The 57,671-nt window shown below is 67.5% G+C and carries 35 protein-coding genes (2 of these 35 only partly in view); 19 read left to right on the forward strand and 16 right to left on the reverse strand.

What is annotated here, in order from left to right:
- Nucleotides 1-148: the end of a hypothetical protein gene (locus DU478_RS03945; protein WP_114509632.1), read on the forward strand. 1,247 nt of this gene lie to the left of the window's left edge; the window shows 148 of its 1,395 coding nt (coding positions 1,248-1,395); the start codon falls outside the window, past its left edge; the stop codon is at nt 146-148.
- 10 nt (nt 149-158) lie between these two features.
- Nucleotides 159-1,526 carry a glycosyltransferase family 4 protein gene (locus DU478_RS03950; RefSeq protein WP_114509633.1) on the forward strand — a complete coding sequence of 456 codons (1,368 nt, stop codon included), beginning with the start codon at nt 159-161 and terminating at the stop codon, nt 1,524-1,526.
- 158 nt (nt 1,527-1,684) lie between these two features.
- Here DU478_RS03950 and DU478_RS03955 read toward each other — a convergent pair whose 3' ends face one another.
- Nucleotides 1,685-2,449: a WecB/TagA/CpsF family glycosyltransferase gene (locus DU478_RS03955; protein ID WP_114509634.1), complete on the reverse strand. Its 765-nt coding sequence runs from the start codon at nt 2,447-2,449 to the stop codon at nt 1,685-1,687.
- Between the two features lie 307 nt (nt 2,450-2,756).
- Here DU478_RS03955 and DU478_RS03960 point away from each other — a divergent pair, with 307 nt between their 5' ends.
- From DU478_RS03960 to DU478_RS03985, 6 genes are all read left to right on the forward strand, one after another.
- Nucleotides 2,757-3,875: a Gfo/Idh/MocA family protein gene (locus tag DU478_RS03960; RefSeq protein ID WP_114509635.1), complete on the forward strand. Its 1,119-nt coding sequence runs from the start codon at nt 2,757-2,759 to the stop codon at nt 3,873-3,875.
- Nucleotides 3,863-4,831 carry an NAD-dependent epimerase/dehydratase family protein gene (locus DU478_RS03965; RefSeq protein ID WP_114509636.1) on the forward strand — a complete coding sequence of 323 codons (969 nt, stop codon included), beginning with the start codon at nt 3,863-3,865 and terminating at the stop codon, nt 4,829-4,831. The genes DU478_RS03960 and DU478_RS03965 overlap by 13 nt, the downstream gene beginning before the upstream one ends.
- Nucleotides 4,828-6,054 carry a glycosyltransferase gene (locus tag DU478_RS03970; RefSeq protein ID WP_114509637.1) on the forward strand — a complete coding sequence of 409 codons (1,227 nt, stop codon included), beginning with the start codon at nt 4,828-4,830 and terminating at the stop codon, nt 6,052-6,054. Before DU478_RS03965 ends, DU478_RS03970 begins: the two co-directional genes overlap by 4 nt.
- Nucleotides 6,051-7,019 carry a glycosyltransferase gene (locus tag DU478_RS03975; RefSeq protein WP_114509638.1) on the forward strand — a complete coding sequence of 323 codons (969 nt, stop codon included), beginning with the start codon at nt 6,051-6,053 and terminating at the stop codon, nt 7,017-7,019. Before DU478_RS03970 ends, DU478_RS03975 begins: the two co-directional genes overlap by 4 nt.
- A 12-nt stretch (nt 7,020-7,031) precedes the next feature.
- The gene (locus tag DU478_RS03980) at nt 7,032-9,137 is read left to right on the forward strand and encodes an NAD-dependent epimerase/dehydratase family protein (RefSeq protein WP_114509639.1); all 2,106 of its coding nucleotides are present in this window, start codon (nt 7,032-7,034) and stop codon (nt 9,135-9,137) included.
- 249 nt (nt 9,138-9,386) lie between these two features.
- Nucleotides 9,387-11,201 carry a CpsD/CapB family tyrosine-protein kinase gene (locus DU478_RS03985; RefSeq protein ID WP_233501098.1) on the forward strand — a complete coding sequence of 605 codons (1,815 nt, stop codon included), beginning with the start codon at nt 9,387-9,389 and terminating at the stop codon, nt 11,199-11,201.
- A gap of 39 nt (nt 11,202-11,240) precedes the next feature.
- Here DU478_RS03985 and DU478_RS03990 read toward each other — a convergent pair whose 3' ends face one another.
- The 9 genes from DU478_RS03990 to DU478_RS04030 all read right to left on the reverse strand — a co-directional run bounded on the left by DU478_RS03990 (nt 11,241) and on the right by DU478_RS04030 (nt 33,620).
- A complete protein-coding gene (locus DU478_RS03990; protein WP_114509640.1) occupies nt 11,241-12,557 on the reverse strand; it encodes a GumC family protein in 1,317 nt (438 codons plus the stop codon).
- 204 nt (nt 12,558-12,761) lie between these two features.
- Nucleotides 12,762-13,451 carry a 4'-phosphopantetheinyl transferase family protein gene (locus DU478_RS03995; RefSeq protein ID WP_114509641.1) on the reverse strand — a complete coding sequence of 230 codons (690 nt, stop codon included), beginning with the start codon at nt 13,449-13,451 and terminating at the stop codon, nt 12,762-12,764.
- Nucleotides 13,432-18,027 carry a MupA/Atu3671 family FMN-dependent luciferase-like monooxygenase gene (locus DU478_RS04000; RefSeq protein ID WP_114509642.1) on the reverse strand — a complete coding sequence of 1,532 codons (4,596 nt, stop codon included), beginning with the start codon at nt 18,025-18,027 and terminating at the stop codon, nt 13,432-13,434. Before DU478_RS04000 ends, DU478_RS03995 begins: the two co-directional genes overlap by 20 nt.
- Nucleotides 18,028-18,032: 5 nt before the next feature.
- Nucleotides 18,033-19,046: a glycosyltransferase family 2 protein gene (locus tag DU478_RS04005; protein WP_114509643.1), complete on the reverse strand. Its 1,014-nt coding sequence runs from the start codon at nt 19,044-19,046 to the stop codon at nt 18,033-18,035.
- Between the two features lie 4 nt (nt 19,047-19,050).
- Nucleotides 19,051-25,524, reverse strand: a complete 6,474-nt coding sequence (locus DU478_RS04010; RefSeq protein WP_114509644.1) for a type I polyketide synthase — start codon at nt 25,522-25,524, stop codon at nt 19,051-19,053.
- A gap of 184 nt (nt 25,525-25,708) precedes the next feature.
- Nucleotides 25,709-27,073: an oligosaccharide flippase family protein gene (locus DU478_RS04015; protein WP_114509645.1), complete on the reverse strand. Its 1,365-nt coding sequence runs from the start codon at nt 27,071-27,073 to the stop codon at nt 25,709-25,711.
- Nucleotides 27,070-27,909, reverse strand: a complete 840-nt coding sequence (locus DU478_RS04020) for a glycosyltransferase (RefSeq protein WP_407703147.1) — start codon at nt 27,907-27,909, stop codon at nt 27,070-27,072. Before DU478_RS04020 ends, DU478_RS04015 begins: the two co-directional genes overlap by 4 nt.
- A gap of 128 nt (nt 27,910-28,037) precedes the next feature.
- On the reverse strand, nt 28,038-30,980 hold the full coding sequence (locus tag DU478_RS23540) for a calcium-binding protein (protein WP_158545735.1): 2,943 nt from the start codon (nt 30,978-30,980) through the stop codon (nt 28,038-28,040).
- A gap of 141 nt (nt 30,981-31,121) precedes the next feature.
- Nucleotides 31,122-33,620, reverse strand: a complete 2,499-nt coding sequence (locus DU478_RS04030; protein WP_233501099.1) for a mechanosensitive ion channel domain-containing protein — start codon at nt 33,618-33,620, stop codon at nt 31,122-31,124.
- 182 nt (nt 33,621-33,802) lie between these two features.
- Between DU478_RS04030 and DU478_RS04035 the strand changes: the two genes are divergently transcribed.
- From DU478_RS04035 to DU478_RS04050, 4 genes are read left to right on the forward strand one after another with little or no spacing between them, the layout of a single operon-like run.
- Complete coding sequence (locus tag DU478_RS04035; RefSeq protein WP_114509648.1) at nt 33,803-34,933, forward strand: ABC transporter permease; 1,131 nt, start codon at nt 33,803-33,805, stop codon at nt 34,931-34,933.
- A gap of 2 nt (nt 34,934-34,935) precedes the next feature.
- Nucleotides 34,936-35,733 (forward strand): ABC transporter ATP-binding protein, encoded by a 798-nt coding sequence (locus DU478_RS04040; protein WP_114509649.1) that lies wholly within the window; start codon nt 34,936-34,938, stop codon nt 35,731-35,733.
- A gap of 6 nt (nt 35,734-35,739) precedes the next feature.
- Entirely contained in the window at nt 35,740-37,479 is a 1,740-nt protein-coding gene (locus DU478_RS04045; RefSeq protein WP_114509650.1) for an MlaD family protein, read from the forward strand.
- An 8-nt stretch (nt 37,480-37,487) separates the two neighbouring features.
- Complete coding sequence (locus tag DU478_RS04050) at nt 37,488-38,138, forward strand: ABC-type transport auxiliary lipoprotein family protein (RefSeq protein ID WP_233501100.1); 651 nt, start codon at nt 37,488-37,490, stop codon at nt 38,136-38,138.
- Between the two features lie 36 nt (nt 38,139-38,174).
- Here DU478_RS04050 and DU478_RS04055 read toward each other — a convergent pair whose 3' ends face one another.
- The 5 genes from DU478_RS04055 to DU478_RS04075 form a co-directional block, all read right to left on the reverse strand.
- Entirely contained in the window at nt 38,175-38,846 is a 672-nt protein-coding gene (locus DU478_RS04055; protein WP_147276315.1) for a hypothetical protein, read from the reverse strand.
- A 118-nt stretch (nt 38,847-38,964) separates the two neighbouring features.
- Nucleotides 38,965-39,447 (reverse strand): hypothetical protein, encoded by a 483-nt coding sequence (locus DU478_RS04060; RefSeq protein WP_114509653.1) that lies wholly within the window; start codon nt 39,445-39,447, stop codon nt 38,965-38,967.
- Between the two features lie 135 nt (nt 39,448-39,582).
- Nucleotides 39,583-40,128, reverse strand: coding sequence for a hypothetical protein (locus DU478_RS04065; RefSeq protein WP_114509654.1), 546 nt, complete (start codon nt 40,126-40,128; stop codon nt 39,583-39,585).
- Between the two features lie 39 nt (nt 40,129-40,167).
- Nucleotides 40,168-40,719 (reverse strand): hypothetical protein, encoded by a 552-nt coding sequence (locus DU478_RS04070; RefSeq protein WP_114509655.1) that lies wholly within the window; start codon nt 40,717-40,719, stop codon nt 40,168-40,170.
- Nucleotides 40,716-49,319: a two-partner secretion domain-containing protein gene (locus DU478_RS04075; protein ID WP_114509656.1), complete on the reverse strand. Its 8,604-nt coding sequence runs from the start codon at nt 49,317-49,319 to the stop codon at nt 40,716-40,718. The genes DU478_RS04070 and DU478_RS04075 overlap by 4 nt, the downstream gene beginning before the upstream one ends.
- A 181-nt stretch (nt 49,320-49,500) precedes the next feature.
- Between DU478_RS04075 and DU478_RS04080 the strand changes: the two genes are divergently transcribed.
- The 6 genes from DU478_RS04080 to DU478_RS04105 all read left to right on the forward strand — a co-directional run bounded on the left by DU478_RS04080 (nt 49,501) and on the right by DU478_RS04105 (nt 56,838).
- Nucleotides 49,501-50,355 carry a tetratricopeptide repeat protein gene (locus DU478_RS04080; RefSeq protein ID WP_114509657.1) on the forward strand — a complete coding sequence of 285 codons (855 nt, stop codon included), beginning with the start codon at nt 49,501-49,503 and terminating at the stop codon, nt 50,353-50,355.
- Between the two features lie 3 nt (nt 50,356-50,358).
- On the forward strand, nt 50,359-52,602 hold the full coding sequence (locus DU478_RS04085; RefSeq protein ID WP_114509658.1) for a filamentous hemagglutinin N-terminal domain-containing protein: 2,244 nt from the start codon (nt 50,359-50,361) through the stop codon (nt 52,600-52,602).
- Between the two features lie 3 nt (nt 52,603-52,605).
- Complete coding sequence (locus tag DU478_RS04090) at nt 52,606-54,288, forward strand: ShlB/FhaC/HecB family hemolysin secretion/activation protein (protein ID WP_114509659.1); 1,683 nt, start codon at nt 52,606-52,608, stop codon at nt 54,286-54,288.
- Between the two features lie 113 nt (nt 54,289-54,401).
- The gene (locus DU478_RS04095) at nt 54,402-55,061 is read left to right on the forward strand and encodes a cupin domain-containing protein (RefSeq protein ID WP_114509660.1); all 660 of its coding nucleotides are present in this window, start codon (nt 54,402-54,404) and stop codon (nt 55,059-55,061) included.
- Nucleotides 55,062-55,079: 18 nt separating this feature from the next.
- Nucleotides 55,080-56,060, forward strand: a complete 981-nt coding sequence (locus DU478_RS04100; protein WP_114509661.1) for a zinc-binding metallopeptidase family protein — start codon at nt 55,080-55,082, stop codon at nt 56,058-56,060.
- A gap of 31 nt (nt 56,061-56,091) precedes the next feature.
- Nucleotides 56,092-56,838 (forward strand): NAD(P)-binding domain-containing protein, encoded by a 747-nt coding sequence (locus DU478_RS04105; protein ID WP_114509662.1) that lies wholly within the window; start codon nt 56,092-56,094, stop codon nt 56,836-56,838.
- Here the strand turns inward: DU478_RS04105 and uraH are convergent, their stop codons facing one another.
- The gene (gene uraH / locus DU478_RS04110) at nt 56,839-57,198 is read right to left on the reverse strand and encodes a hydroxyisourate hydrolase (protein ID WP_114509663.1); all 360 of its coding nucleotides are present in this window, start codon (nt 57,196-57,198) and stop codon (nt 56,839-56,841) included.
- Between the two features lie 151 nt (nt 57,199-57,349).
- On the opposite strand from uraH, the gene puuE reads away from it, so the two are divergent.
- Nucleotides 57,350-57,671 carry the start of an allantoinase PuuE gene (gene puuE, locus DU478_RS04115; protein ID WP_114509664.1) on the forward strand. Its footprint extends 1,091 nt past the window's final position, so the window shows 322 of its 1,413 coding nt (coding positions 1-322); it begins with the start codon at nt 57,350-57,352; the stop codon falls past the right edge of the window.

Below are 57,671 nucleotides of genomic sequence, written 5' to 3' on the forward strand. Positions count from 1 at the left end.
CAACATGTTCGACCTTCTGCCCAACGCCTCGATCACCCCGCTGACCTGGTTGCTGGCCGGGGCGCTCACCGGCCATGCAGAGGCGTTAAAGACCGCGCGGCTGTCGCGGACGGGGCTGAACGCCCTGCGCTGGCAGTCGATTTTGTGAGGTCAAGACCATGAGCACCGCCACCCCCCGCCCCAAAGTCTTGGCTATTGCCGAAGCGGCCAATCCCGAATGGGTCAGCGTACCGCTTGTCGGCTGGTCGCTGGCGCAGGCGCTGCGCGAGGTGGCCGACGTGCATCTGGTCACGCAGATCCGCAACCGCGACGCCATCCTGCGCGCCGGGCTGATCGAAGGCCGCGATTTCACCGTCATCGATTCCGAGGCTTTTGCCGCCCCGCTCTGGGCGCTGGCGGAAAGGCTGCGCATGGGGGAAGGCAAGGGCTGGACCATGGTGCAGGCGATCAACGCCATCAGCTATCCCTGGTTCGAACGGCTGGTCTGGAAGCGGTTCGGCCCGGCGATCCGCCGCGGCGCGTATGACATCGTCCACCGGATCACCCCGCTCAGCCCGACGATCTCGTCTTCGCTGGCAGGGAAATGTGCGCGCGCAGGCGTACCCTTCGTTCTGGGTCCGCTCAACGGCGGGGTGCCCTGGCCGCGCGGCTTCGACGCCGAACGGCGCCGCGAAAAGGAATGGCTGAGCTACCTGCGCGGCGCCTACAAGGCCCTGCCCGGACGACGGGCCACGCTGCGCCACGCCAGCGCAATCCTTGCCGGGTCGCGGCACACCGCATCGGAAATTCCCGCGGACTTTGCCGACAAGGTGATCTACCTGCCCGAAAACGGCATCGACCCCGCCCGGTTCGCGTTGCAGGCCGCGCCCGAGGGTCCTGTTCTACGCGCCGCCTTCGTCGGACGGCTGGTGCCCTACAAGGGGCCGGACATGCTGATCGAGGCCGCAGCCCCGCTGCTGCGCGACGGCCGGATGACGCTCGATCTGATCGGCGACGGGCCGATGATGCCGCAGTTGCGGGCGATGGCCGACGGCCTGCCCGGTGTCACCTTTCACGGCTGGGTCGATCACCGCGACGTGCAGCGGATACTGGCGCAGAGCCACGTCCTGTCCTTTCCGTCGATCCGCGAATTCGGAGGCGGCGTGGTGCTCGAGGCGATGGCGCTGGGTGTCGTGCCGCTGATCGTCGACTACGCGGGTCCGGGAGAACTGGTGCAGCCGGGGCTGGGCCACAAGGTGCCCTGCGGCACGCGCGCCGAGATCGTGCAAGGTTTCGGCGCGACGCTGGCAAAGCTTGCCGTCGATCCGGCCGCGCTGGCGCCGACGGCCGCCGCCGCCCGGGCGCGGGTGAAAAGCCATTTCACCTGGAGCCGCAAGGCCGCACAGATCGCACAAGTCTATGACTGGCTCGGCCAGGACACTGCGGCGCCGGCACCGCGGTTTTTCGAAGACCGGTCCGCCGAGCTGGCGGAAAACGGATGCGGATCGGCAACAGGTTGCCGACAATTGTCATCGAAAGTGACGTAACTCTTGGGGAAAGTAAGCCGGATCGGACAGGCTGAGCGGGCAATGCGCCTGCAGGGGCGCGTTTTTCGCGTTGCGCAAGCAGTGCCGTCAATTCGTCCGCGCCCCTGTTCCTGACCCCGCTGCGGCGGGTCCGGCCCCGTCCCGTCCCGCCACCGCACTCAGGACCGCTTCGGAAACACCCGTTGCAGGAACGCCCGCAGCATCTGGCCCGGCAGAATCCCCAGGCACTGCGCATAGCGCGGCCCCAGCCGCCGCGGAGAGGTCGCCGCACGCCACAGCCATTCCAGCGACAGCCGCCGCGCCCAGAGCGGGGCGCGCACCTGTGTTCCGGCAAAGAAATCCAGCCCCGCGCCGATCGAGGCAAAGCCGATCTCGGGCGCATAAAGCCGTCCTGCCGCGCAGAACATCTCTTGCTTGGGCGCGCCCAGCGCGACGAAACACAGCCCCGCGCCGGACTCGTTGATCTCTTCGAGGATCGCCCGCGCCTCTGCGCCTTCGGGGTCGAACCCGAACGGCGGAGAGATCGTAGCCACCACGCTCAGCCCGTGCACCTCGCGTTCGAGATAGGATTTCGCCCCCTGCAATGCTGGCGGCGTGCTGCCCACCAGCGCCACCGTCACCCCCTGCCGCGCCGCGATCCGGCACATCGGCAGGATCACTTCCGACCCGGGGATCAGTTCCACCGGTTTTCCGGCCACCCGCGACATCCAGACGATGGGATTGCCGTCGGCCACCACCATGTCCTGCGCCGCATAGGCCGCGCGGAATTCCGGCGAGGCGCGCAGCTTGACCAGGTGGTCGAGGTTGATCGTGGCCAGCGCAAAGCCTTCGCGCCGCGCCAGCCGCTCGGCGACACGTGCCTTCAGCCCGGCCCAGGTCGCGACGTTGACCTGCACGCGCTGCGATTTCACATAAAAGTCCATTCGGGTTCCAGGCAGCAGTCCCGTCCGTCTTCTAGCGCAAAAATGCAGCAGCATAGGAGCCATATTTGCCACAGTTGCCGGAAATCCGACGCGGCCAGCGGCCAAATACCACGGGAAAATCATGCTGCACCGCAGCTTGCCCGTGAAAATCACCCGTGGCGCCGAATTCTCGACACGTTTATCTGATCATACGGCGCGGCAAGCCGACCCGTCCGAGCAGAGGTGCGATGCCAGTCTTGAGTTCATACCGCCCGCGTCAGAGCTGGGCGCGGTGCGCTGCCGTCGGTCGCGGGCACGGGCACAGCGCATGAGCACACTTGGCATCATCGGCTGCGGGTTCGTCGCGGATCTCTATGCGCGCGCGCTTGCCGTGATGCCGGGATTGCGCGTCGCCGCAGTCTACGACCGCGATGCCGCACGGCTCAGGACCTTCTGCGAGCACTGGTCGCTTCCGGCGGTGGACAGCCTCGACGCGCTGCTGGCCGCCTTGCCAGCCGATGGCATCGTGCTGAACCTGACCAATCCCGACGCGCATTTCGAGATCAACCGCGCCTGCCTTATTGCGGGCCGCCACGTGTATTCCGAAAAACCGCTGGCGATGCGGATGGAGCAGGCCCGCAGCCTGCATGCGCTGGCGGCGGAACGCGGGCTGATGCTGTCCTCCGCCCCCTGTTCGGTGCTGGGCGAGGCAGCCCAAACCCTGGGCCACGCGCTGCGCCACGGCATCGCCGGCACGCCGCGGCTGATCTATGCAGAACTAGACGACGGCTTTGTCCCGCAGGCCGCCTATGCCAGATGGCGCAGCGAAAGCGGCGCGCCCTGGCCGGCCGAGGACGAATTTCACGTCGGCTGCACGCTTGAACACGCGGGCTATTACCTGGGCTGGCTGATCGCCTGGTTCGGTAGCGTCCGCCGCGTCGTCGCCGCCAGCGCAGAGGTGATCCCGGACAAGCCGGGCAGCAACGGCACGCCGGATTTCTCGACCGCGACGCTGTTCTTCGAGAACGGTCCGGTGACGCGGCTCACATGCTCCATCGCCGCCCCGCACGACCACCGCATCCGTATCGTCGGCGACAACGGCGTGCTCAGCTGCGACGCCGCCTGGGACAACGCCGCCAAGGTGCGCTTTGCCCGCCGCCTGACCCTGCGGCGACGGCTGATGGAACATCCGTTTCCGCGCCGCATCCGCCTGCCCCGGCCGACGCATCCACACGTCAAACGCTGGGGCGCAGCGGCGATGAACTTCCTTCTGGGCCCGCAGGAAATGCTCGACGCCCTGTCCGAGCGGCGCCCCTGCCGCCTGTCGAACGACTTCGCCCTGCACATGACCGAGGTGACGCTCGCGATCCAGAACGCGGGTGAGGCGGGCGCGCAGGACATGACCACGCGCTGCGCGCCGATGGAGCCGATGCCATGGGCGCAGTGACCCGCATGATGATCACCGGCGCCGCCGGGTTCGTCGGCCGCAGCGCCGTCGCCGAGGCGCGCGCGCGCGGGATCGATGTCGTCGCGGTGGTGCGCGGCACGGCACCGGACGATTGGCGCACCGATGCGGGCATCACCCTCTGCCGATGCGACCTGTCCGATCCCGACAGCCCCGCCACGCTGCGCCAAGCGCTGTCCGGCACACAGGCGGTGATCCACGCGGCCGCGCATGTGGGCGGCGACCTGCGCGCCCATGCCGCCGACACCGCGCGCGCCACCAGACACCTTATCGCAGCGCTGGACGGGCACCGGCTGGTGCTGGTGTCCTCCATCGCCGTTTACGACACGATGCGGGTGTCCCCCGGCGATGCGCTCACCGAGGACAGCCCGCGGGAAACGCCCGAAAGCGCCCGCGACGCCTATACCGCCGCGAAGCTTCGGCAAGAGGCGCTGGTGGCCGACACGGACCTGCCGGCCTGGCTCCTGCGGCCGGGGGCCGTCTGGGGGCCGGGGCGCACATGGCACGCGCTGATGGGGTTCTGGGCCAGCAAGGTCTTTGTCGCGATCCGCGCGGACGGGCTGCTGCCGCTGGTGCACGTGCAGTCGCTGGCGGACACGCTGATCACCGCCGCCTGCACCGATCCCGGCGGGCAGGTGGCGCTCAATGTCGTCGGCGACGACCTGCCGACGCGCGCCGCGTTCATCGCGCAGCACCGGGCGCTGGCGGGCTGGCCACGGCTGGTGCTGCCCATGCCCTACGCGGTCTGGATGGGGCTGGCCCGGATGCTGTCGCCCTTGGGCGCCCGCCTGCCCGGTCTCTTGCAGGAGCGCATCCTGCGCGCCCGGCTCATGCCGCTGTCCTATCCCAACACCGCCCTGCGGCAGAGGCTCGGCGGGCATGACCACGCCGCCTTCGACCAAAAGCTGGCCGACGCGATCCGCGAGGGCACGCAATGAGCGGTCTGCCGAAACTGGCCTACCTCACCGGCGAATACCCTCGCGCCTCCGACACCTTCATCCAGCGCGAGGTCGCCGCCCTGCGCGATCTGGGCCACGAGGTGCTGACCTGCTCGATCCGCCGCACCGGAGCAGAGCACCTCGTGGGGCCGGAACAGCGCGCGGAACAGGCGCGGACCTTTCACGTGCTCGACACCGCGAAATCCCCCATCCGCCTGATCGCCGCGCACCTGCGCTGGATGCGCCGCCCCGCGCGCTACCTGTCGGCGCTGCGGCTGGCCTGGCGCACGGCGCCCAGGGGGCTGCGCGGGCGGGTCTACAACCTGATCTACTTCCTCGAGGCCGGAGTGCTGGCAGCGCACTTGGCCGACAACAGGGTCGAACACCTGCACAACCACATCGCCAAGGCCTCCTGCACCGTGGCGATGCTGGCCTCTGCGCTGTCGGGGACTCGCTACAGCTTCACCATCCACGGGCCGGACATCTTCTTTGAGCCGCAGCACTGGCGCATCGACGAAAAGGCCGCGCGTGCCAGCTTTGTCGCCTGCATCAGCCATTTCTGCCGCTCGCAACTGATGTGCTTTGCTGACCGGTCGCATTGGGACCGGTTCCACATCGTGCATTGCGGGGTCGATCCTGCCCGCTACGGCACCGGGGCGCGCGATGGCACGCGGCTGCTCTTTGTCGGACGGCTGGCGGCGGTCAAGGGCCTGCCGGTGCTGATCGAGGCGATGCGCGACCTGCCCGGTGCGCATCTGACGGTGATCGGCGACGGCCCCGACCGCGCCACGCTGGAACGGCAGGCCAGCGGCCTGGACGTGACCTTCGCCGGATACCAGAGCCAGTCGGCCGTGGCCGAAACGCTGCGCGACACCGACATCTTCGTCCTGCCCAGCTTTGCCGAAGGCGTGCCGGTGGTGCTGATGGAGGCCATGGCCGCGCAAGTGCCGGTCGTCGCCACACGGATCGCGGGCATCCCCGAACTGGTCGAGGACGGTATATCGGGCCGGCTCGTCCCCCCCGGCGATGCCGAGGCGCTCGGGGCCGCGCTGCGCAGCCTTCTGGACGACGCGCGCCTGCGCGCGCGCATGGGAGCCGCGGGTCGCCAAAAGGTCACAGACGAGTTCGATATCCGCACCGAGGCCCGCCGCCTCTCGCAGCTGTTCCGGGGCCATGCCAATGGAGCACCGACGCCACCCATCCGGGCAAAGGAGGTGCCATGACCCCGGTGGACCTGGTGCTGATCGGCCGCAACGAAGGGGCGCGGCTCGTGGCGTCGCTCGCGTCGGTCATGGGGCCGGCCCGGCGCGTGGTCTATGTGGATTCAGGTTCGGACGATGGCAGCGTCGACGCCGCCCGTCTGGCCGGGGCCGAGGTGGTCCTGCTCGACACTTCGGTACCTTTTACCGCCGCGCGGGCCCGCAACGTCGGGTTCGCGCGGCTCGTGGAAACCGGCGATACCGCGCCCTACGTCCAGTTCATCGACGGCGACTGCACACTGGTCAACGGATGGATCGACGCGGGCGCCGCGCACCTCGATGCCCATCCGGAAACGGCGATGGTGACCGGCTGGCGGTCCGAGATCGCGCCCGATGCTTCGATCTACAACCGGCTCTGCGACTGGGAATGGCACCGCCCCGCCGGACCGATCCTGGCCTGCGGCGGCGACATGATGGTCCGCGCCGAAGTTTTCCGCACATTGGGCGGGTTCGATCCGACGGTGATCGCCGCCGAAGATGACGAATTCTGCACCCGCATGCGCAAAGCCGGCTGGGTGCTGGAACGGCTGCCGCAAGAGATGACGCGCCACGATGCGGCGATGCACGGCTTCGGCCAGTGGTGGCAACGCGCGGTGCGCACCGGCCATGGTTTTGCACAGGTCGGGCACCTGCACCCGGAGTATTTCCTGACCGAACGCACCCGCGTCTATGTCTACGGTCTGGCCCTACCGCTGCTTGTGCTGGCGTCGATCGTCATGCCGGTGCTGGTCCTGCCGCCGCTCGCCGCCTACGGCTACAACTTCCTGCGCACCCGTCGCGGGCTGCTGATCGAAGGCGTGGCTAGCGACCGGGTCACGCCCTTCGCGGCGCTGCTGACCCTGTCTAAACTGCCCAACATGATCGGAGTGGCAAAATTCCACTGGCGGCGGCTGCGCGGGCGGAAGATGCAGATTATCGAGTACAAATAGGAACCGAACATTATGTCACAGACGATCCGCGTGGGCCTGATCGGGGCCGGATACATCGCCAGCTGGCACGCCGATGCCCTGCGCGCCACCGAAGGCGTGACGCTCTCGGCCGTCTGCGACGTCTCTCTCGGCGCGGCGCAGGCGCTGGCGGACGGGTTCGGCGGGCAGGTCTTCACATCGGTCGATGCGTTGATCGACAGCGGCACTTGCGACGCGGTGCATATCCTCACTCCACCGCATCTGCACCACGACATCGCCGTGCAGTGCCTGCAGGGCGGACTGCATGTTCTGGTGGAAAAGCCGGTGGCCGAAAGCGCCGATCAGACCCGCGCCATCGAAGCCGCGGCCCAGGCCGCCGGCAAACGTTTCCACGCCGGGCACAACTTCCTCGGGATGCCGTCCTACCTGCGGCTCAAGGACATGCTGACCAGGGGCGAACTTGGCCGCGTCTCCAGCGCCGAGATCGCCTGGACCTTTCCACTCGCCCCTTTGCGGTCGGGTCCCTACGGTCTCTGGTTGCTGCGCGAACCGAAGAATCTGTTGCTCGAACTCGGGCCGCACCTCATGGCCTTCGCGGTCGACCTCTTCGGCACGCCCGAGATCGTCCATACCGCGCTGTCGCATCACGTCGCCCTGCCCGGAGACGACAGGCGCCCGCAGGGCTGGCGCATCCTTGCCCGCGCCGGGGGCGTCGACGTGACCTTCACGATCTCGCTGGTGGAGGTCATGGACGACCGCAGCGTGACCCTGCGGGGGTCGACCGCGCGGGCGCGTTTCGATCTTTCCGCCGATACGCTGATCGTCGACCGCGACAATGCCTCGGACCTGGTGATCAATCCTCTGCGGCGGCAGATGGACAAAAGCTGGCAGCACCTGCGCGAAGCGCTGCGCAACGCGGGCACGCAGCTGCGGTCCCTGAATGCGAAATCGCCCTACGGCCTCAGCTTTCGCGGCATGAACGCGGGTGTCTACGACGCGCTGCGCCGCGACAGGCCCGCCGACCCGCGCTTTTCCGGCGCCAGCGCCGTGACGGTGATGCAGGCGCTGGACGACGCGCTGGCGCTGCTGCCCGAGGACGCGCTCACCCCGGCAGCCCCCGCGGTGCAGACCCGCAAGCCCAAGCCTACCGCCATGGTCATCGGCGGCACCGGCTTCATCGGGCGGGCGCTGACGCGGCGGCTGGTGGCCGACGGGCGCGACGTGCGCGTGCTGTCGCGCGGACGCCACGGACCCTTCCCCGACCTGCCCGACAGCGTCGAGACGGTGGGCGTGTCCCTGCGCGACCGCGCGGCGCTCACCGAGGCGATGAAGGGTATCGACGTCGTCTTCAACCTGGCCAAATCCATGGACAAGACCTGGGACGACGCGCTGCGCAACGACGTCGCCGTCGCCACCGGCATCGCCGAAGCAGCCATGGACGCAGGGGTCAGACGCCTGATCTACACCGGCACCATTGCCAGTTACGACATGAGCGACCCGACGCGGAAGATCACCGAAGATACCGGATTTCCGGCGGACATGTCCGACCGCAACATCTACGCCCGCTCCAAGGCCGAATGCGAACGGCAGCTCTTGCGGTTGCACGCGACGCGGGGCCTGCCGCTGGTCATCGCGCGGCCCGGCATCGTCGTCGGTGCGGGTGGGCCCTTGCAGCATTGGGGCATCGGGCGCTGGCACGGCGCGGGAGCGGTACGGATCTGGGGACACGGGCACAACATCCTGCCCTTCGTACTGATCGACGACGTGGCCGACGGGCTGGTTCGGATGATCGACGCCGACGCCGCGGTGGGCCAGAGCTTCAACCTCGTGGGGGACCGGATGCTGTCGGGCCGCGGTTATTTCGACGCCATCCACCGCAGTTTGGGCGCCCGTATCCGGGTCAGTTCCGGCAATCTTTATGCCTTCTACGCCTCCGATGCCGTCAAGTACGCGCTCAAGAAATACGCCCTGCGGCGGCCCGGCGTGATCCGCCCGTCGCTGGCCGACTGGAAGAGCCGCGCGCATTTTTCGCCCTTCGTGAACGACAAACCCAAGGAGATGCTGGGCTGGACTCCCGAGCCCGAACGCGACCGGTTCATTGAAAAAGCCATCACCGATGCCAATCTCTTTGGCATCTGAGCTTGGCGTCCCGGATCGGCGCAACAGGTCACGGTGCGTAAACAATCCCCGCGTTTCGGACTTATTCTGGACAGATTTCTTTGGTGTAACGAAACGCAGCAGTCATTGTGCGCGCCCCGGCCAGGGATGCGCCGAAGAAACAAACAGGCGAGTGCGGATGCACGCTAGACACGCAACAGGTACGGCATTCGGCACCTCCGTCCGCGCGCGGGCGGGTGGCCAGAGCGTGCGGAGAGTGGAAGCGTGAACATGGCAGACGGTCCCAAGTACCGGCGCAAGAACCGCCCCGCGGCGCCTGACCCCTCGGACGCGCTGACACCGCGGCCGACCACCGCCGAAGACGCCCCGATCCCGCCGCTGGAAACCCGCGAACAACGCCTCGCCCGCCGCGCCCGGCAGGCCGAAGCCGAGATGCAGGCCGCCCAGAACGCGCGTCGCCGCCAGATCGAGGCTGAACGCGCCGAAGCCGAGCAACGCAGCCGCTTGAAGGCCGAGGCACAGGCAAGGGCCGAACGCGAGGCTGCCGAACGCCGCAAGCAGGCCGAGGATGAGGCACGCCGCAAAGCGGAAGAAGTCGCTCGTGCAAAGGCCGAGGCGCAGGCCAAGGCCGAACGCGCGGCAGCCGAACATCGCAAACGCGCGGAGGAAGACGCGCGCCGCAAAGCGGAAGACGCCGCTCGAGCGAAAGCCGAAGCGCAGGCCAAGGCCGAGCGCGAGGCCGCCGAACGTCGCAAGCAGGCGGAGGACGAAGCCCGCCGAAAGCAGGCGGAGGAAGCCGCCCGAGCGAAGGCCGAAGCTCAGGCCAAGGCCGAACGCGAAGCTGCAGAGCGTCGCAAGCACGCCGAGGAAGAGGCGCGCCGGAAGAAGGCGGAGGAMGACGCCCGCGCGAAAGCCGAGGCGCAGGCCAAGGCCGAGCGCGAAGCCGCTGAACGCCGCAAGCACGCCGAGGAAGAGGCGCGCCGGAAGACGGCGGAGGACAGCGCCCGCGCGAAAGCCGAGGCGCAGGCCAAGGCCGAGCGCGAAGCCGCTGAACGCCGCAAGCACGCCGAGGAAGAGGCGCGCCGCAAGGCGGAAGACGATGCCCGCGCGAAAGCCGAAGCGCGGGCCAAGGCCGAGCGCGAGGCCGCCGAATCCCGCAAGCGTGCAGAGGAAGAGGCGCGCCGCAAATCGGTGGCGGCGACGCGGAGCGAGGCCGAGGCCCAAAGTCTGGCGGTGACGAATGCCATGCGTCAGGGCGAAACTGCCCCGCCCGCCGAAGTACCGCCGGCGCCTGCGCCTGTCCTTGCGCTCGACCCGGAGCGGCGGGTGTCAGACGCTGTCGTCGCGCCGCAGGATGCGGCCTCGGGCTGGCAGCGGCTGGGCACCTTCGATCTCGACGCCCGCATGCTCGAACGCAACCGCATCATCACCGCCGCCCGCCAGGATCCGGCGCACACCACCTTTGACGTGCTGCGCACCCGGCTCTTGCAGGCACTGGCCGAGCGGGGCTGGTCCCGGGTGGCGATCACCTCTCCGACCAAGGGCTGCGGCAAGACCTTCACCGCCGCCAACCTCGCCATCAGCCTCGCGCGCCAGGAAAACTGCGCGACCCTGCTCCTGGATCTCGACATGCGTGCGCCCACTTTGCACAAGACCTTCGGGCAGAAGTCTGTAGGCAGTATCGGCGACATGCTGCGGGGCCGGGTCGATCCGGCCGACCATCTGCGGCGTCCCGGACCCAACGCGATGAATGTCGGGCGCAACATCGCCTTCGGCTTCAACGACGTGACAGAGGATTACGCGTCGGAATTGCTGCAGGACCCTGTCACCGCGCAGACGCTGAAGACCATGACCGACACGCTGCGCCCGGACGTGGTGATCTACGACATGCCGCCGGCGCTCAGCTCGGACGACGTGATCGCCTTCCGCGCGCATTTCGATGCGGTTCTGCTTGTGGTGGGCGGCGGGCTGACCACCGATGCCGAAGTCAAGGATGTGGAGCGCCGCCTGGGCGAACAGACGCCGCTTCTGGGCATGGTCCTGAACAGGGCCGAAGGCACAAACCCGGCGAAATACGCCTACTGAGACCGGTTTCGCCAGGCGCAGGCGCGCGTCGCCTCCCTGTCAGGTTTGCGACAGGCGCGGCAGGATGCGGTCCAGCCCCAGCTGCCAGATCTTCTCTCCGAAGAAGCGCATGACCCCGAAGATCGCCAGCGCCACCGCAAGCAGCGCCGCCCCCCACTTGATCCGGCGGCCGCGAATGTCCCGGCGGGTCTTGATCGGCGGGATCGACACGACGGGCTGCAGACCCAGCGCCCGTTCCATCTGCGCCGGCGTGCGGATCGCCGGGTTGCGCATCTCGGCCAGGAAGGCCGCGCCGATGCCCAGCAGCAGGCTGGCAAAGGCCCCCATCATCGCCGTGCGCTTTCGGCTGCGCGAGATCGAGAATTCGGGCACCAGCGCGGTTTCGAGAATTTCGAATCGATCCGACTGCGCCCGGTCCTCGAGCATCTGTCCCATCTCCGCCTCGGCAGTGCGGCGGGTGATGACCGTGTACTGTTCCTGCAGACGGCTGAGCTCGCGTTCCATCGCGCCCAGCGTGCGCTCGACCTCCGGGGCCTCGCGGATCTGCTCTTCGATGCGGGTCAGCCGGGCGGCGATCAGGGCTTTTTGCTCTTGCAGCAGGGCGATCTGGCGGTCCAGCACCTCTTCGCGCTGCCGCTCGGAATTGCTTTGCAGGGTCACGATCTCCTGGTCCAGCCGCAGATCGGCCTCGCGCAGCGACCCGGCCTCGCTGCGCAAAAGTGCCAGGCCTTCCGGCAGGTAGCGCGCATTCTCGCGTTTGAACGTGGCGATGCGGTTCTCGATTGCGGTGATATCCGCCTCTACGCGTTCCGATTCCGAATTGAAGAAATCGAAGGTGTCGCGGACACGTGTCTCGGCCCGGGTGGCGGATTGTTCAACCAGCGACCGGGCCAGTTCGTTGGCCAGCGCCGCCGCCTTGACCGGATCGTCGACCTGGGCGGTGATGTAAAGACCGGTGGCGGCACCGCGCTGCCAGGACGGGGAATCGTCGCGAATCTCGACGATGCGCACGGATTGGCGCATCCGCGCCACCCGTTCATTGAGCGAAAGTTCGGGATCGTCGGTGTAGATTTCCAGGTCGTCCATGATCGCGATGACATTGTCGCGCGCCATCAGCCGCTGTTCGATCAGCCGCAACCGAAGGGTCGCGTCTTCTCCCTCGGCGGCGGCACCGGACATGGCTTCGGGAATGCGGGCTTCCTCGATCTGCACGACGGCGGTAGCCTCGTACATCTTGATCATGTTCGCCGCGAAATACATCGACAGCACGCAGCCCAACAGGAAGATCGGCACGATCAGATAGGCGCGGCGGCGCAACGCGGCCATCACCTCGTCAACGGACTGGAACTGGTTCATCTGACTGCTCCCGCAATGGGCCCCCAATGCGTTCGTGAAGAAAGCGCCCGGGCAGGTCCTGGGGTCTGGTCCCATTCCACCCGGCACACGCCTTCTTCACGCCCCAATCTAGGCAATTCGCCCTAATTTTGCCACGTATTTCCTAGGGGCCGAGGGAAACAGATCATTTCCAAATGCGTGTTTCTGAACACATTTTCGCCATATTCAGCGACGCAGCACGCTGAGGGACAGGCAAAGCCCCGCGGTCTCCCATTGCCGCACCACGATCCGCGACCCCGCGACGAAGGGGGGAACCTCCTCCGAAAAGCGGAACGTCAGGGTATCGGCTTGTCGTTCAGCCAATCCGAGGGTGTGAAAGCCGAACACCCGGCGGCTGAGCGGATACTGCGCCTTGTAGGCGGCTTCCTTCGCGGAAAAGAGGCGCTTGGCGGCCAAGGAGGGCGCGCCGCCCATCCTCCGCAACTCCAGCGACGTGGCGATCGACGGCATCAGGTCGGCATCCAGAGCGCCCGCCGATTCCACATCGATGCCCAACGCCGCGATGTTGCCTTCGCGTGCCGCGACCGCGATGCACAGGTCGTCCATGTGGCTGATGCTGCCGCAGAGGCCCGAGGGCCAGACCGGCGCGCGGTCGCTGCCCATGGGGATCGCCACCGGCGCCACGCCAAGCTGCGACAGCGCCATGCGGGCCGCGGCGCGGCCGGCGGTGAACTCTGCGACCCGGCGCGGCACGGCACGGGTCATCGCCGCGGACTCTGCGGGGTAAATCGCAGGCAAATCGCCGCCCGCGCGGGTCATCGCAAGCGCGACTCCTGTGGGCATCTGCGCCTGCAGCTTCCTGCACAGCGCCTCGAGTTCCTGGGGTGCCACGACCTCAGGCGCTGCGGCGCGCACGCATCGCCCTCCGGCGCGCCATCGCTTCACTACGCATCCGGGCGCGGTCGGTGTTGGCGGGCTGCGGGTGCAATTGCGGCGCCGGTGCGGTGACGACCGGAGCGGCACGGGTCGGCAGTACGGGCGCGGGTTGCGGCGCGGGCGCCTGCGCCGGGTCGATCAGCTCTGCGACCCGTCCCGCCAGCGCCGACAGCACCGGGAAGCGGAAGATGTCGGTGATCGACAGCTTCGCCGCGCCCATCTCTTCGCGCAGAAGGCGGTGGGTCTGCACGGCAAGCAGCGAATGACCGCCGAGGTCGAAGAAATTGTCGCGGCCCGACACGGACTCGATGCCCAGCACTCGGCACCAGACGGCGCCGACGCGCGCCTCCACGTCACTGCTCGCCTGCCGCGTTCGGGCCGCCGCGGGTCGCGGCGCCGGGGCCTTGGCCTGCGGCGACTTCGGCGCCGGCAAGGCATTACGGTCGACCTTCTTGTTCGGCGTCAGCGGAAAGCTTTCCAGCCGGACGAATCGCGACGGCACCATCACCTCGGGCAGCACCTCGGCCAGCGCCGCTTTCAGCGCAGCTTCGCCCAGGTCCGCGCCGGCGGTGTAATACCCGACCAACCGGACGTCACCCGGCTGATCCTCGCGCGCGGCCACGACTGCCTGCTGCACGCCCGCCTGCGCCTCGAGAGCGGCCTCGATCTCGCCGAGCTCGATCCGGTGACCGCGCAGCTTGATCTGGTGGTCGACCCGCCCGACGAAATCGATGCGGCCATCGGCGCGGCGCTGCACGAGGTCGCCGGTGCGATACATCCGGCCCGGGTGGAACGGGTTGTCGCGGAACCGATCGGCCGTCAGCTCCGCCCGGTTCCAGTAGCCGCGCGTCACGCCATCGCCGCCGATCCAGAGTTCCCCGGGCACGCCAATGGACGACGGCTCCTGCGCGTCATCCAGCACATAAAGCTGGGTGTTGGCGATGGGCAGACCGATGTTGACCACCCCGTCGCCCGCGACGGCCGGTTCGGTCGAGGACCAGATCGTCGTTTCCGTCGGGCCGTACATGTTGGTGATGCGCGCCTTGGTAATCTTGCCGAATTCCGCCACCAGCGCGCCGGGCAACGGCTCTCCGCCCAGCATCAGGTGCTGCACGCCGCGCAGCGCAAACCGCGCCTCGTCGTTCATCGCGATCATCCGCGCCATCGACGGGGTGCATTGCAGGTGCGTGACGTCATGGCGCAGGATCTGCGCCGCGATGGAGAAATCGTCCGTCGCCAGTTCCGTATGCTGATTGGCCAGCCGGTTGACCTCTGCCAGCGGGCGCAACCCTTCGAGAACCGCGTCCGGCGCCATGCCATAGTCGATGAGGCAGGCAATCTCGCCCACGCCGATCTGCTTGAGCTGTTCGGTCCGCGCCAGCGCATCCTCGACGGTGCCGAACAGGCCGCTGTCGTTGAAATAGCGCTCGAAGGCGAAATCGAGGATGCCCTCGAGTTCCTCTTCGCTCAGCGACCCGAGGTCCAGTTCGAAGGGATTTTTCACCCCCTCGGGTTTCTTGAAGGCCGGAAAGGCCCAGGCGTATTGCTTGATGAGGCCCGCCGCCGAACGCAGGTAGTCCTTCATCGGCTCGCGCGCGATCTCGCGCGCCGCGTCGCGGGTGTCGGCCAGGCAGGTGTGCAGCATCAGCGTGACGGTGAAATCGTCCGGGTCATGCCCCGCCTCGCGCAGCGCGCCGTGATAGAGCGTGATCTTGCCCGCAACCTCGTCGATGGACTGGCCCAGCAGGTGCGTCAGCACGTTGGCGCCGAGCCGTCCGGCCTCTTTCCAGGTCTCGGGATTGCCGGCGGTGGTGACCCAGACCGGCAGCTCTTTCGACACCGGGCGCGGCTGCGTCACCACCTCGTGCAGCGTGCCGTCCTTGCGCGGAAAGGCGACCGGCTCCCCGGCCCAGAGCCTGCGCAGGGTGCCGATGGTCTCGATCATCGCGGGCTTGTTGTCGGGTGGTGTGTTCTCGGGCCGCAGCACGAAATCGTCGGGCTGCCAGCCGCTGGCGATGGCCATGCCCGCGCGGCCGTTGGTCAGGTTGTCGATCACCGCCCATTCCTCGGCGATCCGCGCGGGATGGTGCAGGGGTGCGACACAGGACCCGGCGCGCACGCCGATGTTTTTCGTAAACCCGGCAACGGCGGCACCGGTCACGGAGGGGTTCGGATAGGGGCCGCCGAAGGCGTGGAAATGCCGCTCGGGCGTCCAGACCGCGACAAAGCCGTTGTCGTCGGCGAATTTCGCGCCTTCGATCAGGGTCTTGTACTTCTCGGGACCGACGCCGTCGTCATTGCCCCAGTAGTAGAGCGAGAACTCCATGCCGCCGACCGACGGCAGCGGGCCGTTCGAGATGAGGCCGCGGTCGGCATCCGAGGTCAGCACCACCTTGAAGCCGCGGGCGGTGGCATAGAACAGTTCCAGCACCGAGATGTCGAAGGACAGCGACGTGACCGCCAGCCAGGTGCCCGCCGGATCATGCGCGATGCGCTGGTCCATCCCGGCGTAAAAGTTGATGACGTTGCGGTGTTCGATCATCACGCCCTTGGGCAGACCGGTGCTGCCCGAGGTGTAGATGAGATAGGCGAGGTTCTCGGCCCCCGAGGTGTCGGGCAGATTGTCCGCCGCTGCCGCGTCGATCCGCGGATCGGCATCCAGCACCAGAACCTGCGCGCCGTGCGATGGCAGCGTCGGCCGAAGATCGCCTTGCGTGACGATGACCGGCGCGCCGCTGTCGGTCGCGAAATGCGCCAGCCGGTCGGCGGGATAGGCCGGGTCCATCGGCAGGTAGGCGCCGCCCGCCTTGAGGATCGCCAGCGCGCCGACCATCAGGTCCACAGACCGGGGGGTGCACAATCCGACGACCGTGTCCGGCCCGACGCCCATATCACGCAGAACATGCGCGACGCGGTTGGCGCGGGCGTTGAGTTCGGCGTAGGTGAGGCTTTCGGTCTCGAAGACCAGCGCGGTGGCATCGGGCGTCCGCGCCACCTGCGCCTCGAAGGCGCGGTGCATGGTCAGGTGGCGGTCGAAATCCGTGCCGGTGTCGTTCCAGCGGTTGAGCACGAGGTCGCGTTCCGCGGCGGGCAGAACGGGCAAGGGCGCGTCGCCATCAAGCGCCCCGTGACTCGCGACATGATCCAGACGCGCTGCCAACAGGGCCGCGTGTTCCGCCGAGAACGCGCCGGTGTCGGCATGCAGCAGGCAGCCGTCGTCGCCGATCTCGACCGTCAGGGCGGCGCCCGGCACCGGGCCGCCGTCCAGCGACAGGGCGATCTGCGGCGTGTCCAGCGCGCCGATGGCCGGGTCGCGCAGGGGTAGGTCGGCGGCAAAGCCAACGTGTTGCCAGTTGCGCTCGATCGCATCGTGGATCGCGTCGGCCTCTGCCTCCGGCAGGCGGAGCGGCACCCACGGGGACACCAGCGGGCTGCCCGACAGCCTGCCATGGCGCAGGGCCAGATCGTTGCCCGCCTCGACCAGGTGCCGCGCCCAGAGCGCGACATGCGCGGGCGTCACCGCGGACGAGAGGGTCAGATACGTCGTCTCGCCGCTCTGCACCCCCATCCGCGCCAGCCGTACCGGCGCCGTATCGCGCAGGACATCCCGCCAATAGCCGTCATGCCGGGCGAGGTCCCGCAGCGCATCGTCGGCCAGCGGCGCATCCAGCACATCGCCCGCGGCGAGCCTGTCCGAGGGCGCGATCGCCACGCCATCGCTTGTGCGCAGACCGGACAGGATCAGCGCCCCCGTCCCGCAGGCCACCGTGAGGCGCGTGTCATCCGCCGCCAGAACCGTGCCCGGCGCGCCGCTGCCATCGGTCAGCCGCGCCGCGCCGATGTGCCAGAGCCTACCGGCGACGTGCATCTTCGCGGTGCAAAGCGGGTTCCAGTAGCCGCCGTGATCCAGTGCGCGCACCAGCCGCTCCAGGTCTTCGGCGGGTCGGGCAAACTCCAGCTGGCCGCCGTGCTCGGGCCGGTCGGCCAGCGCGTGGTAGCTGCGTTGCGACAGGTCCTGGGGCTGCGCCTCGGGCGTGCCGGACTCCAGCGCCACGCACAACGCGTCGAAACTGTCGAGACCTTCGGCGAAACACTTGGTGTTGAGCGTCAGCGCCGTGTCCTCGGCGCCGATGTCGAACCGCCGCTGCACGAGGATGTCGCCGGTGTCGGCATCGCCCGTCATCCGGTGCCAGGTGATGCCGTGCCGGGTTTCTCCCTCGATCAGCGCCCAGACCGGGGCGTTGAGACCTGCGTGCCGCGGCAGCGGTCCGTCGTGGAAATTCACCGCACCTTTTGCGGCGATATCCAAAACCGGTTGCGGCAGCATGTCGAGATTGGCGATGCTCAGCAGCCAGTCGCAGCTCAGCCCGGCGAGCCGGTCCGCCAACCTCTTGCCCGGCGCAATCACCCGGATCCCCTGCCCCGCGGCCCAGTCCGCAAGGTCGGTGTTGCGTGTCACCAGCGCCGCAATCCGGTGCCCGCGCGCCAGCAGCTTTTCGCTGCACTGAAGGGTCAGGGACTGGTTGCCGATCACGAGGGCGGTAAAGCTGGACATGTCAGTTACTCCGGGGTTGCCTTGAGCCGCAGCGTCGGCGCAAGCGGGGCCGCGAGGGCCGGGCGGCGCCGGAACAGAGCCCGCAGGTCATGCAGGATCAGACCGCGCAGAAAGCCGGGCGGATCAGCGGGCGGCTTGCGCTGGATCACCCGGCGCAAACGCCACAGCAGCCCGCCCGCGAGATGCGCCAGCGTCGCGGCGACGGCATAACCGCGGCCATGGTTCTTGACGAAGTAATGCCAGCGGCTGTCGTACCAGTAGCCGGGCATCTTCTTCCAGGTCTTCATCCCGGTCGAGACCGACCCGATATGCGCAACGCGGCTGGCAGGCACGTAATGCGTCTCGAACCCGGCGCGGGCGGCGCGCAGGCAGAGGTCGGTTTCCTCGAAATAGAGAAAGAAGGTCTCGTCGAAGAGGCCGATCCGTTCCAGCACGTCGCGCCGCATCAGCATCGACGCCCCGGCCAGCCAGTCGACCCGTTGCGCCTGTTCGGGCAGGTCCAGCGGCACCCGGTGGCGCGCCAGAAGACGCGAGATCGGGCCGAACCGGGCCGCCCCTTCCAGTTCCGACAGGATCGACGGGAAGCGGAAGGCGGTCACGTGCGGATCGCCTTCGGGTCCGTGGATGTGGCTGCCGGCAAAGCCCGCCTGCGGATTGGTGCGCAGATGCGCCAGAAGCCTGGAAATGGCATCGGGGGCGGGAAAGGCGTCGGAGTTGAGGATATAGACGAACTCCGGCGCGTCGCCGTTGGCAAGCTCCGCGCGAATGCCAATGTTGTTGCCCGCGCCGAACCCGCCGTTATGCCCCGACCGCAGCAGCCGCACCGGTTTCCCGCGCGCCCAGTCGGCGGTCGCGAGCCCCGCGGCGATCTCTTCGAAAGACCCGTCGCGGCTGTCGTTGTCCACAATGACCAGTTCGCCACCGGTCGAGGCCATTGCCGCCAGCGCCGCCTCGGCCGATTGCAGGGTCATCGCCGGGGTCCGGTAGTTCAGGATGACCGTCAGGAGGGTGGGTGTCATCGGCTCACTCCGCCGCCCGTGCGGCATCGAAGGACACCACCGTGCCCCGGTGGGTCGCCTCGGCCTCGGCGCTCGCGATCTCGTCGCGCAGGATGGCGGCGAGAACGCGCACATTGGGCTCCAGCACCATGCTGTCGTGGTCGCCCGGCACCTCGTGCACCGTGATGCGCGGCGCGTGCTGGGTCCAGTCGTTGTCGGGCAGCACGTAGGCGCGGTCGGCATCGACCAGACGACCCTCGCTCACCGTCCAGTGGCCATGTTGCGGCGGCCGGAACAGCGCCAGCCGCCCGTCCCAGGGCGCGACCTCGTACTGCGCCACGGCACCGAGGAAGGCCGCCTCGATCTCGGCATTGTGGAAGGCGTGTTCGGTGGCGGTCTGCTGGTAGCCCTTCTGGCGCTTGCGCATCTCCCACGCCAGCCGGTTGCGCGCCCAGGTCAGCGGATAGAGCGGCCCCTTGCGGCGCAGCTCCTGAAGCTGGATCAACATCCGGTCGCGGCCCGTCAGCGGCCGGCGCTGCGGCAGCGGCGTGTCGAGCATGACCACCAGCGCCACCTCGTCGCCCATGGCGCGCAGTTGCTGGGCGATCTCGTAGGCGGTGATGCCGCCGCCGGAAAAGCCGCCGACCATGTAGGGGCCATCGGGCTGCACCTGCTTCATCTCGGCAATGTAGTCGCGGGCCGCTTCGGCGATGGTGCGATGCGGCGCCTCGTCGCCGTAAAGCCCGCGCGCCTGCACCCCGTAGAACGGGCGGTCCGCGCCCAGCAGATGCGCAAGGTGCCGCAGGTTCAGCACGTTGCCGAACATGCCCGCGACGAGGAAAAACGGCGTCCGCGACCCGCCTTCGCCGTCGTGCATGGCGACCAGGTGCTTGAACCGGCGTTCCGGTTTCTGGACCACGGGTGCTGCGCCATCCTCGCTGCGCGCACCTGTGCGTTCCGCGATGAGGGCCGCGCATGTGCGGATCGTCGGCGCCTCGAACAGGATCGAGATCGGGAAATCGACGCGATATGCCTTGCGCACCATGGAGAACAGCCGCACCGCGATCAGGGAATGCCCGCCAAGGTCGAAGAAACTGTCCTCGACCCCCGGATCGGATACGCCCAGCAGCTCCTGCCAGAACCCGGCCAGCGTGCGTTCGATGTCGTTGGCCGGAGCGACGTAGTCGCCGTCCAGTTGCGGGCGGTCGAACTTCTGCGCCTCACCCGCCTCTGCGGTACTGGCGGCGGTCTGCCGCGTCAGCGCATCGAGGTCCATGGAACTGACGACGACCTGGGTTGCGCCTAAGGCCAGCGCGCGGGCAAAGGCCTCGGCCCCCTCGGCAGGCAGGATGCCTTGCGTGAGGTTGTGATGCAGACGTTCCTCGGCCGCCGACAACGGCTGCGCAGTCCCGTCTGCGGCATCGTCGAACTCCACCTCGGCAGGCGTCAGGCGCGGTGCGGCGCTGAGCACGGCGATATCCTCGAGCCGGCGGATGGTGAAGCCGGTGATGTCCACGCAGACGGTGCCATCGGGGGCGGCCAGGGTGATGTCGAAACTCGCGGTCTCATCAGTGGCGGTATTGCCGCCCGCGTTGCGCACCCAGGACACGATCCGATCGGGCAGCGGATGAAACACCCGCACCCGCGCATAGGACACCGGCACCCAGAGATGCGTCGGACGGTAGCCGTCGATCAACTCCATCGCCCAGCCGGTGGCGATGTCCAGCAGCGCCGGATGCAGGACGAAGCCTGCGTCGTCGCGCGCCTCTGCGGGCAGCGACAGTTCGGCGATGCCTTCGCCCTCGCCCAGAGCTCGCGTGTCGAGCACTCGCCAGCGCGGACCGAAATTCAGATGTACCTCTTGGCCGGTGCGCAGCTTGGTGCCGCCCGCATGGGCCTGTTCCGCCCCGCAGCGGGCACGGATCCCGGCCACATCGAGTACCCGCGGCTGCGCCAGCGGCACCAGCGCCAGGCTGCCCTGCGCGGTCAGACATCGGCCCTTGCGCCCCTTGAGCATGCAATCGGCCTGCACCTCGAAACCGTAGCCCGCATCGTCGCGCGTCAGCCGCACCTGCACGTCGCGCGCACCACCGTCGGGCACATGCAGCGGACGCAGGAAGGTGAGGTCGCGGATCTCGAAGGCGCCGGTTTCACGCTGCGCCTTCAGCGCATGGGCGGCGAGCGTGAGGTATCCGGTGCCGGGCAACAGCGCGTCGCCCTGCGCGGTCCGGTGTTCGTCGATCACCCAGTCCTCGGACGTCAGGCGAGTGCGGAAGATGCGGTTGCCCTTGGCGTCGAAACTCGCCTCGTCCAGCAAAGGTACGCCGGGATCGGTGACCGGCGCCGCCGGGGTGTCGCCGCTGCGCGCGGCAACCGCTTCGGCGGCCATGCCGACCTCGTTCCAGATGCCCCAGTTGATCGCAACCACCCGGGTCCTGCCGCCTGCGCGCGATGCGGCAAAGGCGTTGAGGTACTCGTTGGCGGCGACGTAATCCACCTGCCCCGCCGGAGCCGTGACCGTGGAGGACGAGGAAAAGAGCGCGATCCACGCGACCGATCCGTCCGGGAACACCCGGTCGAGCACCTGCGTGCCGTGGATCTTGGGCGTGAAGACGTCCTCGATCGACGCCGGCGACTTGGCCAGCAGCGGCGCGTCGGCGATGACGCCCGCGCCGTGGATGACGCCGGTGATCGGGCCGAATTGGGCCACCGTCTCTTCGGCGATCCGGCGCATCTGGCTTTCGTTGCAGACGTCGGCGGCGGCGATCCGCACCTGCGCCCCCATGGCTTCGAGCATCTGCACGGCGCGGATACGGCGGGCCGTGGCGTCCTGCGGCGCGTGCCGCGCCAGGTAGTCGGGCCAATCCTTGCGCGGCGGCAGGTCTCCGCGCGTCACCAGCACTAGGTTGGCCCCCGTTCGGGCGAACTCCTGCGCCAGCGTCAGGCCGATACCGCCGAACCCGCCGGTGATGAGGTAGGTGCCGGGAGCGTAGACGGGTGCCTCGGCCGTAGCCAGCCGCACCGGCTTCATCGCGCATTCGAACCGGCGCGCACCGCGCAGGGCGGCGATGCTGTCCGCGGGCTCCGCCATCAGGTCTTCGAGGACGCGCAGGGCAAGCGCGTCCATCGCGGCCTCCTGCGCGGCGCGGGCCTTTGCACCGCCGAAGAGTCCGGCATCGTCCGCCGTGGGCAAGAACACGTCCAGCGTCGCCACCGACACGCCGGGCAGTTCGCGCGGGATCACCCGAGCCGGCCCCGCGATCGTGGCCTTGGCGGGATCGGTCAGCGCTTCGTCCCGCACCTGCGCGGCGCCGTTGGTCACCACCGTCATGTGCAGCGGACGCGGCAGGTTTTCGTCCGCCATGGCCTGCGCCAGGAACAGCAGCGCGTAGAAGCCCTGCTCCTGCATCCGGTGAAAGAAGCTCGATCCGGGGCGGTGACCGCGATCCGCCGTCAGCAACCAGAAATGCGACACGCGGTTGGGCACATGGCCATGCTGCATCAGGTCCTGGATCAGCAGGTCATAGCCTTCGCGCCCGCGCTCGGGCGCGATGACGTACGACGTCTCGGACAGGCGGGCAAAGCTGTCGCCGGCGCGCAGCTCGATCACCGTGTGGCCAGCAGCGGTCAGGCGCGCGGCGCATCGCGCCGCGATGCCCGCGTCGTCCATGAACATCAGCCAGGTCTGCGGATCGGATTCGTGCAGCCCCTCGGCCACGTCGACCTCGGCCAGAGCGGCGCGCGGGCGCCAGACCGGTTTCCAGCCCCAGCCGGCGATGTCGTCGCTGCGCATCAGGTATTGCGGCGCGGTGTCCGCCTGCGCCTTGCCCGGCGCGATGAAATAAGGCGCGCGCTGGAAGGCGTAAGTCGGCAGCGGCACGCGGTTGCGGCGCGCCTCGCCCCAGACCTGGCCCCAGTCGAAATCGGCGCCCAGCGCCCAGAGCCGCCCCAGAACCTCGAACATGTGCATGTCGTCGGGGATCGCGTCGTCGGGATGGCGCAGTGACGACAGCACCTGCTGGCCCGGCACGGACCCGTGTTGGCGGGTCAGCGCCGAGAGCGCCTTGCCCGGCCCGACCTCGAGGAAGATGCGGTTGTCGGCGGCCAGCGTGCCGATGCAGTCGGCGAAATGCACGGTGTGGCGCAGATGCTCGACCCAGTAATCGGGATCTGTGGCCTGCGCATCGGTCATCATCTGCCCGGTGCGGTTCGACGTCAGCGGAATCTGCGGCGGCATCAGGTCGATGCTGCGCAGGTAGGCGCGGAAATCCGCCAGGATCGGGTCGAGCATCCGGCCATGGGCGGCAATGTCGATGGGGATGCGCTGGCAGTCGATATCCGCGGTGCGCAGCCGCGCCTCGAGCGCGTCGAGCGCCGCCTGCGGGCCTGACGCCACGGACAGCTCGGGTGCATTGACCGCACCGAGGTCGAGGTCGTCGCCCAGCATCGGGCGCAGCTTGTCGGCCGGCAGGCCCACCGAGAGCAACCCGCCTGCGGGCACGGAATCGAACAGACGCCCGCGCAGGTGCACGAGGCCGATGCAATCCTCGAAGCTCATCACGCCGGCGACGCAGGCGGCGGTATTCTCGCCCATGCTGTGCCCGGCAAGGACGGCGGGCTGCACCCCCCAGCTCATCCAGAGCTGGGCCAGCGCGTATTCTACGATCATGATCAGCGGAAGTTGCAGCGACGGGCGGGTGAGCACCTCATCGGCCCGTTTCCGGTCCTCTTCGGCAGGAAGCCACAGCGCCTTGATGTCGGTGTCGTCGATCTCGGACAGAACGGACAGGCCGCGGTCCATCCAGTCTGCAAAGACCGGTTCGGTCTCGTAAAGGTCGCGCGCCATGCCTGCATATTGCGCGCCGCCGCCGGGGAAGAGAAAGGCGACATCCGGCGCGTTCAGAGCGGTGTGGCTGTGCACACGGCGCGGTGTGTCGTCTTCGAGCAGGCGGGCGGCGTCGGCATGGCTCTGCGCCACGACGATGCGGCGCTTTTCAAAGGCGCGGCGGCCTTCCTTCAGCGTATAGGCCACATCCGCCAGCGCCTGATCGGGATGCGCGCGCAGATGCGCCGCCAACCGCTTTGCGTTCGCATCGAGCGCCGCCTTGCTGCGGCCCGACACGGTGAGGATCTGGAAGGGCCAGTCGCTGGCCTGCGACGGCGCGCGGTCGGGCGCCTCCTCGATCACCGCATGGGCGTTGGTGCCGCCGACGCCCAGCGAATTGACTCCGGCCCGGCGCGGCTGCGCGCCGCGCGGCCAGTCGGTCAGCCGGTCGTTCACGCGAAAGGGCGAGCCTGCGAAGTCGATGGCGGGGTTCGGCGCCTCAAAGCCGAGGCTGGGCGGCATCTGCCGGTTGTAGAGCGCCAGCGAAGTCTTGATCAGCGACGCGACGCCGGCGGCGGTATCCAGATGGCCGATGTTGGTCTTGACCGATCCGATGCGGCAAAAGCCGGTCTTGTCGGTGGTCTGCGAAAACGCCTGGCTCAGGGCGGCGACCTCGATGGGATCGCCAAGGTATGTGCCGGTTCCGTGGCATTCGACGTAGTCGACGGTGTCGGCGCTGACGCCCGCCACCGCCTGCGCCTCTGCCACCGCCTTGGCCTGGCCGTCGACCGACGGGGCGAGGTAGCCGGCCTTGGCGGCACCGTCGTTGTTGACCGCCGTGCCCTTGATGACCGACCAGATATGGTCTCCATCGGCGATCGCATCCGCCAGCCGCCGCAGCACCACGACACCGGCACCCGAGCCAAAGACAGTGCCCTGCGCGCGATGGTCGAAGGCGTGGCATTCCCCGTCCGGCGACAGGATCTCGTTTTCCTTGTAGAGATAGCCGCGGTTCTGCGGCAGCTCGACCGTGACACCGCCCGCGATGGCAAGGTCGCATTCGCCGTTGAGCAGCGCCTGCACCGCGTAATGGCTGGCCACCAGCGATGTCGAACACGCGGTCTGCAGGTTCACCGACGGGCCGGTCAGGTCGAACACGTGACTCGCGCGGGTGGTCATGAAATCCTTGTCGTTGCCGGTATGGCGCAACAGGAACATGCCGGTGCCGTCCACAAGATCCGGGTTCGAACACAGATTGAAATAGAAGTAGCTGCCCATGCCGCAGCCCGCGAAGACACCGACCTGACCGGGGAAGTTCTCGGGGACGTGCCCGGCGTTCTCCAGCGCCTCCCACGTCACTTCAAGGAATTGCCGGTGCTGCGGGTCCATGATCGCGGCCTCTTTCGGCGAGAAGCCGAAGAACTCCGCATCGAACATCTCGAACCCGTCGAGCGGCGCGGCGAAGGGCACGTAGTTCTTGTGCCGCATCAGGCCCGGATCTTCGCCCGCCTCGCGCAGCTCGTCTTCGGTCAGGCGGCGGATCGACGAAACGCCGTCGCGCAGGTTGCGCCAGTAGGCGGCAATGTTCGCGGCACCGGGCAGATGCGCGGCCATGCCGACGATGGCGATATCGGTCTCGCCGACGCCCGTCTGATGCCTCTCTTCCGCCGTCATCCACTGATCCCCACGAACACTCTCATCCGCCTTCGGGCTAGCGGGAAACTATGGAAAAATTGCGGCAATTTTGGGGTTTCCATCTCGCAATCGCCTTATTTCCCGGAGTTTTCGCCCGCAGTGTATATGGGTGCGACACGGTTCTTTCGCTACGGGGAATTATGCCGCATCCGGAAACACCGGCCTACCCCGATTGCGCCGCCAAGGTGGCGATGGCGCCCCAATTCAGCCACAGCGCAACGGCGCCGAGGGCGACGCCAAGCACCGACATCGCAAGGTCATGCGCCGGGTCCCAGGCGCCCAGACGCCGTGCCAGCCAGACCACCACCGGATAGACCGCCAGAACAGCGACGCCCTGCCCCGCCAGTGCCCCGATCAGGCCGCCGGTTTCGAACCCGATCAGCAGCCCGGCGATCATCAGCGCCGCACGCGCCGCCGACAGCACGAAGAACCGTCGCGAATCCCCCGCAGCCAAGGCCGCCTGATCATAGGTCAGAACGATGATCTGCGGGATCTGGATGCAGCCGATCAGCACCACGATGGCCCCGGCCATGGCATACCGCGGGTCGTACATGATGGCGACCAACCAGTCGCCCAGCGCCGCAAATCCCCCCACCAGCGCCAGCAGCGCCATGCTGAGGGCAAAGCGCATCTTGCGCAGTTTCAGGAAATTGGCGCGGCTCTCGCCCGGCGGGCGTTCGCGGTAGATCGGGATCAGCACTTTGCGCGTCACCATGCCGCCCAGAAGCAGCGGGAAGGACGCGAGGAAGAAGCCGATGTTGTAGACCCCGAACATGTCGAGCGTCAGGTACTTGCCGATGATGAGCTTGTCGCTTTGCAGGAACAGAAAGCCGCAGACCGTCGAGAGGAAGATCCACTTGCCGAAATGCACCAGCTCCTGCACCGCCGCGCGTTCCCAGCGGAAGCGGTTCGCCTCTCCGGGCAGGTAGAGATTGTAAAGCACCAGGACCGTCACCGCGCTCACCAGCCCGCTGATGACCAGCGACCAGACCGACCCGGTGAGCCACGAGAGCACCACCGCCACGACGATCCCCAGGACCTGCGCACCGAGGTCGAGCGCGGTCAGGCGCCCCAGCACCAGGTGCCGGTTCGCCGTATCCATCCGCGTCGGGTTGAAGCCCTGGATCACCAGCGTCAGGCTCGCCACCGGCAAGAGCTGCATGAGCTGCGGTTCGCCGTAGAAACTGGCCACCGGCCAGGCCAGCGCGCAGGCCGCGAGCCAGAGGCAGACACCGCGAATCGCCTGGATCGTCCAGGCGGTGTTGAGGAAATCCCGATCGTCGCCGCGCTTGCTTTGCAGGATCGCGGGCGTCACGCCGACGTCCGAGAACATCGCGAGCCCCTGCATGAAGACCGCGATCAGCGCCATCATCCCGAAGGCTTCGGGGAACAGCAGCCGCGTCAGGATCAGGTTCGACGCCAGCCGGATCACCTGGCTACCGCCGAATCCGCCCACCGTCACCAGCGATCCGCGCAGGGCGCGCGCGCTCAGGCTGCCGCCGCGCATCCGGGTCAGCACGCCGATCATCGGCCCCGGCTCCAGCCGCTTGCGCGGTGGCGGGTCAGGCGGCTGGCCAGCGCCACGCCGGAATAGACCGCGAACCCCAGCGGCGCGCGCAACGCGAGCGCCAGCTTGTCGCCCGCCGGAAAGGCCGGCTTGTCGTCGTTGCGCATCAGCTCCGGGAACCGCGCCGCGATTTCGGCCACTCCGGCATCCTGCCGCCGCCGCACCCTGGCCAGCGCGGGCAGCCCTTCGACCAGCGGCCAGTCGTAGGAGGCGGGCACGGCGATCCGTTCCGAGGGGGCGAATTGCAACCGGACAAAGGTGTCGTCCGAGATGATCTGCGGAAACGCGCCCCAGTGCGCACGACCCGCCGCGTTGACGGCAAAGACCCCGCAACCCGGCACGCCCTGCGCCATGAACGGCACCTGACGGTAGATCCGCGCATAGGCTCGCGCGGCCCAGCCCTGCGCGGTGATCCGCAGCGTACCGCTGGCATAGCGCGGCCCATCGGTGTCCAATGCATCGTGCAATTGCGCCACGAGATCGGGCGATATGGTGACGTCGGCATCGAGGTAGACGCGGATGCCCGCCCGCGCCTGCGCCTCTCCGGCGTCGAGCGCCGCGAGCTTGCCTCCCTCGGCACGCTCGATCACCGTCAGCGTCCAGCCCTTCGCGGCAAAGCTGTCGGCCTGCGCCCGCGCGGCATCCGCGGTGGCGTCCTGGCATCCGTTGGCGATGACGATGACCTCGGCCCACCCGTCCAATCCGCGCGACCGCGCCAGCGCGCCGAGGCAGGCACCGATCAGTGCCTCCTCGTTGCTGGCCGGGATCAGGACGCAAAGCGCCGGGTCAGAGTTCATCGCCATCCGTGTTTCCTGCCGCCGGTCTCTGGCGGTGTTCCATATGCCTGGCAGTGTCATGCGCAGCACAAAATGGCCAAAGCATGGAGCGACTCGGGTTTTCCCGTGCGCGCCGCCCCTGTCCGCGGTCAGAGCGTCTCTGCCGTCAGCACCGTTTCGGGCGCCGCGTCGAACCCCACCAGCTCCACCCCGGCCAGGGTCACCGTGCCGTCCGGCCCGCTGGCCAGCAGGCGCACACCGTCACGGCGCATCTCGTACTGGTCCGGAGTGCCGGGCAGAACCGCGCGGTCCCGGCCCGCACCGCCGTGCAGGTGATCCGCCCCGCCGCCCGCGACCAGCACATCGTCGCCGGCGCCGCCCAGCAGGATATCCGCACGCGTCGTACCGGTCAGCGTCTCGCCACCGCCGGCCGCCTGCCGCAGCACGCCTCCGGCAAAGGCATCGGCGGCGCGCGTCTCCCAATCGGCGGGTGCCGCAGAGTTGTAGGCCATCAGCACATCCCAGCGCGGATTGGCATCGTCGAGGTGCCGCAACGCGCCCCAGCTGCCCCATTTCGACGGCGGCGCCACGTCGACGAAGGCGTTGAAGAGATGCCCGCCCGCGTCGGTCCAGGCGGCCAGAAGCTCCTGATAAAGGCCCGCCATGTCGGGGCTGTAGCTGAAGGCTTCGAAAAAGGCGGTCAGGCGCGGGTCCTCAAGCAGCGGCCCTTCGCCCTTGGCATGGGTACCGCCCTCGTACATCACCATCCGCAGCCCCGCGTCGCGCGCGGCGCGGGCGTGATGCGGCCAGAGCTCGGTGATCAGCTCTTGCATGGACCCGCCGCGCAGGACTTCGGCCGCCGGTGCGAAGGCCGTGTCGAATCGGCGTTCGTCGACATATTCACGCAGGGCGACGCGGCGCAGGCCCTCGGCCTCGCCAGCCGTAACCGCATCGGCCTCTGCGGCATCGAGCCAGCCGTTGAGCTGGCTTGCGTTGTCAGGCCCACCGAAGCCGTGGCCGAAATAGCCCGACACCGCGTAGGCGTCGAAGCTTGCCGCCGGCGCGCGGCGGAGTTCAAGCCAGGCCAGCGGCGCGTTCAGAACCTGTTCCTCGAGCCCCGGCCAGCCGGTATGCACCGCCACGACGCGCACCAGCCGGTCGGACTGATCCCCGAAGACCTCGGAAAAGAGGTCCATCACCTGCGCCGCGCGCAGGCCGTAGAATTGCATCCACCCGCTCTCGCTCTGGCCCCAGCGCGCCTCGGCCTGCGCCTGCGCCCACTGGGCCTGCGGAAAGATGAAATTCCACACCTCGTTGGAATACTCGACATAGGCGTGCAGCTGCTGGTCGAGCCCGGTCTTCACCGTCTCGGCGAAGGCGCGGACATAGGCATCGTCGGCCCGGTGCGGCAGGGTGAACCAGGGATCGGCACCGATCTGGTTCGACAGCGCGATCATCGCCTCGACAGGCACGCCGCGCCAGGCATAGGTCATGTCGTCGGGGCGCGGGCGGTCGTCCCATGTGACCTGCGTCGACCCGTTGGTGGCCATCCAGTCCATGAACCGCAGGCTGCGCAGGTCCTCGACGCGGCGGGTCCAGTCGGGGTTGAAGATCACCCCGGCCTCGAGCAGCGGCAGCTGGTCTTCGCGCACCACGCGGATGTTGCGGATCGGGTCGTCGGCATCGGTGGCCTCCACCGCGATCCCCACCAGCCCCTCGCCCGGCGTGTAGCTGAAGGCGGCGCGGCCCGGCTCGAAGAACTGCTGCCGCGCGCGCCCGGTCAGCGCCAGCTCGCCCTGCCCGTCGTAAAGGACCACGTAGCGCCCCGCGAGATGCGCCGCCGCTTCCGGCTGGTCGGTGAGGATCAGCGCCTCGAGCCTCTCGATACCTTGCGGGATGCGCAGCGGCCAGCCCTGCGCATCGAGGTGGCCGCCATTGCGCAACTCGTCAAAGGTCATGCCGCCCCACTGGCCGGGCTTGTGGCCGATCCAGGGCCGGGCGGATTTCATCAGGTCGACGAAGGGATGCTGCGTCGACCAGTCGGAAATGCCGTTCAGTCCCATGGCCAGCGCCGGGGCACCGCTGGGCCGGGCGCCTCGCGGCGGCAGGTTCGCGGCGACGCGCATCGGTTCGAGTCGCGGCGCGACGGCGGGCGACGGCGCGATCTCTGGCGCGCCGGAGGGTGGCGGTGCGACCAGCGCCTCGTCGGACCCCGAGACGCTGCGCCAGATCACGTCGCGCAGCACCGGATAGCCGTCGCGGATCAGCGGATGCAACGCCTCGGATACGGTGTAGCCTTCGGGCGGCGGCGCCTCGTAGAGCGCGGCATAGCTGACCATCGCGGCGAGGAAATAAAGATTCGCGGTGCCGTGTGGCGCATCGTCCGAATAAAGCGTTTCCACGTCCATCTCGGCCAGCGGACTGTCGGTCAGAAGCTCCGACAGGATGCGCGCCACCGGGATCAGGGAGATATCGTCACCGGGCCGCGCCGCGCGCAGGTCGGCGACATAGGCATCGTACCAGTCGGCATTTTCTCCGAGGTTGTAGGCGTGGTAACGCCGCAGCTGCCGGGCACGGGGCGGGAAATTGCGCAGGAACCCCTGCATGTCCGCCCAGCCCTCGTAGACCATGTAGCGCCCGCCCGGCCCGAGGTTCGCGGCATCGAAGGCCTGTAATGTGGCGCCAAGCGGCGTGACATTGCCGGGATTGTCCCATTCATAGGCCGCATCCGGCGCCTGGTACTGGATGAAGTTCTCGGGGGTCAGCAGCACCGTGTCGACGCCGGCCTCGGCAAAGCCCTGCCCGCGGGCGATGGACAGACGCTCCACCCCGTCGATGCGCCATCCGGGAGTTGGCGGCAGTTCGTCGGGCAAGTTCTTGAGGAACATGAACTGCCCCTCGACTTCCAGCCCGCGATCATCGGCGGCAGCCATCTGCTGCAGCCAGTAGGGGACGTTGGTGGTGGGATCGTCGCTGACGTGGTTCACAAGCGAATTGGCGAACATGTAGACCCGCAGGTCGTCGCGCGGCGTGGCGAGCGACACGCTTGCCGTCAGACACCAGACAAAAACTCCGATCGCGATCCTGAACATGACGCCTCCCGATACCGATGCACGGTCAGGATATGGCGTCGGCGCCGCGGATCACAACGATTCCGCGCCCGCCACGCCAGGACTGCCTACAATTGCGAAACGATCCGGGGCAAAAGCCCGGATCGTTTGCGGCTGGATCGGTCAGCGCGGCGCGTCGTCGCCGTCGCCCGTGTCCGGGTCATCGTCATGCCAATGCTTGCCGCCGTTGTCGGGCGCACTGTCGCTGGCGGGCGCGGACGGGGCATCGCCGTGCGGCGCGTTCGTATCCTCGGCCTTTTCCAGGCGGATCGGCTGGGTGGTGCCGTCCTTGGCCTCTCCGAAAAAGATCGTCTGGTGCGGGAACGGAATCTCGATGCCGCGCGCATCGAAGATACGCTTGAGGATACCATTGTAGGCGCGGCCCACGCCCCACTGCTTGCCCGGCAGCGTCTTGATCCGCGCGCGGCAGACCACGGCACTGTCGCCGAAGGAATTCAGCCCGAACCATTCCAGATCCGACGTGATGAACTGGCCCTGGTCGGGATCGGCTTTCAGCTCTTCGAACCCGTCGAGCATCGCCTGTTTCACCTCGTCGACATTCTCGCGGTAGGCGACACCCATGTCGCAGACGAAATACGAGAAATCGCGCATGAAGTTCGACACCATGTCGACGCTCGAGAACGGGATGATATGGAACACGCCGTGCAGGTCACGCAGGGACACCGACCGCACCGTCAGCTTTTCCACCGTGCCGGTGGTGCCGCCGACGGTCACCACGTCGCCGACGTTGATCGCGTTTTCGAACTGGATGAAGACGCCGGTGATGATGTCCTGCACCATCTTCTGCGCACCGAAACCTATGGCCAGACCCAGCACACCGGCCGAGGCCAGCAGCGGCCCGATGTCCAGGCCGATCTCGCTGAGCGTGAACATCAGCGTCAGGATGAGGATCGCGATGGTCGCGGCGTTGCGCAGCAGGGTCAGCAGCGTGGTTTCGCGCGAGGTCGGGACCGAGCCGTAATCGGGGTTCAGCCGGTAATCGACCCAGGATGTCATCGCCAGCCAGATGCCGTAAGCGACCAGCAGGATGAAGAAGACCGACACCAGTGCGCTCGAGAACCCGAGCCCAGCCTCGCTCGACAACCAGGTGCCGTAGTCGATGATCCCGATGATGCCCAGCACGAAGAGGATCACCACCGCGGCCACCGCGTAGCGCAAAACGAACAGCAGCTTGGGCACCGATCCGTTCAGCCGCGTTTCGAGCAGGGGCAGTTTCTGATTCACCGTATCGGGCAGGGAGATTCCGCGCGCCATCGCCCTGGACAGGGCCGAAAAGATCGCCGAGGCGACGACGACCGCGGCGGCAATCTTGACCGAGGCCAGAACGTAGGCAAGCACCACGTCGGTCGGGCGGCTCATCACCGTGATGAACATGAAGGCGAGGTAGGCCAGCGCGAACCAGTGCCATCGCTTCACGAGGCTGCCGGTGATCCCCGTCAGCTCGCGCTTTTCATCGCTCGTCTGCGCGTCTTCGATGCCGCCTTCTTCGCGCTTGGCCGGCACCAGCGCATCGTGCAGCCAGTTGCTGACCGGCGTGTGATAGCGCAGCACCGCAAAGATGAGATACAGAACCACGATCACCGACAGCACGGCCGAGACGCCGACGCCAGCTGCGTAAGACACGCTCTGGTTGGTGATCGGCAGGATCAGAAGCTGGCCATAGCCAAGGATCGTGACCGTCACCGTCAGGACGCGGTTCAGGCGCCGGGCGCCCTGGTCGCTGATCGGCAGGGGCCGCAAACCGGCCGCACTGGGCGAGATGACGGCGCGCAGCAGCACCTTGATCATCTCGACGATCAGGAAAGCGTTGAGGTAGAGGCTTTGCCGGAACCCGATCTGGCCGTAGTCGCCAAGGTACAAGACCGTCACCGCATAGCCGATGGCCCAGGCGGCCAGGACGATCAGGGTATCCACGACGATGGACCCCATGAAAATGAACACGCAGCGAACCCAGCTGCCCTCGGTCGCGCGGCGGCCCATGGAGCGGAAATAGGGCAGCGCCAGCATTCGCAGCGTGATGTAGACGGCGATGGTCAGTGCGATGACGATCAGCAGGCCCCGGAAGGCCTCGAACAGCACGCTCAGCTCGTCGCCCTGCAACCCGTCGAACACCGACCCGGTGCTGGTCAGCGACTGCCAGAGCGCGGTGCCCTGCGCAGCGGCCGTTTCCGCGATCTCTTGCGTGAAGACGGCAATGCGTCCGCCCAGAGACATGCGCGGTTCTTCACTGGCCGCCTCTGCGGCGGAATCTATGGTGTCTTCGACCGGGCCCGCTTCGCTACCGGACGTGACAGCCTCGGACGCGCCCGAGACGCGCCTTTCAAGCTCCGTGACGAGTTCCTGCCGGGCCGTGTCGTCGCGCAGCACTTCGAGCAGGGCCGCCAGCGGGTCCGTTGCCGCGCCCGTCTCCGACCCACTCTCCGCGCCATCGCCGCCGGAGTCTCCGCCCTCTTGTTCCGCCGATGCTTGTGGCCCGCCGCCGGTCAGGGCCGATTGTGCATGGGCCGGACTTTGAAAAATGCAGAGGGCAACAAGAAGGACGGACAAAGGGCGAAACAGGCTCTGCTTGGCGGCAGAGGGACACATGGCAACTCGAAGCATACGGGCAGGATCCTTTGGGCGGTCGCTTTACTACGTCACAGATTAACGCCGAAACGGCAGAATGGTTTCCTTGCCGCCTGACGCTGCGGCGCGGGACGGGGTTGCGGATATCGCGGCTGTCCTCTGGCCGCAACCCGTGCTATCTGGGCGCATCCGGCCAAGCCATTGATGATGCGCATTTCATGCCCCGTTCTCCCGCCCACGAAATCCGCATCTCCGACCGCGACGGCGTGCAGTACGTTGTCCTGTCCGGCGCCCATACGGTTTCGGGCGTGGCGGCATTGCTGTCGCGCCTGAACAGCCTCCGCGACGACGCGCCCGTGCGGGTCGACCTGTCGGAGCTCAGCCGCATGGACACAGCCGCCGCCTGGGCGCTGGTGACGACGCAAAAGCGGATCGAGGCGGCGGAGCAGAGGCTGACCATCGAAGGCGCCGATGACGGTGTGCAAAGCCTTCTCGATACGGTCGCAAACAGCCTGCCCGAGCCGCAGACCGAGACACCGAAAACGGTGACCATCGCCGACCGGCTCGAAGCCTTGGGACGCAGCCTGCACGGCGCCTTGAAATTCCTCGCCGCCCTTACGGGCTATTTCGGCCTGTTCCTGTCGCGCCTTGCGCGGGCGGTCCGGCATCCCTCGGAATTCCGCCTCACCTCGCTGGTGCACCACTGCCAGGAGGTCGGTCTGCGCGCCGTGCCGATCGTGGCGCTGCTCGCCTTCCTGATCGGCGTGGTGCTGGCCTTCCAGGGCGCCACGCAGCTGCGCCAGTTCGGCGCCGAGGTCTATGTCGTCGACCTGCTGGCGATCTCGATCCTGCGCGAACTGGGGATTCTGCTGACCTCGATCATCGTCGCGGGCCGCACCGCGTCGGCCTTTACCGCCGCCATCGGGTCGATGAAGATGCGCGAGGAAATCGACGCGATGCGCACGCTGGGCCTCGATCCCGCGCAGGTGCTGTTCGTGCCGCGCATCCTGGCGCTGCTCCTGATGCTGCCGATTCTGGGCCTGATCGCCAACGTCACCGGGCTAGTCGGGGGCGCGCTGATGGCCTGGATCGACCTTGGCATTTCACCGAAGCTCTTCGTCACGCGATTGATCGAAGACACATCGGTCGACCAGCTGACCATCGGCATGGTCAAGGCGCCGGTCTTTGCGATGCTGATCGGCGTGATCGGCTGCCACGCCGGCATGCAGGTCAAGTCGAACGCCGAGTCGCTGGGCGCCATGACCTCCTCGGCGGTGGTGCAGGCGATCTTTGCGGTGATCGTCGCCGACGCCGTGTTCTCGGTCTTCTTCGCACAGCTGGGGCTTTGACGATGGACCGCACCGATCCGATCATAAAGCTGCGCGGCATCGACACACGCTTTGGCAGCCATGTGGTGCACGAGGGGCTGGACCTCGACGTCTATCGCGGCGAGATCCTCGGCGTCGTCGGCGGGTCGGGCACCGGCAAATCGGTGCTTTTGCGCGAAATCGTCGGGCTTCAAAAGCCCAGCGCCGGCAGCATCGAGGTGCTGGGCGTCGATGTGCGTACCGCCGAAGAGGACGAACGCCAGGCGCTCGAGGCGCGCTGGGGCGTGATGTTCCAGGACGGCGCGCTCTTCTCTTCGCTCAACGTGCGCGAAAACGTCGAAGTGCCGATGCGGCGGATCGAAACGCTCGATGCGGACACCCGCGCGGCGCTCGCGGATCTCAAGGTGTCGATGGTCGGTCTGCCCTACAACGCGGGCGACAAGTTTCCCTCTGAACTGTCCGGCGGTATGCGCAAACGCGCCGGACTGGCGCGTGCCCTGTCGCTCGATCCCGAGATTGTGTTCCTTGACGAACCCACGGCCGGGCTCGATCCCATCGGGGCGGCGGAATTCGACCGGCTGATCCATGGACTTAGCCGGTCGCTGGGGTTAACGGTCTTCCTGGTAACTCACGACCTCGACACGCTGCACGCCACCTGCGACCGCATCGCCGTCCTGGCCGAGAGAAAAGTTCTCGTGACCGGGACGATGCAGGAAATGCAGAATGTCCACCATCCCTGGGTCCACGAATATTTTCATGGCCCGCGCGCCCGCGCGGCGCAATCTTCGGCCGCTGCGCCGGACCGCAACGGGCAAGAGTAGTCGCTGATGGAAACCCGCGCCAACTACATCCTGATCGGAGCCTTCACCCTTGCCGGAGCGCTCGGCATCCTGGGATTCTTCCTGTGGTTCGCGCGGGTCGAGCTGGACCGCCAGTTCGCATATTACAATGTCGCCTTTTCCTCGGTCGCGGGGCTGTCTAATGCGTCCGACGTGCGCTTTGCCGGCCTGCCAGTGGGCAATGTCACCGATGTGCGCCTGTCGCCAGATCGCGACGGCACGATCATCGTCACGCTCGAGGTCGACGCGGACACTCCGGTGCGGGTGGACAGCCAGGCGATCATCGAGGCCCAGGGCGTGACCGGCGTGTCCTATGTCGGCATCGACGCGGGCACCGCGGCGCTTCCGCTGCTGTCCGAAGTATCCGACGATCCGATTCCGCGGATCGAGGCCGGCCGCTCGGCGCTGCAATCGCTGACCGAGGACGGGCCGGCACTGATCGCGGAGGCGCTGCGCCTCGTGACCGCGGTGCGCAGCCTGGTGACCGACGACAACCGCAACCGGCTGGAAAACATCCTCATAAACGTGGAGGCGGCGTCCGAAGATTTCTCGGACACACTGGAGAGCTTTTCCGACGTCACCGACTCGGTCTCGGGCTTTGCCGATCAGATCGACCGGTTCAACACCACGCTGGAAACGCTATCCGGAGATGTCTCGACCGTTCTGCAAAGCGCCGATGTCACGCTCAACACGATCACCGAGGCGGCGGAGCAGAGCATCGGTCTCATGGCTGACGGCTCCTCGACCCTGACTGCGGCGCAACGCACCTTCGACGGCGCGGAGGCGTATCTGACCAACGATCTGCCCGCCGCCACCGAAGAGATCCGCCGCACCGCAGAGGACCTGCGCCAACAGGTGGCAACGCTGACCGAAGATGCGCGCAGCACGCTCGCCACCTTCGACGAGACCGGCACCACCGCCACCCAGCGCCTGATCGAGGCGCAGCGGGTGCTCGACGAAACCAGCGCTGTCATCGGCCAGCTGGACCAGACCCTGGACGAAATGTACGAGGCCGCGGTAAATTTCGACACGCTGGTGGTCAACGACGGCTACGCGCTGGTGGATGAAACCCGCGCCATGGTCGACAGTGCCGCCACCGCCATCGACGCCATCACCCGCACCACGCAGAACGACCTGCCGGCGATCCTGTCGGACGTGCGCAAGTCCACGTCCACCGCGGCGCAGGTGATCGAACAGGTCGGGCTTGACCTGAGCCGCGCCTCGGGCCGGATCGACGGGCTGACCGCCTCGGCGCGCACCACGCTCGACACCGCCACCAGCACCTTTGCCAGCGCCAACACCACGCTGTCCGCCATCAACGAGGCGCTGGACGTGGGTCAGGGCGCGCTGGTCGCCGCCGAACGCGCCTTCGAAGGGGCGGACCGGGTCATCAACGAGGATATCTCGACCATCACCACCGACCTGCGCGGCGCCATCGCGCGGCTCGACGGCGTGGTGGCACAGGTGTCCGAGGACATTCCGGTGGTCAGCGCCGACCTGCGCGCCGCCAGCGCCTCGGCCCAGAGCCTGTTCCGGCAGCTGGAACGGGTGGTCGCCAATGCCGGCCCCGCGGTCAACACCTTTGCCAACGATGGTTTGCCGCTCTATTCCCGATTGGCGCAGGAAACCCGCACGCTGATTTCCAACCTCGACCGCCTGACCAACCAGATCTCCCGCGATCCTGCCCGGTTCTTCCTGAACCAGCAGACCCCGGAATTCAGAAGATGAGGCTGCCCATGCCCCTGCCCACGCGCCGATCCCTCGCCGTCCTACTTGGCCTCGCGCTGACCGGCTTGCCGGGCTGCGGGGCGTTATCGGCCCTCGGCGATGCGACCACGCCGCTCGACGTCTATGAGCTGCGCGCGCCTTCGGGCTTGCCCACCGCGACGCGGACTCGGCCCTTGCAGGTCACGGTGGAAGTGCCGACCACCGGCGGCGCGCTGCAGACCGACCGTATCCTGATCCGTCCCGACCGGCTGCAGGCGCAGTACCTGCCGGACGTGCGCTGGAGCGAGGAAACCCCCGAAATGGTGCAGACGCTGATGCTGCGCAGCCTCGAGAACACCAATGCCGTGTCTTACGTCGGCCGCCGTCCGCTGGGCGCCGGAGGCGACATCGCGGTGATGACCGAAGTGACAGATTTCCAGGCCGAAGCGCCCAACCCGGACGGCCCCGCCACGGTGGTCCTGCGCATGACCGTGCGGCTGGTGCGCGAAGCGGATGTGAGCATCGTCGGCGCGCGCACATTCAGCGCAACCGTGCAGACCCCGAGCACGGAGCTTGCAGACGTCGTCGCCGGTTTCGACGCCGCCGCGTCGCAGATATTCGCCGAATTTGCCCGCTGGTCCGCTGCCGAACTGGGCGCACCGCTGCGCGCCGGCGGCTGACCGGGACCGGACAGCTCCGATCCGGCACCTGCCGGATCAAGCCCTGACCGGGCGCGTCTGGGGCATCGGTGGATGGTCGACTATCGCGCAAGCACCATCAAAGAACCCTTCGGCCCGTAGATCGATCCCCAACGCGAGGCAATAATCGCCGATCATATCCACCGTCAGGCGATCGCGTTTCCGCTTTGCACGGGACGCCTCTGGTTTCTCGAAGGCCAGCGGCGTTCCATGCTCGAAAAAGCGCCATCCACCTTCGTTGTGGACGTAGACGACGCGTTCCGCCTTGGTCGTTCCGGCAAAATCAGTGTGACAGAACTGGAACGACTCGGCCCCCTTGGTCGCGTTGAGGACGACTCGCAGGAACGGTTTCCTCATCGCTTCGGCGGTCATGGCGACATGATCCGCCGACCCGATCCCGTGCATCCCGTTCGCCATCGCGCAACACCAACCGGACGCGGTTTCCGTCAGTAGAACCTTGGTGAACCCGGGATGGACCACCGGTTTCAAAAGGGCGATCTTCTCGGACAGGGTCAATGAGCCAAGTCTTCTGACATCGGGTGGCGAGGATCGACCGCCACCCGCGCGCGCGATGTTGTCCAGAATACGCCTGCGCGTTCCGAGGTATCCTTCGAGACACTGTTCGAACGATCCCTCGACGAAATCGAGCGTCGAGGTGATCGGCGAGCATCCTGGCATTGCGTCGGTCATTATCAGTCGATTGTCCGCAGGATGATGACGGCATTGGGGTCATTGGTTATGCGTTCGGGACGGGCGCGCAGGCAAGATGTTGGACATGGCGACCTGTGAACGCCTTGCCGCGGTCGTTTCAAGTGAGATTGGCAGCGGATCCGGGCAGATCGCTGCGCAGCCACAAAGGCTCTCCATCCCGGAAAAAGGCGTCGTGCGGCAGGTCGCGGATCAGCATGCTGTCGGGTATCGCCGTGCTCGAAGTGCGGATCGCCATATTCGGATTGTCTGGAAAATACTCCGCCTCCGCGCGCAATTCCTCGATCACGCGGTCCAGTACGGCCAGGGGCTTGGCACAGATATCGGACAGCGTGGAACCTGTGTTCTTGGCCAGGTAGTCGGCGGTGAAACCGGCCTGTTGCAGACCGTCCCGGGTTGCGCGCTGGCTGCCCAGGACCCGACGCCCAACGGCCACGTCCCGTTCCAGCGCATCCACCTCGTCCAGCCCGACGTACCCCTGGTAGAGATGGCCGCGCATCACCGGCACATCCGCACCGCTTTTTGCCAGACAGTCGAAAAAGGCCTTCATGTCGGCGCGCGTTCCGATGACGTGGTCGCCCATCGGGCTGAGAAACCCGACCGTACCCCGGCTTTCGCGAATGAGATCCGATGCCATCGCGTCAAGCGGCCCGCGGGACCGGGGCCGGCATTGACGCCGACGGTCGGGCGCGCACGCGCTTGCCGCGCAGGCAGCACATCAGACAACCATCGCATCGAGCGCCGCCCGCGCGGTGTGGCCCAGCGTGGCGTCGTCCGCATAGGGATCGCAGAGCGCTTCCCAGTAGCGCGGCGTCGCATCCGACACTTCCGAAAAGCCGTCCTGCACGAACCGGCCCTTGGCCGCATTGGTGAACAGGAAGAAACCGGTGGTGCGCATGCATCGGCAGGCGCGCGCGGTCTTGTGCACCTCGTCCGCCGTCTTCTTGCCTTCGGCTTTTGCCGCGGCCTTGTGCCAGGCGGCCAGCTTCTTGCGGAATCCGCCCGAACCCTTGCCGACGTAAGGATCCTCTCCGAACGTGAAAAACCGTGTCCGGTCCAGCCCCTCACGGATCAGCGCGCCAAAAGCGGCATCGGTGGCATCTGGCGCTATGAAAGCGTCGAATCCTTCTTTTTCGAGGTCCATGGAAGACACCACCGCCTGCACTGTCGATGTCACCCGCAGATGCGCGTCGTAGGCGTGAATGTGGACCATTCCGGTCAGGTCTTTGTAGAGGTATTTCGTTCCCGGAGCGGCCATCAGCATTGGCTCTTTCCCTGTCGCTGCTATCGTGTTTCCGCGTCCTCAGACCGCCGCCAAATGTTCAGCATAGACCGGATCGAGTTCGGCCCATGCGCCGGTCTCTTTCGACGTCACGACACCATCGCGCCAGAAGGTCAGCCCGATCGTTCCGTCCGGGCGGCTTTGGTGCTGGACCGCCAGATCGTACATCCCCGTCCCATCCAGACAGCGGCGGAGGAAAAGGTCGCAGCGCGCATCCTCCAGCGCCGCACCGTGCCGCTCGACAATGACCGATGCCGTCACGCGGGCCGGCGGCTTGGTGCGGCGAAAGAGCAGATCAAACCCCTCGGCCTCGGGCGACCAGAGGTTTTCGGTATGCACCAGTTTGGTCTCGAACCGCTTGGCCCAGGCGTTCGCCTCGGCCGCGAAATCGTCCTGCGTCAACAGCGTCTTGGGCTTGGCCAGTGCCGCTTTCTTCGACTTGGCCGAGCCGTAATAGACGCCCGACGGCAGAACGGTTTCGGTACAGATCGCGACGAATGGCCAGCACCTGTCGACAAAGGCCTGAGGGGGCAGGTCCGGGCGGAAGAAAAACTCGGTACGTTCAGAAGTCACTGTCTAAGCTCGATGTTCAGGCCAAGGCGGTTGAAGTCCTGCGAGAGTTGCGCACGCAGGGCCGGGGTCTGCACATACCACACAACCGGCGTATTTCCAGCCACGCTCAGTTGTCGTGCCGCCTGGTCCAACATGTCCGAATAACTACTCTGAGCCCAGCTTTTCAGCGCGCCGGAGGCTTCGAACATGAAACTGTAGTCGGCCTTTGCTTCCAACAAGCCGATCGACGGGTCGAAAGAGTCGAACCGGACATTTCCGACAAAGTATGTCTGACCGCTGATCGCGCCGGGAATTGCGTCCTGATAGCTGCGTGCGGCAGCCGACATGGATTCGTTCACCGGCCGGAACGCGCCCAGACCCGCATATTGACGGGTGACCGCGGTCGCCACGTTCTCGGCCAGATTTACGCCACCGACCGCGGTAAATCCGCCGGCCGAGACCTCGGCCAGAACCTCGGTCGAAACCTCGCGGCCCAGAAACCCTGCCCAGCAGCTGGCGCTGCGCACGCAAAGCGCGGCCCCCCTGGTCACGATCGCCCGGACCGCCACAACCGTCAGACCCGCACCGGCCGCGACGGATGCGGCCAGGATCATCGTTTCGATCGTCGAGGCTTCGAGCCTGGCGGCGCAGGTGTCGTTCCAGACACCTCCACAATTCGCGGCTGCAAAATCGTTCTGGATCTCAAGGATTTGCGGCAAACGAACGATGTGCGCGTTCACGTAGCTGCTCGGTTCGATCACATTCAGAAGTTGATGACGCACCACCATGTCGACATCGGACCAGACACCGGAGGCCGTTGTGGCCACGTTGCTGAGCCGCTCGTTGACGCACTCGAGGCTGCGCGTGCATTCATTGACCAGTAGAAAATCATTCTGGGCCGAACGATCGCGGAATTTCTGGATGATCGCATCGCGCGCGGCACCCTCGCAACGGCCACCGTTCTGTTGCCGGCACCGGGCGAGATCCGTTTTCAATTCGATGACATCAAGATGCGTCAGGTAGTTATTGACGATCCCTGTCTGCGCGATGGTCGCTCCATAGCTGACGCCGATGGACTTCCCGTCCGCGAAGAGGAACCCGGCGGCAGCGCCGGCCAGCGGGGCCAGGCGTTGCTTTTCCTCGATGCTCAGGCTCGATCCGGCCAGGACCGCCTGGCTCGCGCCGGCGAAGAAGCCGCTGGCGCAGGTGCCGTTCATCAGCTGGATCGCCACGCAGCCCAGGCCGCCGTGCAGCAGGATGTGTTGTAGCGAGCCTTCGAAGCTTTCCTGCCCCATTCCCAGCTCGCCGATGCCGAACTGCGCGACGCTCATCGCCTCGGTGACGAGGAAGGTGCGGCCCACAGAGTCCAGACCGTCGAAAACCGGGCGTCCGAAGACCGCGTTGTCGACCACGGCGGCGACGATCCGGTCGCCCGCGCGGTTGACGATGGCCTGCGGCGAGAAACTGCCGCGCAGGTCGTTGGCGAAGGGGCTGGCGTCGCTCAGGCCCAGCTGCGTGCCGATCTGGAAGTTGCTGGTGATGACGTTGGTCACATAGGCCGAGGTGCCGGCCAGCAGCGCGTTGCGCAGCACCACGCCGGGATCGAGCTGGCCGGTGATCGCGCCCTCGATGCCGCCGGTGATGAGCGAGTTCAGCGCCGCCTGCTGGAACACCGTCAGCCCCAGGCCGCCGGTCATGTACCCCACGGAGACCGACAGCAGCGCCTGGAAGGCGGGCGTCAGCCGGACCTGTTTGTCGTACCAGCTGTGGTCGCGCAGCTGGATGGTGTCGTAGGTGGCGCCGTACTGGTCGACCAGCGTGTCGAGATAGGCGTATTGCGCGCCGTTCGCGGCCCCGGGCAGCGCAAGCGCCCGGGTGTAGTCGGTGTTGATGACCTGTGCCTGTGCCGCAAGGCCCGAGGTCGCCGCCGCGGTGTTGATCGGCGCCAGGGCCGTGCCGAAGGTGCGCGATCCGATGACGGTCAGCAGTTGCGCGTTGAGCGACGCCCCTTCCTGCCCGCTGATATGCACCGACCCGCCGATGTTGAAGGTGATCGGGTTCGGAGAGGAGATCTGCGGAAACTGCGCCGTCTGCCGGTCGAAGCCTTCCTGGATCGTGGTGATCGTCACCAGGTTCTGACGCTCGGAATAGTTCGACACGCGGGTCGAATTGATCAGCGCCATGATGTTGAGGTTGCCGACCGCCGAGATGTTGATCCGCTGCCCGGCAAGGCTGCCGCCCTGAATCGTCAGGTTGTTGCCGGACGAGATGTCGATGATGTCATCGGCCAGCAGGTCGTTGCCGGTGTTCAGAAGCGCCGTGCGCGCGCTGGAATTCGTGCGGTTGCGGTAGGTGATGCCGATGAAGGAACTCTTCGACCGCGTCCTGGTGCTGACGTCGTTGCGCTCTGCATAGCTGCCCAGTGTGATGGAGCCGCCCAGCGTGGTGCTGCCCGACGCCGGCAGGGTGCTCAGCCGCACATTGTTGGCCGACATCTCGGTCCCGGCCGAGATGATCCGTTCGAACCCGGTGCCGCGAGGCGCCCGGCTGACCACGGAAATGGTGCCGTTGGCGGCGTTGAGCTGGGTGCGTTTGTAAATGTCCTTGTAGGCGTCGTAGGTGGTGGTGGTGTAGGTCTTCTTGAGCCCGAACCAGCTGCGTTTGACCGTGGTGGTCTGGTGGTTGTACATCCAGAACCCCGGCGCCGCCGCCATGGTGATCGTCCCGGCGTTGGAATAGATCGAGAGGTTGCCGTCGACCGCGGTCACCCGGCTGCCGATCAGGTCGATGTCCCGGCCGGCGTTGATCGCGACCGATCCCTTGGCGCTCAGCATGTTCTCGTAGGCGCGGAACTCGGTCAGGACGACCTTGCTCTGGCTATGCCCCGGCAGCACCGCCTTGTAGTCCGGATCGAAACTCCAGCCCATGTAGGCGGGACGGGAATCCTCGTAGCTCTCAAGGTAGATCGGCTCGCTCAGGATGTTGCCCTGCGCGGTGATGTTGAGATCGCCCTCGGTGTGGATCTTGCCCGAGGTCAGGCGGATGTCACCGTCGGCATAGATCGTCATGCCGCGGGTTTGCGCCTGGAGCGTGCGGCCGCGCAGCCCGGCGGTGGCGATGTCCAGCCAGTCGCCGTTGTCGACGGCATTCGGGTTGGCCTCGCGCCAGTCGTTGGGGTCGAACTCCACAAGGATATCGCCACCCGCCGAATAGGTCAGGCCACGGGCCGAAATCACTCGGTCGCGCTGTGCGATGTTTTCGCTCGCGCGGAAGACCACGTCGCGGTTGACGAAGCGGTGGTCGGAGTTGACGACGATACGCTTGGCAAAGACCACAAGGTTGTGGTCGACGGTCCGCTTGAGCCAGTCGTCGGTGTAGAACCAGCCCTGGCCCTGCTCGATCTGCACGGTGTTGCCGGCGGTGTAATTCAGCGACCCGTAGTTCTTGACGTAGCCGCCACCGTAAAGGTGCAGCAGACCGCCCGCATCCAGCGTCGCGCTGCGCAGGCCAGTGGTGCCCTTGGCGCTGATCAGGATGTCCTTGTCCGCCTTGATCGTGCCGCGCAGGTAGGCGGAGCCGTTCTTGGAAATCAGCGCCACCGATCCCGTGGTGTCGAAGTTCGCCACCTCGTAGCCGCTGGTATCGTCGGGCGTGTAGGTGCCCAGCGATCCGGTGCGCAGCTGCACGTGCACATCTCCCGCCGCGCCGGTGATCGCCCCCAGCTTGCGGTTGGTCTCGGCAATGTCGGTGCGCTCGATATCGTCCGCGATCACCTGCGTGACAACGGAGCCGCGCAGGCGCCCCGCGGTGGTGCGCAGGTCTTGCGCGGCCTCGATCACCAGCGTCCGGGTGGCCATGACGCCGTGCGCGGTGACGTTATAGGCGGTCGACACGAGGGTGATCGCGTTGGTGGCGGTGATGCTGCCTTCGACACCCACGGCACGCCCCTGCGCGATCAGCGAGCCCGAGGTCGTGATGTTGGCAGGCAGCCAGACATTGCCCGTGTCGGACACAATTCCGATCTTGGGACTGCTCAGCGTGCCGTTGTTGTAGACATCCCCGGCGCGGGCGCGCAGGCCGATCTCGGTCGTGCCGGTGATCGTGCCGGTGTTGGAAATGCCGTCGGTCAGCGCCTCGATGGCGACGCGCACGCCTTGCAGCCTGCCCGCCGATCCGTTCAGCGACCGGTTGAGCAGTCGGCCCGCCTCGATGTTCAGCCCGGCGGTGGCAACGGCGCTGCCCTGGTTGTCGACCCCGTTGGCCGCGACGATCTGGATGTCCTTCGCCGACAGAGTGCCGAGGTTGGTCACACCGGCATTGGCCGAGGTCAGCGCGGCAAGGTTCGTGGCCTGCACAACGCCGGTGGCGCCGATGGTGACGTGGCCGGTGCCCTGCAAGCGCAGCTCGGCGCTGCGCACGGCGCCGTCGTTGTCGATCCAGCTGCCCGAGGCCAGGTTCACCAGCGTCGCCCGCGGCAAGCTGGTGTTAGAGGTCTGGCCGATGGTGCCGCTGTTCGACAGCGACCCGCCCGCGACCACCGCGATCACCGGCGCGTAGAGCACACCGGAGTTGGTCACGGTGCCGGTGATGTCGGCGATGTTGATGACCTCGCGGGCACGCAGCTGGCCGGTGTTTTCGAACGACGCGGCGCGGATATCCAGCGCCTTGGCGTGCACGACCGTGGTGGCAAAGTTGCGCACCGCACCGGTGGACCGGATGTAGATGTGATTGTCGGACCAGAGCGTCGCAGCCGCGGCGTTGGTGAAGGCGCCGCCGGTGAGGCCGAGGTAGGTCGTGGCCCGCAACACGCTGTTGTTGGTGCTGCTGCCGGTGACGTTGCCGAAGAAGCCGAAGACGTCGATCGTGCCCGAGTTGGTGAAGTTGCCCGCCGCCGTCACGCCCAGCGATCCCGCGTCGATGCTGCCGCCCGCCACGTTGGTCACGTTGGTGCCGGCGTTGAAGGAAATGTCGCGCGCGCCGAACATCTTGCCGGCGTTGCTGGCCCAGGCGTCGGTGGTCACGGCGATGTCGTTGGAGCGCGCTTCGGCCCCCGCGCGGTTGTCGAAGGCGTTGGCGGTCACCGCCAGCTTGTTCACCGCCTCAAGGTAGCCGAGGTTGATGAAGCTGCCCCCCGCCGTGGCGGTCAGCCGGTCGCGGGCATAGACGCCGTCGCGGGTCGTGATGGCGCCGCTGGCGGTCAGGGTCATGAGATCGGCAAAGACGCGCCCGCGCAGCTCCACGCTGGCGCCGTTCAACGCCATGGTCGCCGCCGAGGTTTCACCGAAAAGGTTCACTGCCGCCGTGGCGGTCGCGTTCAACGCACCCGTGGCTGTGATCTGCGACGCGGTGCCGCCGCTGACGGTCGTGCCGCTCAGCGTGATCGCGGAGCCGGTCATCACGCCGGAATGACTGATCGACCCGATCACGCCGGTGCTGGCGCTGGGGATCATCGTCGCGGTGATGCTGCCGTTGCTCGACAGCAGGCTGCCCGCCTGCGTGGTGAGCCGGTTGGCATCGATCTTGAGCGCGCCCGCCGCATGGGTCAGGCCGAAGGTCTGCACCAGGTCGCTCACCAGCCAGTCATTGCGCGACGTGCCGGTCAGCGCGATGTTGCCGCGCGAGATGAACGAGGTGCCGGTGACGTTGAGCCGCGTCGCCGACAGCTGGCTGCCCGCCAGCGTCTGCACCGTACCGGCGGCATTCAGCGCGACGGTGTTTTTGGCCACGATCGACCCGCCAAGGGTCAGGCCGGCGGCGGAATTCAGGACCATGGCGCTGCGCGACTGCAGCGCGCCCGTGGACGAGATGCTGCCGGCGTTGATCGTGGTTCCGCCTTCGCTGGCGAAGGTGCCTGTGTTGCTGAAGGCCCCCGCGATGTCGAACCGGTAGGTCGACCCGATCACCATGCCGCCGCTGTTGGTCAGCGACCCGGCGGTCGACAACAGGTCGAGCCGTCCGCCGATCACCAGCTTGCCCTCGTTGCGCAGCCGGGTGGCCGCGTTGAAGACACTGTTGCCGCCCGCGTAGATGTCCGAGGCCGAGGCCAGCCGCAGGTCGGCAGAGGTCAGCGTGAGCCCGCCCGTCGCAGTCTGGATCTTGCCGTTCAGCGTCAGCGCATCGCCGCCGGTGATGGCGATGTTGCCACCTGCGGCGATCTGGCCGGAAAAGCTCAGGTTCGCGGCGTTCAGCGTCACCGCGCGGCCGGCGATCAGCGCCTGCGTCGGGTCGTTGGCCTGCAGTCCGGCCACCAGAACGCCATCGGTGCCCATGGTGATGCTCGACGCCGCGTCGCGCCCGGTGATGCTGATACTACCCGCCGTGGCGAACAGGCCGTCATTGCGGAAGGCGTTGATGTTGCCGCTGCGGGTGAAGTTCGAGGTCAGCAGGATGCGGCCCGAGTTCAGCACCGACGCGCTGTTGATGGCGCCCGTCAGCGCCCGCACCTGCGCGGCGGCGCCGATGTTATCGAAGGCGCCGCCGTTCACGGTCAGCGTGGTGTCCGCCATCAGCTCGCCGCGGTTCTCGACATAGCCCGCAGAGGTCAGCGACGCGGTGAGATAGCTGCCGATGCTGCCGCGGTTGATCACCGATACCGCGCCGTTCAGCGCGATGTTGCGCGCCGACACCAGCGTGCCGTCGTTGGTGATGCGGTCGCCGGTGGCGGTCAGCGCCACTTCGCCGGTGATCGACCCGGCGTTGGTGAAGGTGGGCGTGTTGGCAATGAAACTGCCGGTCGTGCCGATCAGGCCATTGTTGGTGAACGCGCTGCTGGCCGTGACTTGCAACAGCGACGTCAGCCGCATGTCGCCGGTGCCCAGCGACAGGATCGTCGGCGCGGTGAGGTACGCCCGCAGCGCCTGCACGGCGCCGGCGTTCTCGATCTTCGTACCGGCGGTGACACGCAGGTCGCCCTCGACGGCTATGACCCCGCGGTTGACGAAATCGCCGGTGGTGGTCAGCGTCACCGCCTTGGACAGCACCGCGCCCGTCTCGGTGTTGAGGAAGCTCGCCAGCGACCCGGTGATCGCGTTCACGCCGCTCAGCACACCGCGGTTCTCGACCGCGCGCCCGTTCGGCAGGACCAGTGACGCGGCTTCGATGATGCCGGTCAGATCGTTGATCAGCGCGCCGCCATAGGTGACGCTGGCGCTGGTGTAGTTGCGCAGGTCCGCGCCGTTGCGGAATGCCCCCGCCGCCGTCACCACAAGGGTCGACGTGTCCGCTTCGGTCAGGCCGGCAACCACGACGTCACTGCCAAGGTAGAAGCCCTGGGTGTCCACGGTGACGTTGTTGCGGGTGAAGATCGCGCTGTCTTCGATCCCGGTCTCCGCGCCGCTGCCGGTCACGCTGAATCGGTCCGCAACGATGGTCGCGCCGCTCACCGATGCCGCCCCTGCCGCCGTGGCCGTGACGGCGCCCGCCGCCGCGACCGACCCGCCGAAGCTCAGCGTGCCGCGCGTCGCGGTGACCGTCACCCCGGCGCCCGACTGGATGTCACCGCCGAAGCTCAGCCCGCCATGTGACGATCCGATGGTGATCCCGGTCGCGCCGAACAGACCCGAAGTCGCGTCGGTCGTAACGCCGTTGCGGCCGGTCAGGGTCACAGCCGCGCTCGAAGAGGATACGTCGCGCTCGACCGTCACCGTTCCGGAATCCGACCGCAGAGACACCGCGCCCTGCGACGACGCAGACCGCACCGACACGTCGCCCGGCGCCTGCACGGACAGGCCCTGCGCCCCGGCGGTCAGCGCGCCCCGGCTGCGCACGCCCAGACCGGTTTCGTTGCCGACAACGGTGATCCGGCCCGCCTCCATCGCGCCGAATGCGGTCGCATCGACGCCATAGCTCGTGCCCGCGGCCCCGGCGGGCGCCAGCGTGCCGATGCGCGCGGCATTGGTCGCGTCCCAGCTCAGCCCGCCCGACTGCACGTTGAGCGTGCCGGCCGAAGTCACCTTGCCGTCGATCACCACCGTCCGGCCGATCAGGTTCACCTGTCCGACGCCCGTGGCCGCGCCGTTCAGGCCGTTCCGCCCGATGGTCACGGCACCCCTTGTCACGTCCAGCCGAACCGAGCCGCCATCGACCACCGGCTGCCCGGTCGACAGCGTCACGGCGCCCGCGTTGATGAACGAACAGCCGTTGCACGACATGCCGTTCGGGTTGGCGACAATGACATGTGCCGTGGTGCCCGCAACCTCGATGCGCCCGTTGAGCGACGAGCCCGAGGTCGAGCGCACTTCGTTCAGGATCGTCGTCGCCGGCGTGCCGGCCAAGTTGGCGTTGCCCGCGATGGTGCCCGCGACCTGCGTGCTGCGGCTGCCGGTGCTGTTGTTCAGCACGACACCCGAAGAGGTGACGTCGAATCGGGTGTACTGGTTGACCGATACGCCGCCGCTGTTCGGGCGCGCCACATCCACAACCTGGGGGCGAGTTGTCCTTTGCATCGTCGGCGCGAAGCCGACATTTCCGCTGGGGTCGATCACCACCTCTTGCGCAGAGGCCGCGGTCAGGAACGCCGGCTCGAGCGCGAGGATGATGCAGAGCGCAATCTTGCCTGATTTTTGTGCAAATGATTCGGTGATTCGGGGCCGATTCTTCAGAATCAACTTGAAACCCCGCATCACGCCACTCCAGCCCACAGGATTAGGATGAACGTCGATACGCCCGCGACGATATTCCGGCAAGATGCATTTTTATCGCCGTTTCACAGGGTTTTGAGGCACCCATACAAAACCGTTGCGTGGTATTGAAACAGGTCTATACGCGGCGCTCGATTGGGCGCTGTGTCGAAAGGATTCTGCCATGTCCCGGACTTCCCTGCTGCTGGCAACGGCGGCGTTTTATCTGCTTACTTTTTCAGCACATGCCGCTGTCGAGGAGGGTCTCGCGGCGCTCGAACAAGGCGACCTGGAAACCGCCGCGCGGGAATTCCAGCAATCTTTCAAAGCCGGTGACGCCGATGGCGCGTTCTACCTGGGGAGGATGTACGAGCTGGGTCTCGGCACCGATCCGGACCTCCCGCGCGCCGCGGATCTGTTCCGCGTGGCGGCCGAGGCCGACAGCGCGCTGGCGCAGAATCGGCTGGGTCTCATGTACCTCGACGGACAGTCGGTGATTCGCGACTTCGAGAAGGGCGCGGAACTTGTCTGCCAGGCCGCCGCCCAGGACGAAGAGAACGGTCTGTTCAACTGCGGCGTCGTGCTGCTCGATGGTCGCGGCATGGAAGCCGACCCGGCCCGCGCCCGCGACATGTGGTCGAAGGCCGCCGACCTTGGCCACATCGCCGCCGCCAACCTGCTGGGCATGGCCTACAAGACCGGCGAAGGTGTAGAGGCCGATGCCGCCACCGCCTACGGCTACTTTGCCAGAACCGCCGAAGAGGGCAACCCGGTCGGCCTTTACGAAACCGCGCTGGCGCTCGACGCGGGCAAGGGCATCGAGGCGGACAAGGTCCGGGCCTATGCCCATGCCAACATCGCCGCAGCGCTGCAGCATCCGGATGCCCCTGCCCTGCGCGACCGCATCGAGGCCGAGCTGAGCGTTGACGAAGTGTCCCGCGGTCAGCAGATCGCCCGCGACTGGATCGCCGCCAGCGAAGCCAAGGCCGTAGCGCAGGCCGAGGCGCCGGCCCCGACCGCTCAGACCGAAAGCAACTGAGCCGTGCGCGCTCTGCCAGCCCTGTCCCTGGCGCTGGCAACGGCGCTGTGTGCCGCCGGTCCGCTGGCGGCGCAGATCGTCGTCGACGGCACGACCGACACCGTCGTCACCCTGGGCGCGGGCGGCGAGGTCAACGTGCGCGTCGCGCCTCCGGCGGCGGGCGGGCTGAGCCACAACCGCTATGACAGCTTCAGCGTGCCCAAGGCCGGCGCGGTGCTGGACAACCGCACCGCCGCCGCCCGGACCATCCTCAACGAGGTCACCGGAAGCGCCCCGTCGCGGATCGAAGGCGCGCTGCGCGTCGAGGGCCAGCTGGCGCATGTGGTTGTCGCCAACCCCAACGGCATCACCATCGACGGCGGGCGTTTCGTCAACACCGGGCGCGTCGCGCTGACCACCGGGCCGCTGACCTTCGAGGACCGGCAGATCGCGCCGGGCATCTTCCAGCGCAACGCCGTGACAACCGTGCGAGGCGGTACGATCGTGATCGAGGGGGGCGGGCTCTCGGGCCAGATGGATGCGCTCGACCTCATCGCCGAGAAGATCCGCGTCGGTGGCCCGGTCGAGGTCGCGGGCGACACCGGCGCGCTGGCCCTGACCGGCGGCTGGTCCGTAACCGAGTTCAACAGCGCCATCCTGCCCGGCAACACCTCGGCGCTGTGGTCGAGCCCCAGCGCGCTCGACGGCGGACCGGAGGGGGTGATGGTGGAGGTTCTGCGCCCGGGCGTTCTGGGCGCCAACCGTATCGGCATCGCCGTGACGGGTGCGGGCGCCGGTGTGCGCATGGCCGGTGGCGCGCAGGCCGGGCGCGACGGCTTTCGGCTCTCCGCCAGCGGCGACGTCCTGCTTGACGGCGCCCGGATCGCAAGCACCGGCGACGCCGTTGTCACGGGCCGCTCCGTCACGGTCTCCGCAACCGATGTGCAGGCGGCGGGCCTGTCGGTCGATGCGGCAGAGAGGCTGGACATCGACACAGGCGTGACCCTGTCGGCAGAGGCCGCGCTTCTCTTGACGTCGGGCGGCGCGCTGAACCTGTCGCAGGCGACCCTGCGCAGCGACAACGCGCTGCTCTTCGACAGTGCCGGGCCGATGACCCTTTCCAGCAGCAGCCTGCGTGCGGCGGGGCACCTCACGGGTGCGGCCTCGGCCATCACCTTGCAGACGGGATCGGAACTCGTGGCCGAAAACGGCGCGCTTATTGCCACCACGCGGGCCGGAAACTTCACCAACCTGGGGAGCCTCGTCCAGGGCGGACAAAAGGCCGAAGGGCTTGCGGACGCCGCCGGCACGCTCTCCGACGGGGCGGTGACGCTCAACGTGGCCGGGGACCTGCGCAACGTCACAGCCACCGGCACCGATGCGCCGCTGGCGATTCTCTTCGGCGCTGCCGGTGACCTGTCGCTGACTGGCGCCGGAAACCTTGCCAACCTCGGCGGGCGACTCGTCGCGAATGGCGACGTGCGGCTGCGCTTCGGCGGCGATCTCGACAATGCCGCGGGCGCGGACCTGCCCGCGCCACAGCCGGTGCAGATGCGCAAGGGCAAGGGCAAGCGCAGCTGGTGGGCCTTCTGGATGCGCCGCCCGACCACCTACCGGCTGAGTTTCACCGGCCTGCCCGAAAGCCACGTCCGCGCCGCGGGCATCACCGCGCAGGGCGCCGTCGACCTGCGCCTTGCCGGAGATCTGCGCGTGCAGGGCGCCGACATCAACGCCAATGGCGGCGATATCGCGATCAGCGCCGCGTCTGTGACGGTGGCGTCGGTCGCCACAGGAGCGCTCGATGCGCGCCAGACCTGCGGCTTTACCTGCCGTGGCAAGGCGTCGGGCCAGGTGCAAAGTCTTGGCGGGCAGATCAACGCCGCGGGCGCGATCGACATCGCCACCACCGGCGCGCTGATCCTTCGGGGCGGCAGCCTCTATGCGCTGAGCACGGTCGCCGCGACGGCGGACCGCGTTCTTCTGGCCGCGCGGCAGCTGCCGATGGCGGTGCGCCGCCCCGACGGCATCCACGCGCTGTGGTCCGGCGGCACGATCTGGGCTTACCTGCGCGACCTTGGCGGCACCGTGACCTCGGGCGCCGGCGACGTGACCCTTGCCGCACCGGTCACGCTCGAGGGGGGCGCCGTGGCCGCTTCGGGCAGCGTCACCACCGGCCCGCAGGAGGTCTTGCGCAGGCCCGGTATTCAGACGCTGATCGCGGGCCGCGAAATAGGCCTCTTCCGCGACCTGCCGGGCGTGGGCCAGTAGCCGATGCGCCGCTGTCACGCCGCCACGCTGGCCACGCTCATCACCCTCGCCGCGCAGGGCGCACAGGCGCAGGACATCCCCGCCGACCCGCTGCTCGAGGCGCGGCGGATCGAGGCGCTCGAGGCGCGGACCAACGCGCTTGGCAGTTTCACCCAGCAGGGCGGCGTGCCCGACCCCGGCGCGCCGCAGGCCCGCAGCGGCCCCTGTTTCGACGTGCAGAGCGTCACCGTCACCGGCGTCACCGCCCTGTCGCAGGATCGGATCGACGCGCTGATGGCGGGCTACGTGCCCGCCTGCCTGCAGGGCGCGGACATCCAGGGGATGATGCGTGACATCGACCGCGCCTATGGCGAAGAAGGGCTGATCACCACCAAGACCTACATTCCGCCGCAGAACCTTGCCGAAGGCACGCTGACGCTCGACGTGCTCGAAGGCCGGATCGAGGGCCTGTTCCTTGTCGGCCCCGAGGGCGAGATCACTGGCGCACGGGCCAAACGTCTGCTTGGCACCGCCTTCCCGGAGGCTGCGCCCGGCGACCTCTTCGACCTGCGCGGGTTCGAGCAGGGTTTGGACCAGATGAACCGGCTGACCTCGGTCGATGCCAAGCTGCAGTTGCAGCCGGGCGACACGCCCGGCGGGTCCTTCGTCATCGTCGAGCGCGCCCAGGCCGACCGCTTCCGCGGCCGCGCACAGTTCGACACGCTGGGGTCGGACGTGAACGGGCGCCTGCGGGTCACCCTGGGCGTCGAACTGGACGACGCGCTGGGGCTCAACGACGCCTGGGCCGCATCGCTGTCGGGCACCGCCAACAGCAACGCGATCAGCCTGTCGGGCTCGGTGCCTTACGGCCGCTGGACCTTCGGCCTCGATCTCTCCGCGTCGGAATACCTGACGCCCCTGTCGCCGGTGTCGGAGCTGTTCGGCACCGCCAGCACGGCAGAGCTCTCGGCGGGCTACATGCTGCACCGCGGCCAGTTCTCGACCACCAGCGCCCGCGCCCGGCTGGCTGTGCGCGATTCGGAGCGGTTCGTGAACAATGCGCAGCTGATCCCGCTGCGGCTGTCGACCCTGCAGCTGGGCCTGGAACGCCTGCAGCTGAGCGAGACGGCGCGCAATTCCTTCGATGGCACGCTGACCCTTGGCCTGCCCTGGTTCGACGCCACCCGCGACCCCGATGCGCCGTTGCCCGACGAACCGCGCGCACAGTTCCTGAGCCTCGGCTTCGGCTGGCAGCGGCAGGGCGCGCTGGGGTCCGCCGGCACGCTGGTTACCGACCTGCGCGGGCAATTCAGCCCGGTGCCGCTCTACGGAGTAGAGCAGCTGGCGCTCGGCTCCTATTCCACCATACGCGGCTACGATGCGCCCGTCGCCATCGGCGACAGCGGTATCTACCTGCGCAGCGACCTGTACCTTTCGCCGGAGCTCTGGACCCGGGCGTTGCCGGTCTTCGAACGCTCCGAGATCCTGGCGCGGATCCAGCCGCATGTCTTCGCGGATTTCGGCGTGACTCACGACCGCGCCGGCGACCGGACGCAGCGCGCCGCCGGTATCGGCGCGGGCCTGTCGTGGGATTTTTGGCGCTTCAACGCCACGGCGCTGGTGGCCCTGCCGCTGGTGGACGACCGGAACCGCTGGGACCGCGGCGCGCCGCTGGTGCAGGTGCGGCTGGACACCAAGCTCTGGTAAAGCCGGTCTTCGGGAAGACTTCTCGAATGTTAGCAAGGGCGCCGTCACCGAACCGGCTTCCAATGTGGCCTGCAACGCTTATCTATGACGCAAAGCCAAGGGAGGACCGCGCCATGCGCATCAATGCCGAATTTTCGGAAACCGTGACACTCGACACCCGCGCGATGGACTGGGTCGCATCCCCCATGGCCGGGGTCGAGCGCAAGATGCTCGACCGGATCGGTGAGGAAGTGGCAAGGGCCACGTCGCTCGTGCGCTACGCTCCCGGTTCGCGGTTCTCGTCGCACACCCACGGCGGGGGCGAGGAATACCTGGTGGTCGAGGGAACCTTCTCGGACGAACACGGCGACTATCCGCAGGGCACCTATGTCCGGAATCCCATCGGCACCAAGCACGCGCCGCACAGCGACGGCGGCTGCACCATCCTCGTCAAGCTGCACCAGTTCGAGGAGGACGACACGGAGCAGAAGCAGATCGACACGACCGCCGCCGACTACCGGCCCACCGACACGGCGGGCGCCACCTACCTCCCTTTGCACGAACACGGAGCCGAACGGGTCGAGATGCTGCGCCTTGCCCCCGGCGCCGCGCTGACCCGCGACGTGCCGCCGGGCGGGTTCGAGATGCTGGTGACCGAAGGAGCGGTGGCGGACGGCACAACGACGTTCGAAACCGGAGGCTGGCTGCGCCGGAACGATGGCGCGGCCCAGACGTTGCAGACCGACAGCGGCTGCACGCTGTTCATCAAGACCGGTCACTTACCCGCGGATTGAGCGCCGCAAGGACATCCGATGCACATCTTCTCCTGCCCGGCCTGCGCCGCGCATGTATATTTCGACAACCTCACATGCCGCTGCGGACAGAAGGTGACGTTCGACCCCGACCGGAACGCCATGCGCACCGATGCGGCGGTCTGCGCCAATCGCGGTGATATCGCCTGCAACTGGCTGGCCGAGGACGGCGGCCTCTGCCGGTCCTGCGCCATGACCGGCACGGTGCCCGACATGGTCGGCGAGGAAAACCGCGAGCTTTGGGCGCGGACGGAACTGGCCAAGCGCTGGATGCTGGCCAACCTGATCCGCTGGGGCTGGTTCACTCCCGCCGACACCGGCGCGCGGCCGCGGTTCAAGCTGCTTTCCGAGGTCACTGCCGATGGCGAAACCGACGTGGTGATGGGCCACGCCGATGGCGTCATCACCATCAACGTTACCGAGGCGAGCGAGCCGACCCGCATGCACCGGCAGGAAGAACTGGGCGAGCTCTACCGCACCATGCTCGGCCATATGCGCCACGAGATGGCGCATTTCCTGCACCTGCGGCTGATGGCGCTGCCCGGATTTCCCGACCGATTCCGGGCGCTCTTCGGCGACGAACGCGACGATTACGGCGAGGCGCTGCAACGGCACTACGCCGACCCGAAGCCGGCGGGCGAATGCCACATCACCGGCTATGCCACCGCCCATCCGCACGAGGACTGGGCCGAGACCACGGCGCATCTGCTGCACCTGACCGATCTGCTGGACAGCGCCGCCGCGGCCCAAGTGCTGCCTCCGGGCGGGCCCGCCGCGGGCTATGACGCCTATCGCGAGACGGACACGTCGCAGCTGGTGACCTATGCGGTGGATACGGCGCTGGCGGTCAACCACCTCAACCGCGCGATGGACCTGCCGGATCTCTATCCCTTCGTCCTGACCGATCCGGTGCGCATGAAACTGGCCTTCGTGCATCAGGAACTGCGCGCCGGTGCACTTGCCAAGCCGCAGGCCGCCTGACACCCTCTGCCCACAGCAAGGGGGAAGAGCCATGCGGATCGGATTTCTGGGCAGCGGACATATCGCGGCCCCCATGGCCCGTGCGCTGGCCCGCGCCGGGCACGATGTCACCGTGTCGGAGCGCAACGCGGAGGTTGCGGCAGAGCTGGCCGACGCCGGCCTTGGCATCACGGTGGCGGACAACCAGACGGTCGTGGACAGCGCTGACGCCGTGTTCCTGTGCCTGCGGCCTGCGGTCTGGCAGGGTATCGTCGCGCCGCTGAGCTTCCGCGCGCGCCAAAGCATCGTGTCGGTGATGGCGGGCGTGCCGCTCTCCGACATCGCGCAGGCGGTCGCCCCGGCCAGCGACCTGTCGGTCACCATTCCCTACGGCTTCATCGAAAACGGCGGCTGTCCGCTGCCGGTGGCGGGTGACCCGGCGACGCTCACCGCGCTTTTCGGCGACGCCAACCCGGTGCTGCCGCAAGCCTCCGAGGATGCCTTGCGCCACCATTTCGCCGCCTCGACCATGACCACCGCGACCGTGGGCCTGCTGCTGACCGCGTCGGACTGGCTGGCGAAACAGACCGGCGATGCGGAGGCGGCAGAGGTCTACGTGGCACACCTGGTGTCGGGCTTCCTTGCGGACCTGCCCAAGAGCGATCCGGTCGCGCTGGCGCAGGCGCGGGCAGAGCTGGCCACGCCCGACACGCTCAACCTGCAGATGGCCGAGGGGCTGCGGTTCGACGAGGTCCATGCGGTGCTGGACCGTATCTCGGCCAGCATGACGAACGGCTGACTAACTGCCGCGGTAGGTGGAATAGCCGTAGGGCGACAGCAGCAGCGGCACGTGGTAATGCGCTTCCGCGTCGTCGATACCGAACCGAAGCGGGATCTGGTCGAGGAATTTCGGCTCGCTCTGCCCCAGCCCGTGCCGATCCAGGTAAGGCCCGCAGAAGAACACCAGCTCGTAGGTGCCCGGCGTCATCTGCCCCTTGGGCAGGATCGGACTGTCGGTGCGGCCGTCGTCGTTGGTCACCGCCTCGGCGATGCGGTCCCGCGCCGTTTCTGACACCCGGTAGAGCGCGATCTTGATCCCGTCCGCCGGCACACCCCGGGCCGTGTCCAGAACATGTGTGGTCAGGTAACCTTCGGACATGGAACACTCCTTTTCCGGGCGATGGGCCTTTGCAACGGTCAAACCCTAGGCGATTGTGCGGCCACGCGCAGCCCCGAAAGACTTTACGAAAAAAATTGAAAATGCGCGGGGATTTTCTCGCATATGAACATACCGACTCGAGAGGAGCACCATGCAACGATATCCGCGTGACATGACAGGCTATGGCGCAACCCCGCCCGATCCGCAGTGGCCGGACGGCGCGCGCGTGGCCGTCCAGTTCGTTCTGAATTACGAGGAGGGCGGCGAGAACAGCGTTCTGCACGGCGATGCCGCGTCAGAGGCGTTCCTGTCCGACATTCCCGGCGCCGCGCCCTGGCCCGGCCAGCGGCACTGGAACATGGAATCGATCTACGACTACGGCGCGCGCGCCGGGTTCTGGCGGCTGCACCGCCTGTTCACCGGTGCGGGCATTCCGCTGACCATCTACGGCGTCGCGAGCGCGCTGGCGCGCA

It is taken from the genome of Thalassococcus profundi, assembly GCF_003344785.1.
GTDB lineage: Bacteria > Pseudomonadota > Alphaproteobacteria > Rhodobacterales > Rhodobacteraceae > Puniceibacterium > Puniceibacterium profundi.

Bases quoted from the DNA above. Each gene is read 5' to 3' on its own strand.
- DU478_RS03950 (WP_114509633.1), top strand. From the start codon at position 159: ATGAGCACCGCCACCCCCCGCCCCAAAGTCTTGGCTATTGCCGAAGCG.
- DU478_RS03955 (WP_114509634.1), bottom strand. From the start codon at position 2,449: ATGGACTTTTATGTGAAATCGCAGCGCGTGCAGGTCAACGTCGCGACC.
- DU478_RS03960 (WP_114509635.1), top strand. From the start codon at position 2,757: ATGAGCACACTTGGCATCATCGGCTGCGGGTTCGTCGCGGATCTCTAT.
- DU478_RS03965 (WP_114509636.1), top strand. From the start codon at position 3,863: ATGGGCGCAGTGACCCGCATGATGATCACCGGCGCCGCCGGGTTCGTC.
- DU478_RS03970 (WP_114509637.1), top strand. From the start codon at position 4,828: ATGAGCGGTCTGCCGAAACTGGCCTACCTCACCGGCGAATACCCTCGC.
- DU478_RS03975 (WP_114509638.1), top strand. From the start codon at position 6,051: ATGACCCCGGTGGACCTGGTGCTGATCGGCCGCAACGAAGGGGCGCGG.
- DU478_RS03980 (WP_114509639.1), top strand. From the start codon at position 7,032: ATGTCACAGACGATCCGCGTGGGCCTGATCGGGGCCGGATACATCGCC.
- DU478_RS03990 (WP_114509640.1), bottom strand. From the start codon at position 12,557: ATGAACCAGTTCCAGTCCGTTGACGAGGTGATGGCCGCGTTGCGCCGC.
- DU478_RS04000 (WP_114509642.1), bottom strand. From the start codon at position 18,027: ATGTCCAGCTTTACCGCCCTCGTGATCGGCAACCAGTCCCTGACCCTT.
- DU478_RS04005 (WP_114509643.1), bottom strand. From the start codon at position 19,046: ATGACACCCACCCTCCTGACGGTCATCCTGAACTACCGGACCCCGGCG.
- DU478_RS04010 (WP_114509644.1), bottom strand. From the start codon at position 25,524: ATGACGGCGGAAGAGAGGCATCAGACGGGCGTCGGCGAGACCGATATC.
- DU478_RS04015 (WP_114509645.1), bottom strand. From the start codon at position 27,073: ATGATCGGCGTGCTGACCCGGATGCGCGGCGGCAGCCTGAGCGCGCGC.
- DU478_RS04020 (WP_407703147.1), bottom strand. From the start codon at position 27,909: ATGAACTCTGACCCGGCGCTTTGCGTCCTGATCCCGGCCAGCAACGAG.
- DU478_RS23540 (WP_158545735.1), bottom strand. From the start codon at position 30,980: ATGTTCAGGATCGCGATCGGAGTTTTTGTCTGGTGTCTGACGGCAAGC.
- DU478_RS04030 (WP_233501099.1), bottom strand. From the start codon at position 33,620: ATGCTTCGAGTTGCCATGTGTCCCTCTGCCGCCAAGCAGAGCCTGTTT.
- DU478_RS04035 (WP_114509648.1), top strand. From the start codon at position 33,803: ATGCCCCGTTCTCCCGCCCACGAAATCCGCATCTCCGACCGCGACGGC.
- DU478_RS04040 (WP_114509649.1), top strand. From the start codon at position 34,936: ATGGACCGCACCGATCCGATCATAAAGCTGCGCGGCATCGACACACGC.
- DU478_RS04045 (WP_114509650.1), top strand. From the start codon at position 35,740: ATGGAAACCCGCGCCAACTACATCCTGATCGGAGCCTTCACCCTTGCC.
- DU478_RS04050 (WP_233501100.1), top strand. From the start codon at position 37,488: ATGCCCCTGCCCACGCGCCGATCCCTCGCCGTCCTACTTGGCCTCGCG.
- DU478_RS04055 (WP_147276315.1), bottom strand. From the start codon at position 38,846: ATGACCGACGCAATGCCAGGATGCTCGCCGATCACCTCGACGCTCGAT.
- DU478_RS04060 (WP_114509653.1), bottom strand. From the start codon at position 39,447: ATGGGCGACCACGTCATCGGAACGCGCGCCGACATGAAGGCCTTTTTC.
- DU478_RS04065 (WP_114509654.1), bottom strand. From the start codon at position 40,128: ATGCTGATGGCCGCTCCGGGAACGAAATACCTCTACAAAGACCTGACC.
- DU478_RS04075 (WP_114509656.1), bottom strand. From the start codon at position 49,319: ATGCGGGGTTTCAAGTTGATTCTGAAGAATCGGCCCCGAATCACCGAA.
- DU478_RS04080 (WP_114509657.1), top strand. From the start codon at position 49,501: ATGTCCCGGACTTCCCTGCTGCTGGCAACGGCGGCGTTTTATCTGCTT.
- DU478_RS04090 (WP_114509659.1), top strand. From the start codon at position 52,606: ATGCGCCGCTGTCACGCCGCCACGCTGGCCACGCTCATCACCCTCGCC.
- DU478_RS04095 (WP_114509660.1), top strand. From the start codon at position 54,402: ATGCGCATCAATGCCGAATTTTCGGAAACCGTGACACTCGACACCCGC.
- DU478_RS04100 (WP_114509661.1), top strand. From the start codon at position 55,080: ATGCACATCTTCTCCTGCCCGGCCTGCGCCGCGCATGTATATTTCGAC.
- DU478_RS04105 (WP_114509662.1), top strand. From the start codon at position 56,092: ATGCGGATCGGATTTCTGGGCAGCGGACATATCGCGGCCCCCATGGCC.
- uraH (WP_114509663.1), bottom strand. From the start codon at position 57,198: ATGTCCGAAGGTTACCTGACCACACATGTTCTGGACACGGCCCGGGGT.